Origin of the sequence: Bradyrhizobium sp. CCBAU 11357 (assembly GCF_028128865.1) — a bacterium.
In the GTDB taxonomy this organism is placed as follows: domain Bacteria; phylum Pseudomonadota; class Alphaproteobacteria; order Rhizobiales; family Xanthobacteraceae; genus Bradyrhizobium.
The window spans coordinates 56,816-112,454 of sequence record NZ_LBJW01000095.1 but is presented as its reverse complement, the minus strand read 5'-3'; the positions used below and the strand labels follow the sequence as shown (position 1 = coordinate 112,454).

At 65.4% G+C, this 55,639-nt stretch carries 55 protein-coding genes, 1 tRNA gene, 1 pseudogene and 1 riboswitch (2 of these 58 cut by a window edge); of the genes and pseudogenes, 17 read left to right on the top strand and 40 right to left on the bottom strand.

Annotation, left to right across the window (positions count from 1 at the left end; all coding sequences use genetic code 11):
• The 8 genes from XI05_RS14700 to XI05_RS14665 form a co-directional block, all read right to left on the bottom strand.
• A protein-coding gene (locus tag XI05_RS14700; RefSeq protein ID WP_271502638.1) for an ABC transporter permease crosses the window boundary here: on the bottom strand, positions 1-166 show its start. 905 nt of this gene lie to the left of the window's left edge; 166 of the gene's 1,071 nt are visible here — the first part of the coding sequence; the start codon lies at positions 164-166; its stop codon lies off the left edge, out of view.
• Entirely contained in the window at positions 166-924 is a 759-nt protein-coding gene (locus XI05_RS14695; RefSeq protein ID WP_271502636.1) for an ATP-binding cassette domain-containing protein, read from the bottom strand. The genes XI05_RS14700 and XI05_RS14695 overlap by 1 nt, the downstream gene beginning before the upstream one ends.
• Positions 925-937: 13 nt before the next feature.
• The gene (gene xylA / locus XI05_RS14690) at positions 938-2,260 is read right to left on the bottom strand and encodes a xylose isomerase (RefSeq protein ID WP_271502634.1); all 1,323 of its coding nucleotides are present in this window, start codon (positions 2,258-2,260) and stop codon (positions 938-940) included.
• Positions 2,261-3,715, bottom strand: a complete 1,455-nt coding sequence (gene xylB, locus XI05_RS14685; RefSeq protein ID WP_271502632.1) for a xylulokinase — start codon at positions 3,713-3,715, stop codon at positions 2,261-2,263.
• A gap of 83 nt (positions 3,716-3,798) precedes the next feature.
• A complete protein-coding gene (locus tag XI05_RS14680) occupies positions 3,799-4,872 on the bottom strand; it encodes a LacI family DNA-binding transcriptional regulator (protein WP_260381210.1) in 1,074 nt (357 codons plus the stop codon).
• A 126-nt stretch (positions 4,873-4,998) separates the two neighbouring features.
• Positions 4,999-5,472, bottom strand: a complete 474-nt coding sequence (locus XI05_RS14675) for a GNAT family N-acetyltransferase (protein ID WP_271502630.1) — start codon at positions 5,470-5,472, stop codon at positions 4,999-5,001.
• A gap of 24 nt (positions 5,473-5,496) precedes the next feature.
• Positions 5,497-6,078, bottom strand: coding sequence for a helix-turn-helix domain-containing protein (locus XI05_RS14670; RefSeq protein WP_271502628.1), 582 nt, complete (start codon positions 6,076-6,078; stop codon positions 5,497-5,499).
• Positions 6,079-6,256: 178 nt separating this feature from the next.
• Positions 6,257-6,330, bottom strand: a tRNA-Gly gene (locus XI05_RS14665).
• A 173-nt stretch (positions 6,331-6,503) separates the two neighbouring features.
• On the opposite strand from XI05_RS14665, the gene XI05_RS14660 reads away from it, so the two are divergent.
• The 5 genes from XI05_RS14660 (at position 6,504) to XI05_RS14640 (ending at position 9,484) form a co-directional block, all read left to right on the top strand.
• Positions 6,504-7,082 (top strand): methylated-DNA--[protein]-cysteine S-methyltransferase, encoded by a 579-nt coding sequence (locus XI05_RS14660; protein ID WP_271502625.1) that lies wholly within the window; start codon positions 6,504-6,506, stop codon positions 7,080-7,082.
• Between the two features lie 10 nt (positions 7,083-7,092).
• Positions 7,093-7,932 carry a helix-turn-helix domain-containing protein gene (locus tag XI05_RS14655; protein WP_271502624.1) on the top strand — a complete coding sequence of 280 codons (840 nt, stop codon included), beginning with the start codon at positions 7,093-7,095 and terminating at the stop codon, positions 7,930-7,932.
• Between the two features lie 58 nt (positions 7,933-7,990).
• Entirely contained in the window at positions 7,991-8,350 is a 360-nt protein-coding gene (locus XI05_RS14650; protein ID WP_271502623.1) for a VOC family protein, read from the top strand.
• A 145-nt stretch (positions 8,351-8,495) separates the two neighbouring features.
• Positions 8,496-8,897 carry an SRPBCC family protein gene (locus XI05_RS14645; RefSeq protein ID WP_271502622.1) on the top strand — a complete coding sequence of 134 codons (402 nt, stop codon included), beginning with the start codon at positions 8,496-8,498 and terminating at the stop codon, positions 8,895-8,897.
• Between the two features lie 113 nt (positions 8,898-9,010).
• Positions 9,011-9,484, top strand: coding sequence for a hypothetical protein (locus XI05_RS14640; RefSeq protein WP_271502621.1), 474 nt, complete (start codon positions 9,011-9,013; stop codon positions 9,482-9,484).
• A 97-nt stretch (positions 9,485-9,581) separates the two neighbouring features.
• On the opposite strand, the gene XI05_RS14635 is transcribed toward XI05_RS14640, so the two are convergent.
• From XI05_RS14635 to XI05_RS14620, 4 genes are all read right to left on the bottom strand, one after another.
• Positions 9,582-11,024, bottom strand: a complete 1,443-nt coding sequence (locus XI05_RS14635; protein WP_271502620.1) for an MATE family efflux transporter — start codon at positions 11,022-11,024, stop codon at positions 9,582-9,584.
• A gap of 358 nt (positions 11,025-11,382) precedes the next feature.
• Complete coding sequence (locus XI05_RS14630) at positions 11,383-12,435, bottom strand: hypothetical protein (protein WP_271502618.1); 1,053 nt, start codon at positions 12,433-12,435, stop codon at positions 11,383-11,385.
• Positions 12,436-12,540: 105 nt separating this feature from the next.
• Entirely contained in the window at positions 12,541-12,954 is a 414-nt protein-coding gene (locus XI05_RS14625) for a PAS domain-containing protein (RefSeq protein WP_271502616.1), read from the bottom strand.
• Between the two features lie 232 nt (positions 12,955-13,186).
• Positions 13,187-14,323, bottom strand: a complete 1,137-nt coding sequence (locus XI05_RS14620; protein WP_442869273.1) for a 2'-deoxycytidine 5'-triphosphate deaminase — start codon at positions 14,321-14,323, stop codon at positions 13,187-13,189.
• Positions 14,324-14,403: 80 nt separating this feature from the next.
• Positions 14,404-14,483, top strand: a riboswitch (SAM riboswitch).
• A 76-nt stretch (positions 14,484-14,559) separates the two neighbouring features.
• Here XI05_RS14620 and XI05_RS14615 point away from each other — a divergent pair.
• Entirely contained in the window at positions 14,560-15,747 is a 1,188-nt protein-coding gene (locus XI05_RS14615; protein WP_271502612.1) for an O-succinylhomoserine sulfhydrylase, read from the top strand.
• A gap of 111 nt (positions 15,748-15,858) precedes the next feature.
• Here the strand turns inward: XI05_RS14615 and XI05_RS14610 are convergent, their stop codons facing one another.
• The 3 genes from XI05_RS14610 to XI05_RS14600 are packed head-to-tail and all read right to left on the bottom strand — an operon-like array spanning position 15,859 to position 18,866.
• On the bottom strand, positions 15,859-16,842 hold the full coding sequence (locus tag XI05_RS14610; RefSeq protein ID WP_271502610.1) for an SGNH/GDSL hydrolase family protein: 984 nt from the start codon (positions 16,840-16,842) through the stop codon (positions 15,859-15,861).
• 12 nt (positions 16,843-16,854) lie between these two features.
• Entirely contained in the window at positions 16,855-17,625 is a 771-nt protein-coding gene (locus XI05_RS14605) for an SGNH/GDSL hydrolase family protein (RefSeq protein WP_271502608.1), read from the bottom strand.
• On the bottom strand, positions 17,625-18,866 hold the full coding sequence (locus XI05_RS14600) for an OpgC domain-containing protein (protein ID WP_271502606.1): 1,242 nt from the start codon (positions 18,864-18,866) through the stop codon (positions 17,625-17,627). The genes XI05_RS14605 and XI05_RS14600 overlap by 1 nt, the downstream gene beginning before the upstream one ends.
• Positions 18,867-19,061: 195 nt before the next feature.
• On the opposite strand from XI05_RS14600, the gene apaG reads away from it, so the two are divergent.
• Positions 19,062-19,454 carry a Co2+/Mg2+ efflux protein ApaG gene (apaG, locus tag XI05_RS14595; RefSeq protein ID WP_024337101.1) on the top strand — a complete coding sequence of 131 codons (393 nt, stop codon included), beginning with the start codon at positions 19,062-19,064 and terminating at the stop codon, positions 19,452-19,454.
• A gap of 170 nt (positions 19,455-19,624) precedes the next feature.
• Here apaG and XI05_RS14590 read toward each other — a convergent pair whose 3' ends face one another.
• The 3 genes from XI05_RS14590 to XI05_RS14580 all read right to left on the bottom strand — a co-directional run bounded on the left by XI05_RS14590 (position 19,625) and on the right by XI05_RS14580 (position 22,951).
• Positions 19,625-20,632, bottom strand: a complete 1,008-nt coding sequence (locus XI05_RS14590) for an Hsp33 family molecular chaperone (RefSeq protein ID WP_271502604.1) — start codon at positions 20,630-20,632, stop codon at positions 19,625-19,627.
• A 175-nt stretch (positions 20,633-20,807) separates the two neighbouring features.
• Entirely contained in the window at positions 20,808-21,743 is a 936-nt protein-coding gene (argF, locus tag XI05_RS14585) for an ornithine carbamoyltransferase (protein WP_271502602.1), read from the bottom strand.
• Positions 21,743-22,951, bottom strand: a complete 1,209-nt coding sequence (locus XI05_RS14580) for an aspartate aminotransferase family protein (protein WP_212256064.1) — start codon at positions 22,949-22,951, stop codon at positions 21,743-21,745. Before XI05_RS14580 ends, argF begins: the two co-directional genes overlap by 1 nt.
• A 459-nt stretch (positions 22,952-23,410) precedes the next feature.
• Here XI05_RS14580 and XI05_RS14575 point away from each other — a divergent pair, with 459 nt between their 5' ends.
• Positions 23,411-23,923, top strand: a complete 513-nt coding sequence (locus XI05_RS14575; protein ID WP_025033426.1) for a GcrA family cell cycle regulator — start codon at positions 23,411-23,413, stop codon at positions 23,921-23,923.
• A gap of 262 nt (positions 23,924-24,185) precedes the next feature.
• Here XI05_RS14575 and phoB read toward each other — a convergent pair whose 3' ends face one another.
• The 14 genes from phoB to XI05_RS14505 form a co-directional block, all read right to left on the bottom strand.
• A complete protein-coding gene (gene phoB, locus XI05_RS14570; protein WP_008143479.1) occupies positions 24,186-24,893 on the bottom strand; it encodes a phosphate regulon transcriptional regulator PhoB in 708 nt (235 codons plus the stop codon).
• 14 nt (positions 24,894-24,907) lie between these two features.
• Positions 24,908-25,624 carry a phosphate signaling complex protein PhoU gene (phoU, locus tag XI05_RS14565; protein ID WP_025033425.1) on the bottom strand — a complete coding sequence of 239 codons (717 nt, stop codon included), beginning with the start codon at positions 25,622-25,624 and terminating at the stop codon, positions 24,908-24,910.
• Between the two features lie 11 nt (positions 25,625-25,635).
• Positions 25,636-26,457, bottom strand: coding sequence for a phosphate ABC transporter ATP-binding protein PstB (pstB, locus tag XI05_RS14560; RefSeq protein WP_212256062.1), 822 nt, complete (start codon positions 26,455-26,457; stop codon positions 25,636-25,638).
• Positions 26,454-27,299, bottom strand: a complete 846-nt coding sequence (gene pstA / locus XI05_RS14555; protein WP_271502600.1) for a phosphate ABC transporter permease PstA — start codon at positions 27,297-27,299, stop codon at positions 26,454-26,456. Before pstA ends, pstB begins: the two co-directional genes overlap by 4 nt.
• A 4-nt stretch (positions 27,300-27,303) precedes the next feature.
• Positions 27,304-28,293, bottom strand: a complete 990-nt coding sequence (pstC, locus tag XI05_RS14550) for a phosphate ABC transporter permease subunit PstC (RefSeq protein WP_271502676.1) — start codon at positions 28,291-28,293, stop codon at positions 27,304-27,306.
• Between the two features lie 181 nt (positions 28,294-28,474).
• Entirely contained in the window at positions 28,475-29,488 is a 1,014-nt protein-coding gene (gene pstS, locus XI05_RS14545; RefSeq protein ID WP_271502598.1) for a phosphate ABC transporter substrate-binding protein PstS, read from the bottom strand.
• A gap of 150 nt (positions 29,489-29,638) precedes the next feature.
• Entirely contained in the window at positions 29,639-30,931 is a 1,293-nt protein-coding gene (locus XI05_RS14540) for an ATP-binding protein (protein WP_271502596.1), read from the bottom strand.
• 46 nt (positions 30,932-30,977) lie between these two features.
• Entirely contained in the window at positions 30,978-32,033 is a 1,056-nt protein-coding gene (locus XI05_RS14535) for a lysylphosphatidylglycerol synthase domain-containing protein (protein WP_172786124.1), read from the bottom strand.
• 422 nt (positions 32,034-32,455) lie between these two features.
• Positions 32,456-32,887 carry a GNAT family N-acetyltransferase gene (locus tag XI05_RS14530; protein WP_271502594.1) on the bottom strand — a complete coding sequence of 144 codons (432 nt, stop codon included), beginning with the start codon at positions 32,885-32,887 and terminating at the stop codon, positions 32,456-32,458.
• An 18-nt stretch (positions 32,888-32,905) separates the two neighbouring features.
• Positions 32,906-33,133 (bottom strand): Rdx family protein, encoded by a 228-nt coding sequence (locus tag XI05_RS14525; RefSeq protein WP_271502592.1) that lies wholly within the window; start codon positions 33,131-33,133, stop codon positions 32,906-32,908.
• Between the two features lie 11 nt (positions 33,134-33,144).
• A complete protein-coding gene (locus XI05_RS14520; RefSeq protein WP_271502590.1) occupies positions 33,145-34,050 on the bottom strand; it encodes a haloalkane dehalogenase in 906 nt (301 codons plus the stop codon).
• Positions 34,047-34,637, bottom strand: a complete 591-nt coding sequence (locus tag XI05_RS14515) for a TetR/AcrR family transcriptional regulator (RefSeq protein WP_271502588.1) — start codon at positions 34,635-34,637, stop codon at positions 34,047-34,049. The genes XI05_RS14520 and XI05_RS14515 overlap by 4 nt, the downstream gene beginning before the upstream one ends.
• Positions 34,638-34,734: 97 nt before the next feature.
• Positions 34,735-35,031, bottom strand: coding sequence for a hypothetical protein (locus tag XI05_RS14510; protein ID WP_212256054.1), 297 nt, complete (start codon positions 35,029-35,031; stop codon positions 34,735-34,737).
• Positions 35,032-35,033: 2 nt separating this feature from the next.
• Positions 35,034-36,428 (bottom strand): OmpA family protein, encoded by a 1,395-nt coding sequence (locus XI05_RS14505; RefSeq protein ID WP_271502586.1) that lies wholly within the window; start codon positions 36,426-36,428, stop codon positions 35,034-35,036.
• Between the two features lie 164 nt (positions 36,429-36,592).
• Between XI05_RS14505 and XI05_RS14500 the strand changes: the two genes are divergently transcribed.
• Together XI05_RS14500 and XI05_RS14495 are read left to right on the top strand one after the other, a co-directional pair.
• Positions 36,593-37,651, top strand: coding sequence for a polysaccharide deacetylase family protein (locus tag XI05_RS14500; RefSeq protein WP_271502584.1), 1,059 nt, complete (start codon positions 36,593-36,595; stop codon positions 37,649-37,651).
• Between the two features lie 90 nt (positions 37,652-37,741).
• The gene (locus XI05_RS14495; RefSeq protein WP_271502582.1) at positions 37,742-38,551 is read left to right on the top strand and encodes an SDR family oxidoreductase; all 810 of its coding nucleotides are present in this window, start codon (positions 37,742-37,744) and stop codon (positions 38,549-38,551) included.
• A 185-nt stretch (positions 38,552-38,736) separates the two neighbouring features.
• Here XI05_RS14495 and boxB read toward each other — a convergent pair whose 3' ends face one another.
• The 4 genes from boxB to XI05_RS14475 form a co-directional block, all read right to left on the bottom strand.
• Entirely contained in the window at positions 38,737-40,188 is a 1,452-nt protein-coding gene (boxB, locus tag XI05_RS14490) for a benzoyl-CoA 2,3-epoxidase subunit BoxB (RefSeq protein ID WP_271502580.1), read from the bottom strand.
• Between the two features lie 151 nt (positions 40,189-40,339).
• Positions 40,340-42,028, bottom strand: coding sequence for a 2,3-epoxybenzoyl-CoA dihydrolase (boxC, locus tag XI05_RS14485; RefSeq protein ID WP_271502578.1), 1,689 nt, complete (start codon positions 42,026-42,028; stop codon positions 40,340-40,342).
• 123 nt (positions 42,029-42,151) lie between these two features.
• Positions 42,152-42,964: an alpha/beta fold hydrolase gene (locus tag XI05_RS14480; protein WP_271502576.1), complete on the bottom strand. Its 813-nt coding sequence runs from the start codon at positions 42,962-42,964 to the stop codon at positions 42,152-42,154.
• A 225-nt stretch (positions 42,965-43,189) separates the two neighbouring features.
• A complete protein-coding gene (locus tag XI05_RS14475) occupies positions 43,190-44,731 on the bottom strand; it encodes a benzoate-CoA ligase family protein (RefSeq protein ID WP_271502573.1) in 1,542 nt (513 codons plus the stop codon).
• Positions 44,732-44,852: 121 nt separating this feature from the next.
• On the opposite strand from XI05_RS14475, the gene XI05_RS14470 reads away from it, so the two are divergent.
• The 4 genes from XI05_RS14470 to XI05_RS14455 all read left to right on the top strand — a co-directional run bounded on the left by XI05_RS14470 (position 44,853) and on the right by XI05_RS14455 (position 47,746).
• Positions 44,853-45,761, top strand: coding sequence for a helix-turn-helix transcriptional regulator (locus XI05_RS14470; RefSeq protein WP_197949135.1), 909 nt, complete (start codon positions 44,853-44,855; stop codon positions 45,759-45,761).
• 3 nt (positions 45,762-45,764) lie between these two features.
• Positions 45,765-46,160, top strand: coding sequence for a group II truncated hemoglobin (locus XI05_RS14465; protein WP_271502572.1), 396 nt, complete (start codon positions 45,765-45,767; stop codon positions 46,158-46,160).
• A gap of 199 nt (positions 46,161-46,359) precedes the next feature.
• On the top strand, positions 46,360-47,187 hold the full coding sequence (locus XI05_RS14460; RefSeq protein ID WP_271502567.1) for a helix-turn-helix domain-containing protein: 828 nt from the start codon (positions 46,360-46,362) through the stop codon (positions 47,185-47,187).
• Between the two features lie 124 nt (positions 47,188-47,311).
• Positions 47,312-47,746, top strand: a complete 435-nt coding sequence (locus tag XI05_RS14455; protein WP_271502566.1) for a VOC family protein — start codon at positions 47,312-47,314, stop codon at positions 47,744-47,746.
• A gap of 86 nt (positions 47,747-47,832) precedes the next feature.
• Here the strand turns inward: XI05_RS14455 and XI05_RS14450 are convergent, their stop codons facing one another.
• Positions 47,833-48,165, bottom strand: a complete 333-nt coding sequence (locus XI05_RS14450; RefSeq protein WP_271502564.1) for a PRC-barrel domain-containing protein — start codon at positions 48,163-48,165, stop codon at positions 47,833-47,835.
• 65 nt (positions 48,166-48,230) lie between these two features.
• On the bottom strand, positions 48,231-49,016 hold the full coding sequence (locus XI05_RS14445; RefSeq protein WP_271502562.1) for an IclR family transcriptional regulator domain-containing protein: 786 nt from the start codon (positions 49,014-49,016) through the stop codon (positions 48,231-48,233).
• A 113-nt stretch (positions 49,017-49,129) separates the two neighbouring features.
• Between XI05_RS14445 and XI05_RS14440 the strand changes: the two genes are divergently transcribed.
• The 3 genes from XI05_RS14440 (at position 49,130) to XI05_RS14430 (ending at position 52,978) form a co-directional block, all read left to right on the top strand.
• On the top strand, positions 49,130-50,488 hold the full coding sequence (locus XI05_RS14440; RefSeq protein ID WP_271502561.1) for an aromatic ring-hydroxylating dioxygenase subunit alpha: 1,359 nt from the start codon (positions 49,130-49,132) through the stop codon (positions 50,486-50,488).
• Between the two features lie 130 nt (positions 50,489-50,618).
• On the top strand, positions 50,619-52,061 hold the full coding sequence (locus XI05_RS14435) for a glutamine synthetase family protein (protein ID WP_271502560.1): 1,443 nt from the start codon (positions 50,619-50,621) through the stop codon (positions 52,059-52,061).
• Between the two features lie 584 nt (positions 52,062-52,645).
• On the top strand, positions 52,646-52,978 hold the full coding sequence (locus XI05_RS14430; protein ID WP_271502672.1) for a hypothetical protein: 333 nt from the start codon (positions 52,646-52,648) through the stop codon (positions 52,976-52,978).
• 20 nt (positions 52,979-52,998) lie between these two features.
• Here the strand turns inward: XI05_RS14430 and XI05_RS14425 are convergent.
• Together XI05_RS14425 and XI05_RS14420 are read right to left on the bottom strand one after the other, a co-directional pair.
• Positions 52,999-55,248 (bottom strand): annotated as a pseudogene (locus XI05_RS14425) (TonB-dependent siderophore receptor).
• Positions 55,249-55,433: 185 nt separating this feature from the next.
• Positions 55,434-55,639, bottom strand: the 3' end of a protein-coding gene (locus XI05_RS14420) for a helix-turn-helix transcriptional regulator (protein WP_271502559.1). It continues 670 nt past the right edge of the window; 206 of the gene's 876 nt are visible here — the last part of the coding sequence; its start codon lies off the right edge, out of view; the stop codon is at positions 55,434-55,436.

The following is a 55,639-nucleotide window of genomic DNA, read 5'->3' as shown; positions in this document are numbered from 1 at the left end:
TGTTGCCCTGGGTGAAGAAGTAGGGGCTGGCGAAATGCATGATCACCAGCAGCACCGCCAGCGCGAGCAGGACGTAGCCGGTCTGCGAGGCGAAGATGCCGCGCTGCCACCATCTGATCTTGCCGACATTGGTGAAGCTGATCGGGGATTCCAAGGGCATAGCCATCACGCCGCCTCCTTCGCACCGGTGATGAGGGCGGTGACCTCCTCGGGGGAGGTCTGGTGAATTGGCTTGTCGGCGCGCTTCTCGCCGCGCCGCATGACGACGACACGGTCGCATACGGCGAACACGTCGGGCATGCGGTGCGAGATCAGCATCACGGCGACGCCCTGCTCCTTCAGCCGGTGGATCAGGCCGAGCACCTGCTCGACCTGGCGCACCGAGATCGCGGCGGTCGGCTCGTCCATCATCACCAGCCGCGCATTGGAAAGCCGGGTCCGCGCGATCGCGACCGCCTGGCGCTGGCCGCCCGACATCTGCCTGACGAGATCGTCGGGGCGTGTCTCCGAGCGCAGCTCGCCGAACAGCTCGAGCGCGCGCGATGCCATCGCCTTGTGGTCCAGCAAGGCAATGGGACCGAACCTGCGCTTCAGCTCGCGGCCGAGAAAGACGTTGGCGGCGGCCGTCAGGTTGTCGGCGAGCGCGAGGTCCTGGTAGACGACCTCGATGCCGACGGCGCGGGCATCGACGGGCCGGTAGAAATGCACCGCGCTGCCGGCAAAGCGCATCTCGCCATGGGTGGGGCGGAAATTGCCGGCGATGATCTTCACCAGCGTCGACTTGCCGGCGCCGTTGTCGCCCATCAGGCCGACCACCTCGCCAGGCCAGACCTGCATGTCGACGTCGTGCAGCGCGCGGATCGCGCCGAACTCCTTGCCGATGCCGGTGAGCTCGAGCACCGGTGTCGTGTCAGCCTTCGTCATTAGCGGCGTTTCCTCAGACATAGCGGTTGACCAGAGATTCCAGATATTCCTGCCGGCCCGAGCGCGGCTGCGGATCGAAGCCGGGAGCCATCGCAGCGTCGGCGAGCTCGGCGAGCGAGCGCTGGCCGGCGAGAATGGCACGGCCCTCTGGCCCCGCCCAGCCCTCGTAGCGCTTTGCCAGCGGCGTGCTGAGCGCGCCGGCGTCGAGCATGTCGGCGGCGGCGAGGAAGGCGCGCGCGCAGGCATCCATCGAGCCGACATGGGCATGGATGAGATCATCGGGGTCGATCGACTGGCGGCGGATCTTGGCATCGAAATTGAGCCCGCCCGTGGTGAAGCCGCCGCGGTTCAGGATGTCGTGGAACACCAGCGCCAGCTCCGGCACGTTCATCGCGAACTGGTCGGTGTCCCAGCCGAGCAGGTCGTCGCCGCGGTTGATGTCGAGCGAGCCGAACACGCCGAGCGCCTCGGCCAGCGCGACCTCGTGATGGAAGGAGTGACCGGCGAGGATGGCGTGATTCTGCTCGATGTTGAGCTTGACGTCCTTGAGCAGGTCGTAGCGTTCGAGGAAGCCGTAGCAGGTGGCAACGTCGAAATCATATTGATGCTTGGTCGGCTCCTTGGGCTTGGGCTCGATCAGGAGCGGGCCCTTGAAGCCAATCTTGTGCTTGTGCTCGACCACGAGCGAGACGAAGCGGCCGAGCTGGTCGAGCTCGCGCTTGAGATCGGTGTTGAGCAGCGTCTCGTAGCCCTCGCGGCCGCCCCACAGCACGTAGTTCTGACCGCCGAGCCGGTGCGAGACCTCCAGCGCGGCGCGGACCTGGCCGGCGGCATAGGTGAAGATGTCAGGGTCCGGATTGGTCGCGGCGCCCGCCATGTAGCGGCGGTGCGTGAACAGGTTCGCAGTGCCCCAGAGCAGGCGGACCTTGCTCGTTGCCATCTTCTGTTCGAACAGATCGGCGATGGCGTTGAGGTTGGCGACGGACTCGGCGAGCGAAGCGCCTTCCGGCGCGGCATCGACGTCGTGGAAGGTGAAGAAGGGAACATCCAGCAGGCGGAACAGCTCGAAGGCGACATCGGCCTTGGCGCGGGCCATTGCCATGGCGTCGGTGCCGTGGTGCCACGGACGCAGGAAGGTCTCGCCGCCGAAGGGATCGCCGCCGGGCCAGCAGAACGAATGCCAATAGCAGACCGCAAAGCGCAGATGATCCTCGAGCCGGCGGCCATGCACCAGGCGGTCCTTGTCGTAGAAGCGGAAGGCGGGCGCGCCTTCAGCTTCCTTGCCGCCGAAGGCGACGGGTGCACTTGCATCGAAGAATTTGGCTGGCGCGTTCACTTAAGAAGACTCCTTCAATGCGGGATAAAGCGCGCGCCATCGCCGATAGGCCTCGTCATAGGCCGCAGCGACGGACGGGCGGGGTGTGAAGCTCGCGAGCCGCCGCGGGCGCGTGCAGACGTCGGCGGGATTGTCGCCTGTCGCGGCAAGCCGGCCGAGCCGCGCAGCGCCGAGCGCGGCGCCGACCTCGCCTTCCTCGACGCGATGGACGGGCATGCCGAGCACGTCGGCGCAAATCTGCGCCCATAGCGGCGAGCGCGAGCCGCCGCCGACGAGATCGACCTCGGCGATCGGCCCGCTGGCTGCGCTCAGCGCCGCCAGATTGTCGCGCGCGGCAAAGGCGACGCCTTCGAGCACGGCCTGCACGATCTCTGAGCGCCCGGTCGCGCCGCGCAGGCCGACGAAGGCGCCGCTGGCGGCGGCATCGTTGTGCGGCGTGCGCTCGCCGTCGAGATAAGGCAGGAACTGGACCGTGCCTGGTGCATCGACCCGCTCGCCGAGCGGCGCCAGGAGCGCTGCAGCCGGCGTCTCCATCACGCCGCCAAGCCAGGCGAGCGAAGCCGCGGCCGACAGCATCACGCCCATCTGATGCCAGAGGCCGGGCAGCGCGTGGCAGAAGGCATGCACGGCCGAAGCCGGCGCCGGGGCGAAGCGATCGGTGACGCGGAACAGCACGCCGGACGTTCCCAGCGACAGGAAGGCATCGCCAGGTGCGATGGCGCCGAGCCCGATCGCGCTGGCCGCATTGTCGCCGGCGCCGCCCGCGACGACGACATTTTTCGCCATGCCCCAGCGCTGCGCGTATTCAGGCGCGAGCACCGCACTCACGGCACTGCCCTCGACGAGACGCGGCATGTGGTGCAGATCGAGCCCGGTGGCATGCAGCAGCAGCGCGGACCAGCGGCGCAGGCCGACGTCGAGCCACAGCGTGCCTGATGCGTCCGACATGTCCTCGACCATTTCCCCGGTGAGGCGATAGCGGACATAGGCCTTCGGCAGCAGCACCTTTGCCACGCGGTCGAAGATCTTGGGCTCGTGCCGTGCCACCCAGAGCAGCTTCGGCGCGGTGAAGCCCGGCATCGCGAGATTGCCGGCGATGGCGTGCAACGACGGACAGCGCCGCTCCAGCGCTGCGCATTCGGCCTGCGAGCGGCCGTCGTTCCAGAGGATGGCCGGACGCAGCGGGCGGCCGACCTCGCCAAGCAGCGTCGCGCCGTGCATCTGACCCGACAGCCCGATGCCGCGGACCTGCGCGACCTCGCGCGGATGGCGCGCGGCGAGATCGTCGACGGCGCCGACGGCCGCATCGACCCAGGCGTCGGGATCCTGCTCGGACCACAGCGGCGCTGGGTGCGATAGCGCAAGCTCGCGCGATGCCGTCGCGGTCACCGCGCCGGCTTCGCTCACGAGCACCGCTTTCACACCGGACGTGCCGATGTCGATCCCGAGATACAATTCGTCCTCCCTTTCGCCTGAAGCGGGAGCGCGATCTTGCGTCGCTTTCCCCGCTGGCCGCCTGTCTCCAAAAACACCTGCCGCTAGGGCAGATTGTCCCGCATCACGATGTCGATCCTGATCTTCTCCTGTTCGCTCAGGATCGGCTCGCCGCGGGCGAGCGCGAGCAGCACGCGGACGGCCGCGCGCGCTTCATGTCCTGGGTTCTGCGAGATCGCGGCATCCATCACGCCCTGCAGCAGCAACCGGCGCGTCAGCGCGGTGACGTCGTGCCCGACGAACACCACCTGCTTGTCGCGCCCGGCCGCGCCAGAGGCCTTCTCGTTCTGCGCCTTGTCGTTCAGCGCTTTGGCGACGCCCTGCGTGCCGGCGCCGACGTTGTAGAGGCCGACGATGTCGGCGTGCTTGCCGAGCAGCCGCGCCAGCAGCTGCTCCGAACGGTCGTCCTCGTCGCGCCCTTCCAGCACCGGCAGCACGCTGAGATCGGGGAATTCGCTCGCCATCACCTGGTTGAAGCCGAAGATGCGCTCGGCATGGTCGCGCAGGCCCTGCGAGCCCGCGACGATCGCGACCTTGCCGGACCTCTGGCCGACCAGCCGCCCGACCAGCGCGCCGGCGGTGCGGCCCGCAGCGATGTTGTCGATGCCGACATAATGGTGGCGGCGCGAGGACGGCACGTCCGAGACCAGCGTCACGACCTTGGTCCCGGCATCGACGAGGTCGTTGATGGCGGCGCGGACGCTCGGATGGTCCAGCGCCACCACGGCAATGCCGTCGTAATCGCCCGACAGGGCTTCGAGCGAAGCTGCGAGCGCAGCGGGCTCGAACACGTCGGCTGCGATCATCTCGACATTGAGCCGGCGGGCCGACAGCCAGGCCGCCATCTCGCCGAGATAGGCTTCGATCTGCTGCATGAACGGGTTCGGCCCCGACGGCATCACGAAGGCGAAGCGGCGGGCGCGGCCGCGCGCGAGCTCGGCGGCAGCCACATGCGGCTGGAACGAATTGCGCGCGATGGCGTCCTTGACGCGCCGGACCGTGTCCGGGCGGACCCCCGGCCTGTTGTGCAGGACGCGGTCGACCGTGGCGAGGCTGACACCGGCCTCGCGGGCGATGTCCTTCAGCGTCAGCGCAGTCGGGGTGAGGGTCTCGGCCATGGCTGAAGGCTAGCAGAGGTGTTTTGAGGTACGCAACTCATTTGATGAGGGGATCGGTCTTTTTGCGTCCCGGTCCAGGAACGACGTCCCGCCCCCGAGCGCGTGCTCGACAAGATCGCTCGTGAGCTACCGGTGCGCCGGCGCCGACAGCTCGAGCGTCAGGAACAGGCTGTTGGGATCCTCGACATAACCCTCGAAGGGGCTGCAGGCGACGAAACCGTGCGCCAGGTAGAGCGCGTGCGCCGGCTTGAAATAGTCCCACGAGCCGGTCTCGAGGCTGAGCCGCGTCATGCCGCATGCGCGGGCCTCGGCGATGATGTGGCGCAGCATCTGGCCGCCATAGCCGCGCCGCCGCGTGGTCTGCAGCGTGTGCATCGACTTGACCTCGCCATGGCCGGCGGAGAGCACCTTCAGCGCGCCGGTGACGACCAGCGTCTCGCCGTCCCAGCCGGTCCAGAACGCAACCTCGGGTGCACGCAGGCCCGCAAGATCAAGCGCATGGTCGCTGCCCCGCGCCGTCTGCGCCCGCGCTGTCGTGACGTGATGATCGAGCAGCGCGACGACGCGCGGATCATAGGTGTCGCCGGTGCGGATCTGCATCGTTCTCGTCTCCACGCTTTGCCCTCACATCTTGCCGTAGGACGCGCCACGCCGCGTGATGATGACGTAGCGCGCGTCCTGCCTGGTTTCGTTCTCGAAGATCACGGCGCGCATCACGTCGAAATCGAGACAATCGCCCTCGCGCAGCCGCACCGCCTTGGCGTCGATATGCACGGCGATCGCGCCCTCCAGCATCAGGAGCTGCTGGGTGAAGGCGTTACGGCCCCACGGGCTGTAGGAGACGCGCGCGCCGGCGGGAAGGTCGACGACGATGATCTCGATGCCGCTGGCGGCATCGGGCGGCGAGGCGTGCCGCCGGCGATAGCCGCTGTCGGGGTCGCGCCAGAGCGGCTGATCGGCAAGCCGCACCAGGCGCTCCGGCGGCTTCTCCGTGAGCGCAACGACATCGCTGAGCGTGACGTCGAGCGCCGCGCAGAGCTTGTTCAGCAGCGCCGCCGTCGCACTGCTCTGCGCCCGCTCCACCCGCCCGATCATGGCCCGGCTGACGCCGGAGCGGCCTGCAAGCTCGTTCAACGTCATGCCCGCCTGCGTCCGCAGCGTCTTCAGGCGCCGACCGATGGCGCGGTCGAGTTTTTGCTGGTCCATTGTTGTTGGCCTTGGCCTTCATCCGAGCTCAACCCGTCACCAGGACCGTATCCGCCGGGCGACAGAAGCTTAGGGCGGGGAAGCGATCCGTGCCGGAAGTGAGAGGCTAATATATTGGAATCTTTGTGCGGCGCGCGAGCGCGCTATCTGCTCGAACCGGAATGCGATCGGGGAAACTTGGAGCGGGCGAAGGGAATCGAACCCTCGTATGCAGCTTGGGAAGCTGCCGTTCTACCATTGAACTACGCCCGCGGATGCGCAAGCCCGCGCCCCTCCTGATTAGCCGAGACAGCGCCTGCCGCCAAGCGGTTTGGCGCGACCGGCTGGACGGCTGTTAACGTCCTGATAAGATTCCAGGTGCGCCGGATTGTGGCGGTGTTATGATCGCTTCTCCGGGAGAAACGTGCACTGAGTGGGGCGTGTGCATGGTGGGGCAGGCTTACGCGATATTCGACACGGCCATCGGCCGTTGCGGCATCATCTGGAGCGGCACCGGCGTGGTCGCCGTGCAATTGCCGGAGGCGCGGGAGATCGACACCCGCCGCCGGATTTTCCAGGTCCATCCCGAGGCGCGGGAGCAGCGCCCGTCCGAGAACGCCGAGCTTGCGATCGAGGGCATCAAGGGCCTGCTGCAAGGTCACGATCCCGATTTTTCCGAGGTCAGCCTGGACGCCGGCGACGTGCCCGGCTTCAACCGGCGCGTCTACGAGTACGCCTGCAGCATTCCGCGCGGGGAAACGCGCACCTATCACGAGGTGGCCCGGGCGCTCGGCGCCTCCGGCGCAGCCTATTCGGTGGCGCAGGCGATTGCGAAGAATCCCTTCATGCTGATCGTGCCCTGCCACCGGGTGCTGGAGGCCGGCAATTACACCGACCGGCTCTCGCCCTATGGCGGCGTGATCTCCAAGCGGCGGCTGCTGGCGCTGGAGGGCGCCCATCCCATCGCCAGCAAGACCTTGTTCGAAGTGCTGCTGCCCGTTGCCCCGCCGAGACCCTCCACCTAGATAAGGCGGCATGCACGCCAATACGCTGCTGACGACGCCATCGATAAGTGTTTCCGAGTTTCGCTGCGATGCGGGACCGGATGATGCGCCGTTTGCGGAATGCCGCACCGGCCATTCCATCGCCTATGTCCGCTCCGGCAGCTTCGGCTGTCATTGCCGCGCCGGCTTCTTCGAGCTGGTGGCGGGCTCGATGCTGATCGGCGCCCCCGGCGAGGAATACACCTGCACGCATGAGCACGTGTCCGGCGACGTCTGCCTCGGCTTTTTCTTCAGCGCGGATTTGGTCGACGCCCTCGGTGGGCGGCGCGAGATCTGGCAGATCGGCGCAACGCCGCCGCTGTCCGAGCTGATGGTGCTGGGCGAGCTGGCTCAGACGGCAGCAGATGGCAACAGCGATCTCGGCCTCGACGAGATCGGCCAGATCCTGGCCGGCCGTTTTGTCGATGCCGTCTCGGGCAAGGCGCGCAAGCCGGCCACCCCCACCGCACGCGACCGCCGCCGCGCGGTGGAGGCCGCGCTGTGGATCGACGACAACTCGCATGCCGAGCTCGACCTCGAGCTGGCAGCCAAGCAGGCAGGCCTCAGCCCGTTTCATTTCCTGCGGCTGTTCTCGGCGGTGCTCGGCGTCACCCCGCATCAATATCTGGTGCGCTCGCGGCTGCGCCACGCCGCGCGCAGGCTTACCGAGGACGACATCGCCGTCACCGATATCGCCTATGACGTCGGCTTCGGCGACCTCTCCAATTTCGTCCGCACGTTCCATCGCGCCGCCGGAATGTCGCCGACCAAGTTCCGCCAGGCGTCGAAGGGGGAGCGCAAGATTCTCCAAGAGCAGCTTGCCCTCAACTGACTAGGGTCGTCTCCGGCGCGTGCCCTTCGCGGCACGCTTTTTCGCAATGGAGACGAACATGTACGACCACATCGGATTGCGCGTTGCCGACCTCGACGCCGCCACGCGCTTTTACACCGCGGTGCTGGCGCCACTCGGCTTCGTCCTGTGCTCGAGCGGCGACGGTTATGCCGGCTTCGGGCCGAAGGACGAGCCGGCGCTGTGGCTGCACCTGAACAGGGGCCGCAAGGCCGACGGCGTCCACATCGCCTTCCGCGCCGGGGATCATGATGCGGTCAAGGCGTTTCACAGCGAGGGCTTGCGAAGCGGCGGCCGCGACAATGGCGGCGCGGGGCCGCGCAGGGATTACAGCCCGACCTATTACGCGGCGTTCCTGATCGACCCCGACGGCAACAATGTCGAGGCGGTTTGCGTGTGAGCGTTAGCTACAAACGAGATCTCGTAGGGTGGGCAAAGCGTAGCGTGCCCACCAACTCCTCGCGACAACGCCGATGAATGGTGGGCACGGCGCGCGAAGAGCGCGCCTTTGCCCACCCTACGAATTCCACCTGATAGGAGAGATCATGGCCTCCATCCACAACGACATCTCCCTCCCCGCCGCCGCGCGCGACGTCTGGGACGCGGTGCGTGATTTCGGCGCGCTGCATCGGCGGCTCGTGCCGGGCTTCGTCACCGCCTGCACGCTCGACGGTGATACGCGCATCGTCACCTTCGCCAACGGCTCGGTGGCGCGCGAAGTGCTGGTCGATTGCGACGATGCGCGGCGGCGCCTCGTCTATGCCATCAACAACGAGCGACTGAAGCATTACAGCGCCTCGGTGCAGGTCATTGCCGAGGGCGAGACGAGCTGTCGCCTCGTCTGGATCATCGACATGCTGCCGAACGAGCTCGCGCCTTACGTTCAGGGGCAAACCAAGGAGGCGGTGACCGCCATGCACAAGGCGTTTCCGTCCGCGGCGGCCTGATCCTTCACTGTGAGTTTTCTCACAGAAGCGCATCCTCGCCGGCCGTAACCATGCCCGCGTGCGTCCGGTCGGCTCTGCTCTCCCGGCGGCGCCACGCACGCGAGGAGCATGCCATGAGAGGTGCGGACAAGGTGATCTGTCAGGCAGCCGCGGTGCTGCTGCTGTTTTCGATCTCGAGCGTGCCGGCAAGGGCACAATTCCTCGGCGGCGGAGGTGCCGGCGGCGAAGACATGATGACCCAGATGGCGCCGATGCTGGAGATGATGAAGGCGAAGATGGGCAAGCGCCGCTTCGCCATGCTGATGCAGACCATGGGCCCGATGATGAGCCGCATGATGGAGAACGGCGGCGGGCTCGGCGGCATGATGGGTGGCGGCAGTTTCGGCGGCGGATTCGGTGCACCGAACTATGGCTACACGCCGATGGGCGGCGGCACGATGCCGGTCGGGATCGGCAACATGGGCGGCGGCGACATCATGGGCATACTCGGCGGCTCCGGCGGCAGCGACATGATGGCGATGATTCCGCAATTGATGCGGCTCGCCAATACCGGTGGCGGCGGTCATCGCCGCCACAAGCGTCGCTAAAGCGCGATGCGATTAGGATGAATCGTCATTGCGCTTTAGCTCATTGTTTGAGCATGATCTTTTCGGAAAACCGCTACGCACTTTTCCGGATCATGCTCTAATTGCCAGCCGAAAGCGCCGGCCTGATCGCGGGCTTCGCCTCGCGCGGTCCCCAGCGTGTCAGCACGACGCTGGAGCACGACAGCAGGCCGAGCACGACCATCGAGCTCGCGGCGAGCCAGAAGAAGCTCTGCGCGCTGGCGCCGTGCGTCGACAGCCACCAGCCGATTCCTGCGATGTAGATCAGCCGCGCCGTCTGCGCCAGCACCGGGCCGATCACCTTGGCCGCGCCTTGCGAGGAGAAATACATCGTCGTTGCAAGGCCGAAGAAAGCGTAGAACGGCCCGACCGTCGAGAGATATTGATGGCTCGCCGCGCGCACCGCCACGCTGTCGGTGAACATGTTGACCCAGAGATCGGGAAAGATCGCCACGAGGCATGCCGGCGCGCCGACCGCCACGAAAGCGGCAACACTGGCGGTCCAGGCGATGCGCCGGGCGCGCGCGATGCGGCCGGCGCCGATCGCCATCCCGACCATCGGCACGCAGGCAATGCCGAACGAGAACGCGATCGAGGTCAGCAGGAATTCCAGCCGCGCGCCGACGCCGTAGCCGGCGAGGATCGCGGTGCCGAATTGCGCCAGCATGTGGGTGAAGATCGAAATCGTCAGCACTGATTGCAGCGGCGAGAAGCAGGCGATGGCGCCGACCTTCAGGATGTCGAAGAACATCGCCCATTGGATGCGCAGGCCGCGCAGCTTCAGTGTGATCCGCGCGCGGCCGGAGAACAGGTACCAGCTCATGATGCCGATATTCATGGTGTAGGCGATCAGCGCGCCGGCGGCGACGCCGCGCATGCCGAGTTGCGGCACCGGCCCGAGCCCGAGGCCGAGCGTGCCGCCGAGCACGATCTGCCAGGCCGCGGAGTTGAGGATCAGGAACGACGGCAGCTTCATGTTGCCGGTGCCGCGCAGGATGCCGGCCATGGTGTTGAGCAGCCAGGGCAGCACGGCGCCGCCGAAGAACACCTGCGTGTAGGCGATCGCATGCGTCAGCACATCGCCGCGGCCGCCGAGCATCTCGAGCAGTTTTGGCCCGAAGACCAGCATGCCCAGCATGAAGACGAGGCCGAAGCTGATGCCGATCAGCATCGCGTGCACGGCCAGGATACCGGCGCGCTCGCGGTTGCCGGCACCGAGCGCACGCGCGATGGCCGACGCCACCGCGCCGCCCATGGCGCCGCCGGACATCGTCATGGTCAGAATGATCGTCGGAAACACCAGCGCCATCGCCGCCAAGGCCTCGACGCCGAGCCGGCCGACATAGGAGGTCTCGGCGATCACGACACAGATGCCGGCCGACAGGCCGATCACGTTCGGCCAGGCGAGCGAGAGCAGCGTGCGCAGGATCGGCCCGTCGGTCAGCGCGCTTCTGATCGGCGGCGGAGGCGGCGGCAGCGGGCGCTCTTGCTCATCGACCGGGATTTCGGCGATGTCGGACATGTCCTCTCCCGGGCGCAGCCGCCGTTTGCAGCGCGGCAATCCCTTGGTGTGCCAATGACTTCGTGTGTGCCAATGACTTCGTTCGCGCGAAAGGCGCGGCAGAGGCTTGTTAGCACGGCGGGCGCCGATTCCGCCTGCGCCTGATGCAGGCGTGCCCTGCGGCAGCGCATTTCAAACGGTGGAATTCGTTCTTCTCCCTCTCCCCGTTCTTACGGGGAGAGGGTTGGGGTGAGGGGCTCTATCCGCAAGGACGGTGAGAGTTGGGCTCGCGGAGACTCCCCCTCACCCGGATTGCATCTTCGATGCAATCCGACCTCTCCCCGCAAGCGGGGCGAGGTGAAGCCGCTGCGGCCGTCGCCTAACCAATGGTCCACACCAGCGGCGGACGGCCGCCTGCAGCGGCGCGCATCTGCACGCCGATATGCCGGCCGCAGCCTGCGGCGAGACCCTCGAACAATCCTTCCAGCACCTTGGCGCAGGCGCGGTGAGTGTCGGCGACGTCGTCCATCAGCTTCCAGCTCTGCTGCCGAATCTCGAACGTGCCTTCCGATTGTGTCATCTCGGCCGCATCATCCTGCGTGGCGAGCAGCGCGCTCAGGAAGGATGCGAACTCTCGCGCGCCGCCGCGCCCCATCGCCAGCGCCGCGGCAACCTCGTCGAAATATTGCATGCCGATCAGCTTGCCGGTGAGGTGCAGCAGATAGCCGGCATCCTCCGGGCCGAACAGCTGCACCATCACCGGCGCGGCGGTGCGGACATATTCCATTGCGTAGTTGCGATAGGCCTGTTCCAGCCGCGGTTTTGGCCAGCTCGCGACCGGCAATGCGGGCGCCGTCTTCGCATCGAACAGCGGCGCTTCCAGGTGCCGCGCGAACACCAGGCGCTGGTCGAGCTCGAGCGGGTGGTCGTACTGATGATAATAGCCTTCGAGCCCGTCCTGGCCGTCGACGCTCTGCTTGGTGCAGACGAAGCCGAGCCTGAGATCGCCGAGCGCAACGCCGTTGTTGGCGTGCCAGCCGCGCAGCATCGCGCGGGAGACTTCGCCCGGCACGCCGCAGATCGCGGTGCCCTTCCAGATCCAGCGTGGCGGCGGATAGCGGATCCAGGCCTTGCTGTCGCTCTCATACATGTATTCGACATGCACGCCGCCGATCCAGTTGGAGAGATAGTGATATTGCGCAGCAGCGACCGCCGGCGGCAGATGGTCGATCCCGAGCTTTTTGAGCCCCGGCAGGAAGCGCTCCTGCTGCTGGCGACGGAACACGCGGAAGACGAACTCGGCGGCATCCGCCGTGCCGCGCCGCGTGACGACGGTGAGGATGAGGCCGGTGAAATAGGCGTGATAGAGATCAGCGACTGCGCGCCAGCGCTTCCATTGCGATTCCTGCGCGAAGTCTGGTGCGGCGGTCATGTTCGCTCCCCGATCATGGTTTTGATCGAGTGTGTCACCGCGGCCGGTGACAGGCAACATGACCCGCGTGCAGGCCTCCCTGTACGGCGTTCCGTCAATTCCGCATCACGAATTTTGCGCCGCCTTGGCCGCCCGTTCGCGCTCGACGCGCTCCGTGACGTCGCGCGCCATCGCCACCGATCCCTGCACGGCACCATCTCTGTCCCGCACCAGCGCGAAGGTCATCTCGATGTAGAGCTTGCGCCCGCTCTTGTGCAGCGCGCGGGTCAGCGTCGGCCTGCCCGCAAGCTTCATGGTGCCGCTCGTGAGCGCGGCGTCGAAGGCTTTCCAGTGCGGGGCGCGCAGATGTTCGGGAATGATCAGATCGAGATTCTGCCCGAGCGCTTCGTCGGCGGTGAAGCCGAACAGCGCGGTCGACGCGCGATTCCAGCGCGTGATCGTGCCGGAGCGATCGGAATAGATCAGCGCGTCCGCGGCGTCGTTGATGATCTGTGCGTCGAGATCGGAGGGGTTTGTCATGTCGCCACCATCGCAAGCAGCCGGATTTCAGTTCGCTGACACACATTCGGTGTCATCGCCCGACTCGATCGGGCGATCCAGTACTCCGAGGCAGAAGTGATCAAATCGGGAGACCGCGGCGTACTGGATGCCCCGGTCCCGGCTCCGCTAGGCTACGCCGGGCCAGAAGGGTGCTCGGCCGGCGAAGCTTCAGCGAAGTCGGCAAGCCGGGGCATGACAGTAGAGTGTGTGGTCACACCCGAAAATGCTTCGATAGTTTGAGGCCTTGCGCCTGGTAGTTGGAACCGATGCGCTGGCCGTACATGGCGTCGGGGCGGGCGAGCATCTTCTCGTAGACGAGGCGGCCGACGATCTGGCCGTGCTCGAGGATGAACGGCACCTCGCGCGAGCGCACTTCGAGCACCGCACGGGCGCCCTGCCCTCCAGCGCCGGCATAGCCGAAGCCGGGATCGAAGAAGCCGGCATAGTGCACGCGGAATTCGCCGACCAGGGGATCGAACGGCACCATCTCCGCGGCGTAGTCGGGCGGCACCTGCACCGCTTCCTTGGAGGCGAGGATATAGAACTCACCGGGGTCGAGGATCAGGCTGCCGTCGGGGCGCGCCGAGATCGGCTCCCAGAAATCCTCCACCGCGTAGCCGGCGCGGCGGTCGACGTCGACGACGCCGGTGTGGCGCTTGGCGCGGTAGCCGACGAAGCCGCTCGCCTTCTCGCCCGACAGATCGACCGAGACGGCAACGCCGCCGGAGAGATCGGCATCGTCGATGTCGACGAGACGCTCGGCGGCATGCAGTGCATCGAGCTCGTCGGGATTGAGGATGGCATCGCCGGTGCGGAAGCGCACCTGGCTCAGACGCGAACCCTCGCGCACCAAGACCGGAAACGTCTTCGGACTGATCTCGGCATAGAGCGGGCCGTGATAGCCGGCGCCGATCATGTCGAAGCGGCGGGTGCCGTCGGCGATCACGCGGGTGAAGACGTCGAGCCGGCCGGTCGAGCTCTTCGGATTGGCGGCAGCGACGATCTCCGGCGGCAACGCGAGGCTTTCGAGCAGCGGCACGATGTAGACGCAATTGGTCTCGAGCACCGCGCCATCGGCGAGGCTGAACTCGTGCAGCTTCAACTCGTCGATGCGCTCGGCGACGGTGGCACCGGGACCGGGGAGGAAGCTGGCACGGACGCGATAGGCGATGTCGCCAAGGCGCAGATCGAGGCTCGCCGGCTGGATCTGGCTCTCGACGAAGTCGTAGGCGGGCAGGATGAGACCTTCTTCCGCCATCGCCGCGATCATGCGGTCGGGCAGGATACCATTGGCGTCGGCGGCGACCGTGAACGTCAACCGGGGGTCCTCATCAGGGGTCAAACGCATCCGGACATGCCGGAAATACAAGTCTTTTACGGCTATCCGATGGACGCCTTGACGGAAAGGGCATTGCGGAATATGAGCATCACTTATCCCGTGGTGATTTGAGCCGGCCGGCTTGCAGCCACGTTAAATAAGTCGCTAAACAGGCCGGGGACCTCTGTGATCCCGGCCCGTGGAGATATCCAGGCCGGTTTTTTTGTGACCGTTTTCGCCTCGACGGTCATGTCGGAGAGGGTCCTATGTCGAAGTCGTCTGCCACTTACCGCCCCGAAACCCGCCTGGTCCATTCCGGCACCCTTCGCTCGCAATATGGCGAGACGTCGGAGGCGCTGTTCCTGACGCAAGGCTATGTCTACGCCAGCGCGGAGGAGTGCGAGGCGCGGTTCAAGGGCGAGGATCCCGGCTTCATCTATTCGCGCTATTCCAACCCGACGATTGCGATGTTCGAGCGCCGCATGATCGAGCTCGAAGGCGCCGAGGCCGCGCGCTCGGCGGCGACCGGCATGGCGGCGGTGACGACCGCGATCCTGGCGCCGCTCAAGGCCGGCGATCACGTCGTCGCCTCCCGCGCGCTGTTCGGCTCGTGCCTCTACGTCGTCCAGGACCTGTTGCCGCGCTACGGCATCGAGACCACGCTGGTCGACGGGCTCGATCTCGATCAGTGGCAGCGCGCGCTCCGGCCCAACACCAAGACGTTCTTCCTGGAGAGCCCGACCAACCCGACGCTCGACGTGCTCGACATTCCCTCGATCGCCGAGATCGCGCACAAGGGTGGCGCGCGGCTCGTCGTCGACAACGTGTTTGCGACGCCGATCTGGCAGAGCCCGCTCGCACTCGGCGCCGACGTCGTCGTCTATTCCGCGACCAAGCACATCGACGGCCAGGGCCGCTGTCTCGGCGGCATCATCCTGTCCTCGGAAGCCTTCATCGCCGAGCACATCCACAATTTCATGCGCCAGACCGGCCCGTCGATCTCGCCGTTCAATGCCTGGGTCCTGCTCAAGGGTCTGGAGACGCTGGGCGTGCGCGTGCGCGCGCAGACCGACACGGCCGCGCGCATCGCCGAGGTGCTGGCGAGCCATCCCAAGATCTCGCGGCTGGTCTATCCCGGCCGCGCCGATCATCCGCAGGCGGCGCTGGTGAAGAAGCAGATGCGTGGCGGCTCGACGCTGGTCGGCTTCGAGGTGAAGGGCGGCAAGGCGGCGGCGTTCCGCGTGCTCAACGAATTGAAGCTTGCCAAGATCTCGAACAATCTCGGCGACGCCAAGAGCCTCGTCACGCATCCGGCGACCACGACGCATCAGCGCCTGAAGCCGGAAGACCGCGCCGCGCTCGGCATCAGCGAGGGTTTCATTCGCTTCTCGGCGGGGCTGGAGCACGCGGATGACCTGATCGAGGATCTCACCGCGGCGCTGGAGAAGGCGTGAGGGAAGCTTCGTAGGGTGGGCAAAGCGAAGCGTGCCCACGTTTCTCGACTACAATGACGAGATGGTGGGCACGGCGCTGCGCGCCTTTGCCCACCCTACGGCGATAACCTCTCACATCGGCCGATACGTTCTCACATCAGCGGGCACGTTCACCCCGAGCTTGATCTGGCCGACGGAGCGGATGATGTCGTCGCCGAGCAGCTGGGCGAAGCAGGCATAGCCCCAATCGTTCATGTGCAGGCCGTCGGCGATGACGAAGCTCTCGACGGGGATCGACTGGTTCTCGTGCCAGTCGCGCATCACCTCGAAGCGGGGGAAGATGCCGACCTTGCGCAGCTCGGCGACGTTGCCGAGCAGCTTGATCATCTTGCCGGCGCTCTCCTTGCGCTGGTTGACGGCCGGCGAATATTGCGGATCGACCAGCACGATGTCGGTGCCGCCGGCGGCCTGAATGCGGCTGATGCCGTCCTCGACCAGCTTGGCGGTGTCACTGGGATCGAGGTTGCGCAGCACGGCGTTGGTGCCGACCTGCCAGATCACGAGATCCGGATGCACGTCGATCACCTGCGTCTGCAGGCGCTTCATCATCTCGGGCGCATCCTCGCCGCCGACACCGGCATTGACGACCGTGATGTCGGCGGTCGGATAGTGACGCCGCAGCTGCGCGGCGAGGCGATTGGGGTAGTTGAACTCCGGCGAGCTCGCGCCGAAGCCCGCGGTCGACGAGGAGCCGAACGCGACGATGACGACGGGCTGGCCGGCGACGAGCTTGCTCGCGACATGCGGCAGGGAGCCCATCGCCTTGGAGCCGCCCTTCGGCGGCAGGCAAGGCACGCGGCTGAAGATGTCGGCGGCGGACTTCGCGACCTCCTTCACCTTGTCGATGGCGCGCGAGGTGACGCCGCGCGGCTCGGACGACCTCGCGGCGACGGTGGTCTGGGACGGCGCAGCGGGCGCGGGATCAGGTGACTGGGCGGGTGCGGGGGCAGGTTGCGCGGGCGTCTGCGCATGCGAGGCGGGCGTCAGCCACAACAGCGCCGCTGCTGCGGGCACGGCCAGCCATGACGTCAGGCAAAAAGGGCGGAGAGAACTCATTAACGCTAGACCTCAATTTTGCTGCTGGGCCGGCTCCAGGTGCGCAGCGTCAATCACGAACTGTGCCAACGCCCGGCCCAGGCAATCATGGACCTGCTTCGCCAGCTCAGGCCCGCGGGACGGGCTGAACAGGTCGAACTGGCCCTGCTCATTCCACTGCCGCATGATCGCGAAACGATCGAACAGCGGGATGTCGTGCTCCTGCGCAACGACGCGCATGTTGTCGAGAAAAGGCTGCGCCGAGATCATGGTCTCGGTGCGCGGGCTGTATTGCAAATTCATCAAGACGACGTCAGCCCCTGCCTTTTGCAGCGCAACAACCCCGTCGGTCACCGCGCCACGAAATTCGTCGGGATCGATGGATCGGATAGCATCCACGGTCCCGGTCTGCCAGATGACCAAAGTAGGCGTCTTTGCTTCCATCAGCTTAACGAAGCTGGACGCGGTCTCCTCTGCCGTTTTCTTGCTCTGTATTTCTACGGAGACGTGCACCACCTCGGACGGCGGCAGCTTCTCCTTGAGGATCGCCTCCATGCGCGCCGGATAGGAGCTGCCCTCCGAGGAGGGAATCGTGGTCGAGCGGCTGCCGATGACCAGGATATCGAGCGGCTTGCCGGCCTTGACCGCCTCGGCGACCTTGGGCAGCTGGCTTTCGCTGGTCAGCAGATAGGACGGCAATTCGCAGGCCGCAGGCACAGGGGACGCGGCGTCGCCCGCGCGCGCCGTGGGCGCGGCGAGGCCACCGCATAGCAGGATCAGGCTCAGGAGAACCTTCGCCTTCATCAGCCCCCTCCCGCCAGATCGGCGTTGCCGACGGCGTTTTTGGTTTTCGCACCGCTCTTGTCAGCCACACGCTTGTACCACGAAATGACCCAGGCAACCCCCCACATGATCAGGATTCCGGAGAGGCTAATCAACGCATGCATGGCCGGCCCGCCGGAGACTTCGGCGAGGACGAAATGGCCGGCAAAGGCCAGGAAGACGCCGAGGCAGAAGATCTCGAGCGAATGCTGGCCACATAGAATCAATGGTCGCAGCCAGCGCGATTTCAAGCCCGGCCAATCCCGGGGCAGGAAGCGCACGGTGAGCGCGGCCAGCGCCAGGAAATGCGTGAAGCGCAGCACGTCGAGGTCGGTCTTGTCGATCGGATACATCCACTGCTCGATCCGCTTCGGCATGAACTGGGACAGCTGCGGCACGTACCAGGTCAGCGTCACGTAGAACGCCGCGACGAGATAGGCGATCGAGATCCACATCGTCACGGGCGAGGCCAGGATGCGCGACATGCGACGCGCACCTCCGAGCGCGCACCATGCACCGAACACGAACAGCAATTGCCAGGCGAAAGGATTGAAGGCCCAGAAGCCGTTCGGATAAGCCGAGAGATAGAGATCGTACTCCCAGGTCACCGCGTAGAGCACGACCGAAAGCCCGAGCGTGACGTCCGGCCGCCATTTCATCGACCACAGGATCAGAGGCAGGGCCAGCATCAGCACGATGTAGAGCGGCAGCACGTCCATGTTGACGGGACGGAAGCGCAGCAGCAGCGCCTGCACGATGGTGACGTCGGGCTGCTTGAGGAAGTCCATGATGCCCATCTCTTCGGTGTAGAGCGGGTTCTCGAACCTGGTCGCCACATAGGAGATCTCGGCGAGAAAGATCGTGAACAGGAAGACGTGGGCGACGTAGATCTGCCAGACCCGGCGCAGGATGCGCGCGGTGGCGATGAGAACGCCGCTCTCCAGCATGGCCCGGCCATAGACGAAGGCAGCGGTGTAGCCGGAGATGAAGATGAAGATCTCGGTGGCGTCGCTGAGGCCGTAATTGCGGATCGTGAACCAGGTCAGCAGACTCGGCGGCAGATGGTCGATGAAGATCAGCCATAGCGCGAGTCCGCGGAACAGATCGAGCCGGAGCTCGCGCTCGCCGATGGCGGGCAGCGTGATGGCCGGCGCACGGGCGCGCGGCTTGGCCGCCGCAGTTCCTGCGATGGTCGATCCCGTCACTCGGTCGGCAATGGTCATCGGGGCCTGGAAACCGTTCCGCAAATCGCGACGTTGAAGCAGTGTAATGGTCCGGCTGTCGTCTCGCAAAGCGCCCGGATCACATAAGGGTGTCTCCCTCGCTGGTGTGCTTTTCCTCCAATTCTGGCGGGACGATGTCGCCAAAGCCGCCCGCGGGGTTTGGTTCCCGGGGCGGATTTCGCTATGATGGCAGTCATGTACCGCGCCGTGACCCGCCAGATCGAAGTGACCGTCGAGCCGAACTTTGTTCCGGAGCAATCGTCGGCCGACCGCTCGCGCTACTTCTGGTCCTACACCATCGTCATCACCAATTCGGGCGAGGAGACCGTGCAGCTCAAGACGCGGCACTGGATCATCACCGATGCCTCCGGCCGCCAGCAGGAGGTGAAGGGCGAGGGCGTGGTCGGCGAGCAGCCGATCCTCGCCCCCGGCGAGCGCTTCGAATACACCTCCGGCGTGCCGCTCTCGACCGCCTCCGGCTTCATGACCGGCCGCTATCAGATGGTCAGCGAAACCGGCGAGCGCTTCGAGATCGACGTGCCCACGTTTTCGCTCGACAGCCCGGACAACAAGCGGGTGTTGAACTAGGGGGTGGACTTCGGGTGCCGTAGGGTGGGCAAAGACGCAAAGCGTCGTGCCCACCAATCCGGTCATCGTGCACCCAACCTCGTCATTGCGAGCGCAGCGAAGCAATCCAGACTGCCACCGCGCAAAGACTCTGGATTGCTTCGCTTCGCTCGCAATGACGGAGGATAGGCTTACGCGTCCTCCGCGCCTGCCTCGTGCGGCGTGAACTGGTACACCGATGAGCAGAACTCGCAGGTGACGACGACCTTGTCGTCCTTGACCATGGCGGCGCGGTCGTCGGGCGAGAAGCTCTTGAGCATCGCGGCGACCGCATCGCGCGAGCAGGAGCACCGCGCCTCGAGCACCTGCGGATTGAACACGCGCACACCGCGCTCGTGGAAGAGGCGGTAGAGCAGCCGCTCGCCGGAGAGCTCGGGATCGATCAGCTCGACGTCTTCGACGGTTTCGATCAGCGAGCGCGCCTCGACCCAGGCATCGTCCTCGGTGACGCTGTGGACCTGGGCGCCGTCAGGGGCATCGCCGGGATGCAAGTCCGCCTGCCGCGCGCGCTCCGGCGCCTTCGGCAGAAACTGCATCAGCATGCCGCCGGCGCGCCAGCGATGCTTGCCGCCGTCGCTCGAGCGCCACTCCTCGCCGACCGCGAGGCGCACGCGCGTCGGGATCTGCTCGGAGCGCAGAAAATATTCATGAGCAGCATCTTCCAGGCTGCCGCCATCGAGCGCAACCAGGCCCTGGTAGCGGCTCATGTCGGGGCCCTGGTCGATGGTCATGGCGAGATGGCCGCGACCGAGCAGCGTGCCGGAATCTTTTGCCGTGCCCAGGCGCGAGGCATCAAACCGCGCATAGGCGCGCAGACGGTCCGGGGCCTTGTAGTCGACCACCAGGAACGACACCGGGCCATCGGTCTGGGCCTGAAGAATGAAGCGGCCCTCGAATTTCAACGCCGAGCCGAGCAGCGTGGTCAGCACGATGGCCTCGCCGAGCAGCTTGCCGACCGGCGCGGGATAATCGTGCTTGGTGAGGATGTCGTCGAGCGCAGGGCCAAGCCGCACCAGACGCCCGCGGACGTCGAGCGCGTCGACCTCGTAAGGCAGCACGGCGTCATCGACCGGAACCGATGATGGCGCGCGAACCGGGCCTTCAGGCCCGGTATTCATGTCAGGAGATTGGAAAACCATGGCGCATTATCTGGGGTCGATGGGCGGAAATGGAAGGGGAACGGCCGCATTCCGTCGTCCTCAGAACGACGGGCTGCGCAGCCCGGATGGAGCGCGCAGCGTAATCCGGGGAGATCGTTCCGCACGCTGAGAACCCCGGTTTTCGCTGCCGCTCCATCCGGGGGCTACAGAAAGGCTACTTCACCGCGTCGAAGCACCAGGCCAAGATGCCCTTCTGTGCATGCAGGCGGTTTTCGGCCTCGTCGAACACGACCGATTGCGGGCCGTCGATCACTTCATCCGTGACCTCCTCGCCGCGATGGGCCGGCAGGCAGTGCATGAACAATGCATCCGCCTTGGCCAGCGACATCAGCTTGGCATTGACCTGGTAGGGCTTGAGCACGTTGTGACGGTGCTCGCCCTCCTTGTCGCCCATCGACACCCAGGTGTCGGTGACGACGCAATCGGCGCCGCGCACCGCGGCCTCGGGATCGGTACCGACAACGATCGGCGCGCCCGTCGCCTTGATCCAGTCGCGCATGGCCTTTTTCGGTGCGAGCTCCGGCGGCGTTGCGACATTGAGCTGGAATTTGAAGCGCTCGGCGGCATGGGCCCAGGACGCCAGCACGTTGTTGTCGTCGCCGGTCCAGGCCACCGTCTTGCCCTCGATCGGGCCGCGATGCTCCTCATAGGTCATGAGGTCGGCCATCACCTGGCAGGGATGCGAACGCCGCGTCAGGCCGTTGATGACGGGCACCGTGGCGTTGGCCGCAAGCTCCAGCAGCGCATCGTGATTGAGGATGCGGATCATGATGGCGTCGACATAGCGCGACAGCACCCGCGCGGTGTCGGCGATGGTCTCGCCGCGGCCGAGCTGCATCTCGGCGCCGGTGAGCATGATCGCCTCGCCGCCGAGCTGACGCATGCCGACGTCGAACGAGACGCGGGTTCGCGTCGAGGGACGCTCGAAGATCATCGCCAGCGTCTTGCCTTCGAGCGGCCTGACCGGCTGCTGCGCCTTCTGCTTCGCCTTCATGGCGGAAGAGGCGGCGAGCATGCTCTTGAGCTCCGACAGCGGCAGCTCGTTGATGTCCAGGAAGTGCTTTGGAGCTTTGTTGGGCGTCGTGCTCATCAGCTTGCCGCCCGCTTGGTCTGACTGGAGGAGATCGCCGTGCAGGCGCGTTCGAGCCGGCCGACGCTGTCCTCGATCTCCGCTTCGGTGACGATCAAGGGCGGCAGGAAGCGCACGACATTGTCGCCGGCCCCGACGGTGAGCAGCTTTTCGGCGCGCAGCGCCGCGACGAGATCGCCCGAGGGCACCACGGCCTTGATGCCGATCAGGAGGCCCTCGCCCCGCACCTCGCTGACGACATCGGGGTGACGATCGATCACGGAGGCGAGCTTCTGCTTGAGCAGCAGCGACATCTTCTGCACGTGGTCGAAGAAGCCGGGCTTGAGCATCACGTCGAGCACGGCGTTGGCAGCCGAGATCGCGAGCGGATTGCCGCCGAAGGTGGAGCCGTGCGAGCCGGGCCCCATGCCGGCGGCCGCATCGGCGGTCGCCAGCACCGCGCCGATCGGGAAGCCGCCGCCGAGCGCCTTGGCGAGCGACATCACGTCCGGTGTGACGCCGGTGCGCTTGTAGGCAAAGAGCTCGCCGGTGCGGCCCATGCCGGTCTGCACCTCGTCGAAGGCGAGCAACAGTCCGCGCTCGTTGCAGAGCTCGCGCAGCGCCTTCAGGAAGGCCGGAGGTGCGGCACGAACGCCACCCTCTCCCTGGATCGGCTCGATGAGAATGCCGGCGGTGTGCGGGCCGATCGCCTTCTTCACGGCGTCGAGGTCGCCGTGCGGCACCTGATCGAAGCCGTCCATCGGCGGACCGAAGCCCTCGAGATATTTCGCGGACCCGGTGGCGGCGAGCGTCGCCAGCGTGCGGCCGTGGAAGGCGCCTTCGAAGGTGATGATGCGATAACGCTCCGGATGGCCCTTGGAAAAGTGATGGTGGCGGACGAGCTTGACCACACCTTCCAGCGCCTCGGCGCCGGAATTGCAGAAGAACACGAAGTCCGCGAAGCTCTCATTGCAGAGGCGGCTTGCGAGCTTCTCGCCATCGGGGCTCTGGAACAGGTTCGACATGTGCCAGAGCTTCGTCGCCTGCTCCTGCAACGCCTTGACCAGCGCGGGATGAACGTGGCCGAGCGCATTCACCGCCACGCCCGAGGTGAAATCGAGATAGCGATCGCCATTGGTCGCGATCAGCCAGCAGCCTTCGCCGCGCTCGAAACCGAGGTCGGCCCTGGCGAAAACGGGGAGCAAATGCGGCGCGGCGCTGTTAGTCATGACGTCACTTGAATGTTGCGGACGGTGTGAGGCACGCATTGCGCAACGCACCATTGACCGGCCCCGGAAAACGAAACGTGCCGCCTTTTAAGGGCGGCACGTGGCACTATCTTATGCTTGGCAAGACGGGTGTCAATGCCGCCCGGAAAGCCTCGCGAAACGCTGATTCCGTAGTCTTGCGGTGCCGATTTTGCGGGTTTTTCACCACGGAACATGTGGAAGCGAGTCGGCGGACTCTTGCGCGGGAGTCACGCCATATTGTAGCGTTTGGATTGTCAGATACGACATCTCGTGCAGTAGTTCTGATCCCAAAAGTCCTCATGTACCGGCGTAAACGTTCGGGCGTCTTGAGCGCGCCCGGCGAGCCTTAAGGGATTCTGGCGGCACGGGTTTTCAAGGCTTTAGGCATTCGCGGCGAAGCCCCCAGGATGGCAGGCGCGCAGCGAGGGAAAGGGTGCAATGACGGTTTTGACCTGGTCCGATGATCGCGTCGAGCAGCTGAAGAAGCTCTGGGAGGCCGGACTTTCGGCCAGCCAGATCGCGGCGGAGCTCGGCAATGTGACCCGCAATGCCGTGATCGGCAAGGTGCACCGGCTCGGCCTGTCCGGCCGCGCCAAGAGCCCTTCATCGGCAGCGCCGCGGCCGCGCAAGGCACGGCCTGCGCAGCACATGATGCGGGTGACGCGACCCGTTGCGCGCGGCAACACCGCGCTGGCGCAGGCCTTCGAGGTCGAGGTGGAAGCCGAGCCGGTGACCTACGACAACGTGGTGCCGATGAGCCAGCGGCTGTCGCTGCTGGAATTGAACGAGGCGACCTGCCACTGGCCGGTCGGCGATCCCTCGAGCCCGGATTTCTTCTTCTGCGGCGGCAAGGCGCTCTCGGGCCTGCCCTATTGCGCCCAGCATTCGCGCGTGGCCTATCAGCCCGCAGCGGACCGCCGTCGGGCACCGGCGAAGCCGAGCACGCGCTGAGCTTGCGATTTCATTGATTGCCAGGACGGCAGCCGTCACGCGATGACGGCTCCAATTATTCGGTGTCATCCCCGCCTAGTGCGCGATTGCGCACGGGGGGCGGGGACCATAACCACAGGGCGCGGTGATTGCGCGAGATGGTTATTGCGAGTCCCCGCCAAACCACGTCCTGTGGTTATGGATCCCGGGCTCGCGCTGCGCGCGCCCCGGGATGACGGTTGAGGGTGTAGCCGCAGCTCACCACACCGACAGCTCGCAAATCTTACGTCTGCTCGGCCTTCGCGAAGCGATCATCCAGCGCGTAGCCGGCGCCGCGGACGGTGCGGATCGGGTCCTGCTCGCGGCCGAGATTGAGCAGCTTGCGCAGGCGGCCGATATGGACGTCGACGGTGCGCTCATCGATATAGATGTCGCGGCCCCAGACGCTATCGAGCAGCTGCTCGCGCGAGAACACGCGGCCGGGATGCTCCAGGAAGAACTCCAGCAGACGATATTCGGTCGGGCCGAGATCGATCGGCCGACCCGAGCGCGCCACGCGGCGCTTGTCGCGATCGAGCTCGATGTCGCCATAGGCGAGCACGGTGGCGAGCCGCTCGGGGCTGGCGCGCCTGAGCAAGCCCTTCACGCGCGCAAGCAGCTCCGGCACCGAGAATGGCTTGACGATGTAATCGTCGGCGCCGGTTGCGAGGCCCCGTACCCGCTCGCTCTCCTCGCCGCGCGCGGTGAGCATGATGATCGGCAGCTGCTTGGTCTCGGGACGGGTCCGAAGCCGCCGGCACAGCTCGATGCCCGACAGGCCCGGCAGCATCCAGTCGAGCACGATCAGATCGGGAATGTGCTCCTTGAGGCGGGTGTCGGCGTCGTCGCCGCGCATCACCGTCTCGACGTCATAGCCGTCGCCTTCGAGGTTGTAGCGGAGAAGCTCGGTGAGAGCTTCCTCGTCCTCTACCACCATAATGCGTGCGCCCATGTTGTCGTCGCTCCTTAGGTATTCGGCACCGTCGTGGCGAAGGTCGTCATGTCGCCCTTCGGCCGCTTGTCGGTGATCGCCTGGCCCTCGATCATGTAGAACACGGTCTCGGCGATGTTGGTGGCGTGGTCGCCGATCCGCTCGATGTTCTTGGCACAGAACATCAGGTGGATGCAGAACGAGATGTTGCGCGGATCCTCCATCATATAGGTGAGGAGCTCGCGGAACAGCGAGGTGCAGATGGCGTCGACTTCCTCGTCGCCCTTCCACACCGCCATCGCCGCCGGCAGGTCGTGCGCGGCATAGGCGTCGAGCACGCTCTTGACCTGCTGCTGCACGAGGTCGGTCATGTGCTCCAGGCCGCGGAACAGCTTGAGCGGATGGAAATCCGTCTCCAGCGCCGCGACGCGCTTGCCCATGTTCTTGGCGAGATCTCCGATGCGCTCGAGATCGGTCGCAACGCGCATGGCGCCGACGATCTCGCGCAGGTCGACGGCCATCGGCTGGCGACGGGCGATGGTGAGCACGGCGCGCTCCTCGATGCGCTTCTGCAGCGCGTCGAGATCGGCGTCGGTGGTGACGACGCGCTGGCCGAGTGCCACGTCGCGGCGGATCAGCGCGTCGACGGAATCGACGATCATGCGCTCGGCGATGCCGCCCATCTCGGCGACCAAGCGGGTGAGCTCCTGAAGGTCGCTGTCGAAGGCCTTTACGGTGTGTTCAGAACCCATGTTCCGTCTCCTCAGCCGAACCGGCCGGTGATGTAATCCTGCGTGCGCCGATCGCTCGGCGACGTGAAGATCTTGCTGGTGTCGTCGAACTCGATCAGCTCGCCGAGATACATGAAGGCGGTCTTGTCGGAGACGCGCGCCGCCTGCTGCATGTTGTGGGTGACGATCGCGATCGTGTAGTTCTCGGACAATTCCTGGATCAGCTCCTCGACCTTGGCGGTCGAGATCGGGTCGAGCGCCGAGCAGGGCTCGTCGAACAGGATCACCTCGGGCCGCACCGCGACGGTGCGGGCGATGCAGAGGCGCTGCTGCTGGCCGCCGGAGAGCGACAGGCCGGAGGCATTGAGCTTGTCCTTGACCTCGTTCCACAGCGCGCCGCCGCGCAGCGCCTTCTCGACGCGGCCGTCCATCTCGGACTTCGAGATCTTCTCGTACAGACGAATGCCGAAGGCGATGTTCTCGTAGATCGTCATCGGGAACGGCGTCGGCTTCTGGAACACCATGCCGACCCGGGCGCGCAGCAGATTGAGGTCGAGCTTGGGGTCGAGGATGTTGGTGTGGTCGAGCAGCAGCTGACCGGTGGCGCGCTGGCCCGGATAGAGATCGTACATCCGGTTGAAGATGCGCAGCAGGGTCGACTTGCCACAGCCCGACGGGCCGATGAACGCCGTGACGCGATTGGTGCCGAGCGCCAGATTGATGTTCTTCAGCGCGTGGTGCTCACCGTAGTAGAAATTCAGGTTGCGCGCGGTGACCTTGGCGGGCGCCTCGGGCAGCGGCTGCGAGCCGGGATGAACGGTCGGCGCGCTGACGGAAACAGACATTTCACTCATTTTGCAGTCCTCTCAGCGCCGATGATGCGCGCGCCAATGTTCAGGGCAAGCACGGTCAGGGTGATGAGCAGCGCACCGCTCCAGGCGAGCTGCTTCCAATATTCGTAGGGGCTCTGCACGAAGTTGTTGATGGTGACGGGTAGGTTCGCCATCGTCTTGTTCAGGCCGAGGCTGAAGAACTGGTTCGACAGCGCCGTGAACAACAGCGGTGCGGTCTCGCCCGCGACGCGGGCGGTGGCGAGCAGCACGCCGGTGATCAGGCCGGAGCGCGCGGCGCGGTAGGCGATGCGCTTGATCACCAGCGAGCGCGGCAGGCCGAGCGCAGAGGCGGCTTCACGCAGCGGGTTCGGCACCAGCAGCAGCATGTCTTCGGTGGTTCGCACCACGACCGGGATCACGATCACGGCGAGCGCCAGCGCACCGGCGATGGCCGAGAAGCCGCGCATCGGCACCACCACGGCGCCATAGATGAACAGGCCGATGATGATCGAGGGCGCCGACAAGAGGATGTCGTTGATGAACCGGATCACCGAGGTCAGCTTGTCGTTGCGGCCGTACTCGGCGAGATAGGTGCCGGCGAACAGGCCGAGCGGCGCACCTATGCCGACACCGATCGCGGTCATGATCAGCGAGCCGACGATGGCGTTGCGCAGGCCGCCCTCGGTCGATCCGGGCGGCGGCGTGTCAGCGATGAAGACCTGGAGGTTGAGCCCGGCCAGGCCGTTGTAGAGCAGCGTGATCAGGATCAGCGCGAGCCAGGTGACGCCGAAGGCGGCAGCGGCGATGCAGAGCCCGCGGATGATGATGTCTCCGCGGCGGCGACGTGCATAGATCGGGTTCATGGCTTTACTTCCCGGCCTTGGTTTCCAGGCGCATCAGCATCAGCCGCGCAGCCGCGAGCACAAAGAACGTCAACACGAACAGGAGCAGACCGAGAAGGATAAGGCCGGACTGGTGCAGGCCGTCGCTCTCGGCGAACTCGGATGCGATCGCCGCCGAGATCGTGGTGCCCGGCGCGAAGATCGACGAGGAGATCCGGAACGAGTTGCCGATGATGAAGGTCACCGCCATGGTCTCGCCGAGCGCGCGGCCAAGCGCCAGCATGACGCCGCCGATGATGCCGACGCGGGTGTAGGGGATGACGACGCTGCGGACGACTTCCCAGGTGGTGCAGCCGACGCCGTAGGCGGCTTCCTTCAGCACCGGGGGCACCGTCTTGAACACGTCGACCGAGATCGAGGTGATGAAAGGCAGCACCATGATGGCGAGGATCAGCGCGGCGTTGAACAGGCTGAGATAGGACGGCGGACCTGCGAAGATCGCGCCCAGCACGGGAACGCCATCAAAAATCTTGATCATGAAGGGCTGGAAGGTGTTGGCCAGGAACGGGCCCAGCACGAAGAAACCCCACATGCCGTAGATGATCGAGGGGATGCCGGCGAGCAGCTCGACAGCCATGCCGATCGGGCGGCGCAGCCATTGCGGGCAGAGCTCGGTCAGGAAGATCGCAATGCCGAGACCGACGGGAATGGCGATCAGCATCGCGATGAAGGAGGTGACGAGCGTGCCGTACATCGGCCCGAGCGCGCCGAGCACTGGCGGATCGGCCGAGGGCGCCCAGCGCTGCGTCCACAGGAAGGAGATGCCGTATTCCTTCATCGCCGGGAACGCACCGACGATCAGCGAGATGATGATGCCGCCGAGGATCAGCAGCACCGAAATCGCGGACAACCGCGTGATCCAGTAGAAGGTGACGTCGCCGAGCTTGAACGCGCTCAAGGCCTTGGCGCGATCATATGGACCGGCAGCATCAATCACATTGCTCTCGACAGCCATCTCAGCCACGCCGATCCCCTGTACCCGTTATTCATATACGCTTGTTGTTGGCGGCGGTCCCGTGCCCCGGATGCGGTGCAGCGCGAAGCGGTGCGCCGCATCCGGGGCCTAGCGCTTGTGGGTCCCGGCTCTGCGCCGCAGCGTTGCACGCTGCAGCGCGTCCGGGACACGAGAGCCTTACTTAGCTCTTGATGTCGGCAGCCCAGGTCTTCTCGATCAGCTGGACGACGCTGTCCGGCATCGGGATGTAGTCGAGCTCCTCAGCCGCCTTGCCGCCGTTCTTGAAGGCCCAGCGGAAGAACTTGATGGCTTCCTGCGAGGCCGCCTTGTCGGTGGCGGACTTGTGCATGAGGATGAAGGTCGCAGCCGTGATCGGCCAGGACTTCTCGCCGGGCTGGTCGGTCAGGATGACGTAATAGCCGGGCGCCTTGGCCCAGTCGGCGTTGGAGGCGGCCGCCTGGAAGGCCTCGACGGTCGGCTGCACCGGCTTGCCGGCCTTGTTGACGAGACCGGTGTAGGTCAGCTTGTTCTGCTTGGCATAGGCGTACTCGACATAACCGATCGAGTTCTTGGTCTGGCTGATGTTGCCCGACACGCCTTCGTTGCCCTTGGCGCCGACGCCGACCGGCCACTCGACCGCGGTGCCCTCGCCGACCTTGCTCTTCCAGTCCGAGCTGGCCTTGGAGAGGTAATTGGTGAAGTTGAAGGTGGTGCCCGAACCGTCCGAACGGCGGACCACGGTGATCGCCTCCGAGGGCAGCTTCGCGTTCGGATTGAGCTTCTTGATCGCGGCATCGTCCCACTTGGTGATCTTGCCGAGATAGATGTTGGCGAGGGTCTCGCCATCGAACACCAGCTCGCCGGGCTTCACGCCCTCGAGGTTGACGACGGGGACGATGGCACCCATCACCATCGGCCACTGGACGAGGCCGTCCTTCTCGAGCTGCTCGGCCTTGAGCGGCGCGTCGCTGGCGCCGAAGGTCACGGTCTTGGCCTGGATTTGCTTGATGCCGCCGCCGGAGCCGATGGACTGATAGTTCAGACCGTTGCCGGTCTCCTTCTTGTAGGCGTCAGCCCACTTCGAATAGATCGGGAACGGGAACGTCGCGCCGGCACCCGTGATGTCGGCCGCAAAGGCTGCCGTCGCCGATGCGGCGACCAAGCCAGCAGCGACGAGAGTTTTGAGGAAATTCATGCTGGTCTCCATACAGGGGAGCGAAGCGCCATCCGCGCCCGATCGCGCTCCCCGTGCCGCCCGTTTAGGAGCGGTCGGCTGTGCTTTTACGAAGGTTTCGTGACAGCTGGATGACACAGTCAACCGACTGAAATCGCTTGATTTTTAGGTCTAAACCGGCGTCTTGGCCTGGGGAAAACAGGCGGTAAAAGTGGCGCCCTGCCGGGGCACGCTTTCGATCAGCAGCCGACCGCGATGACGGTTAAGAATATGTTTCACCAGCGATAATCCGAGCCCGGTGCCGCCCTGCGAGCGGCTGTCGCCGACATCCACCCGGTAGAAGCGCTCGGTCAGCCGGGGCAGGTGCTCGGGCGCGATGCCGGGGCCGAAATCGCGGACCATGACCCGGTTTTCCTGAGTTCCATCAGTGGCCGCGCTCGATGTCAGCGACACGATGACGCGTCCGCCCGAGGCGCCATATTTGAGCGCGTTCTCGATCAGGTTCTCGAACAGGCGGAGCAGTTCCTCCCGGTCGCCTGCGATCATCACTGGGGCGTCCGGCAGATGGGTCTCGACCTCGACGTGGCGTTCCCGCGCCAGCGGCTCGAGCCCGTCGGCGACCTGGCGGATGATCGGCAGCAGGTCGACCAGGGTGTCGGGCCGGACATGGGCCGAGAGCTCGACCCGCGACAGCGAGAGCAGGTCGTCGATCAGGCGGGCCATGCGGGTGGCCTGGTTGTGCATGATGCCGAGGAAGCGCTCGCGTGCCTTTGGATCGTCCTTGGCCTGGCCCTGCAGCGTGTCGATGAAGCCCGACAGTGCCGCCAGCGGCGTGCGCAGCTCGTGGCTGGCATTGGCGACGAAATCGGCGCGCATCTCCTCGACCCGGCGCAGCGGCGTCTGGTCGTGGAAGGTCATCAGCATGCATTTGTCAGTGCCGCCGAAGCTGGTCGGCACCGGTACCGGCGTGATGATGAGCTCCATCCAGCGATCGACCGGAACATGATCGAGATAGGTCGCGCGCCGCGGCTCGGTGGTCGCGATCGCCTCGCGCAGCGCGGTGATGATCTCCGGCGAACGCAGCGCGAACTGGGCGAGCTCGTTCCGGCGCAGCGCCGGCGCGAGCTGGGCGGCCGCGGCATTGAGGTGGACGACGCGGCCGGCGCGGTCGAGCAGCACCGCCGGATCCGGCATGCCGGCAACCACCGCGGCCACCGCCGCACTCTCGACCGGGTTGATGCGCCTGACGTCGTCGCGGGAGGCGGCGGGATCGTGCAGCCGCCACGGGATCAAGGCCGCCGCCGCGATGCAGAGGAACACGATTGCGGCGTGCAGCGCCGACAATTCGCCGAGCGAGACCACGACGGACAGCGCCAGCGCCGCGGCGATCAGAATGATGGTCGAGTGCCGCAGCCGGTCGGACCAGGGCTGGGCGGAGGGAGAAGAGGGGGCGTCAATCGCCATCGGGGCGGGCTTCTCCTGGGGGCTGTCCTTAAGGACCTGACACGGGTCAGGCGCCGCTGTCGCTGCGCTCTCTCACATAGGCGGCTTCAGGCGCAGGACCGGGGTCCAGCTTGAGCGCCGCCTGTTGCAACCGCTTCGATCGGGCGCCGATGATAACTTCTCGAAACGTCAGCAAGATTACAGATAGGACGAACGGAGACAGATAATAGAGGACGCGGAACAGCAGCATGCCGCCCAGGAGCTCCTCCCGGTCCATCTGCCAGAGGCCGACCAGCATGGCGGCGTCGAACACCCCCAAGCCCCCAGGCGAATGGCTGGCGAAGCCGAGCAGGGTCGCCGAGACGAAGATCACCGCGACCACGACGAAGCCGAGATTGGGCTCGTCCGGGACCAGCACGTACATCGCCAGCGCGCAGAAGCCGAGATCGACGATGCCGATCGCGATCTGGAGCAGCGTCAGCGGGCCGCCCGGCAGCACGACGGTCCAGGGGCCGCGGCCGACCACCCGCGGCTGGGTCCAGACCCAGACCACATAGCCGATCAGCGCCACGATGATCATCAGCGCCAGCGTCCGGTTCAGCCAGGCCGGCAGCTGGTCGATCGAGGCCGCCGCCTCCGGATGGTAGGAGATGCCGAGGCCGAGCACGGCGGCATTGCCCAGCCAGAAGGTCAGGCCGGCGAGAAAACAGATCTTTGCGACGTCGATCGCGTTCAGCCCGTAGGCCGAATAGATGCGGTAGCGCACCGCACCGCCAGTGAAGACGGATGCGCCGACATTGTGGCCGATCGAATAGCTGGTAAAGGCCGCGAGCGCGTTGATGCGATAGGGCACGTGGGCATGGCCGATCGCGCGCGTGGCGAAGAGGTCGTAGAAGGTCAGCGTGAAATAGCCCGCAGCGACGAACAGCGCCGCCATCGCAATCTGGCTCGGTTCGGTACTCTTGATCGCTTCGAGGACCTCGTTGAAATCGATGCCCCGCAGCATGTGGTAGAGCACATAGCAAGCGATGCCGATGACCGCGATGCTGATCACAACTCCAAGCTTATGCAGGATTTGCTTCTGGCGCAGAAACGTCGTCACCCTGCGTATGGCTTCCAGCATCTAGACCTCGAACAACGCTTCAACGGCCAGGGTGGCCGGCGGACAGGCGGACGCGCAGGCATTCAACGAACCCGCGCTGCCGGCGCCGGCATCGCGCATGCCCCCTGCCCCTCCACTAGCGCGTTTTCGGCCGAAGTGGAATTCGGCAATTCGAACAAAAACGCGTGCCTTCAATATTTTAGGCAGGGTAGCGGCTCCCGGTGCAGGGGTTGGCGCTTTCGGCGGCAAGGCCTGGCGCGAATCTCCATGGCGATCCTGCGCAGGGGCCATGAAGTTTTGATGATTTCGGCCGCACAATGTTCCGTCACGCCTTAAGCCGACGTCAATCTATGGGGCCCGCCCGCCTGTTGAAAGAGGGGGCAATCCCGGCATCGTTCCCGGATTTTCCGATGCGCCGGAAGGTCGCGGGCTCCAGACCGCACTCAAGGCGCGGTCAAATAGCCGCGGCCATAGGCGCCGGCCTGATCCTCGAAGATCGCCATGGCCGTGGTCATCCGCCTGAAGCCCAGGTGTTCGTAAAAGCCTTCCTTGCCCGGCACGGCGTAGAGGATGATCTTGCGATGGCCGCGGCAACGCGCAAGCAGACGTTCGATCATGTCGCGGCCGAGCCCCCGCCCCTGATGATCCGGGTGCACTGCGACATCACAGAGATAGGCGCAGTCGCGGCCATCGGCGAGTACGCGGCCTGCGCCGACGAGGCGCCCCTGCTCATGAGCGAAGGTTCGAAACATGCAGTTGCCAAACACGAGCGCGAGATCGGCCGGTGTCTTGGTGCCGAGCGGGGCGATGCGGTAGAGCGCGGACAGTTCATCCCAGTCGACACCGGCGAGATCGTCGGACCAGACAATCGACATCGCAAAAGCCTCCCCGGCTCAGTCCCGGGCGGCATTGACGGCCGCCACGATTTCGTCGTCGTCAGGAAAATGGCCTTTGCTGCGGCTGGCGACAATCCGGTCGCCGAGCTTCACCTGGAAAACGCCGCCCTTGCCGGGGACGAGATCCGATTCCAACCCCAGCTGCCGGCGCAGCGCCGCGGCCGCCTCCTTGGCGCGCTTCTCATATCCACACGGCCGGCAATAGATGATGGTCACGTCGGACATCTCATCCTCCTTCAGGCCGCAAGCTGCGGACGCACAGCTTCGATACCGGCGATCCAGCCGGCCACGGAACGGCCGATCGCATCGGGATGATCCTCCTGGAGGTAGTGTCGACCGGGCCCGAGGCGGACGAGCGCGCAGTGCTGCAGCGAGGCCGCGAACGTCTCGGCAAATGCGGGAGCGACGACGGCGCCCGGCTCGCCCGCGAACAGCAGCTTCGGATAGGCGGACGCTTTCAGCGACGCATGAGCCGATTGCAGCGCGTGATAGACATCGGCGGGCTCGCCGGCGATCGGCAATTCACGCGGGAATGCAAGAACGGGCCGGCGGCTGTCCGGCGTCGGAAAAGGCTGGCGATAAGGCGCCATCTCGTCTTCGCTCAAACTTCGCATGATGCCGCCGGGCAGCACGCGTTCGACGAAGGCGTTCGCCTCGAGGACCATGGCCTCCCCCTCGCCTTCCGTCCTGAATTTTCGGAAAGTTTCGCGCGCAGCTTCCGCCTGGTGGAAATTCTGCCAGGTCGGCATCGGCCGGATGAACTCCATGAAGGCGAGCCCGCGCACGAACGCCGGCCGGCGCGCCGCCAGGTGAAATGCGAGCGCCGTGCCCCAATCCTGCGCAACGAGATAGGCCGAATTGATTCCGAGCTCTTCGATCAACGCGTCGAGATAGCGGACGTGATCGAAGAAGCGATAGGCGATATCGGGTTTGCCGGACCGGCCGAAGCCGATGAGATCGGGCGCGATGCAATGCGCCACCGGCGCCACCAGCGGCAGGATGTTTCGCCATATATGGGACGACGTCGGATTGCCGTGAAGAAAGAGCGCGACCGGCGCATCCTTCGCGCCCGTCTCGCGATAAGCCATCGTGCTTCCCAGCACGGCGGCGCTGCGGATCTGAATCTCGGCTTGCTGGCTCATGTCGGCTCCTTGAAGACGGTCTTGAAGGCGATGGTCTTGAATCGCTCGAGCGCGCGGGGCGCGCGGTCGACCTTCATGCGCAGGATCGCGCCCTGCCAGGACGCGAGCAGGAAGTCGGCAAGCTCCTCGGGCTCGAATTCGGAATCGATCTCGCCGTTTTCCTGCGCCTCGCTGATGCAGGCCGCGAACGGCATGCGCCACTCGGCAAAAATTTCGGCGAGGCGGTTGCGCAGCAGTTCGCTGCTGCCGGCCGCTTCCAGACTGAGATCGCCGATGAGGCAGCCGCGTCCGTAGCCGTCGGCTTCGAGGCGGCCGGTGATGATGTCGAGATAGCGTTTAAGCCGCGCCCGCGGCGTCAGCGAGGCGTCTTTAAGGGCCTCCGCGACCAATCCCTTCGTGATCTCGAAATATCGATCGAGCACCTCCGAAGCGAATGCTTCCTTGGAGCGAAAATGATTGGTGAAGGACCCCTGCGGGGCGCCCGCCGCGGCGGTGACATCGCGGACGCTGGTGCCGTGATAGCCGGTCCGGAACATGACCTTGAGGCCGGCGTCGAGGATGGCATCTTTGAGCGAGGGCTTAGGCATGAGCAAATAATACGTACGTACGTATTATTGTCAAGCACAGCCTTTCCCGACTCTTCATGACCTCGCTGGGGGAGAAAGGGCGCTCGGCGGCGGGGCTTCAGCCTGCCCGCATGCTGCGCGCGACCACGCGATCGCGCAGCCAGGCGCCGATGGTGCAGCCGACCAGGTAACAGGCGAACATGATCAGGCCGAGGTCGAGCCAGTAACCGAAGCGGCCGGGGACCACATGGGCTAGGGAGGCTGCGACCAGGGCGGCGGCAAGCACGGCGAGCCAGCGCGCGGTCACCTTCGAAGTGCCGTTGCCGCGCTGGACCACCGAGATCCAGCCCATGCAGAAGCCCAGCAGCAGCGAGCCGATCAGCCAGCCCAGATGGAACGAGACGAGATAGGGCATCGTCACCTCACCAGAAATTCGATGCGGCGGTTCTGCGCCTTGCCTTCATCGGTGTCGTTGCCGGCGACGGGCTGCGCGCTGCCATGGCCGACCGCGGTGAAGCGGCTGGCCGGCAGGCCCGCCCTGACCAGATAGTCGATCACTGCTTGAGCGCGCTTTTCCGAGAGAGCCTGGTTGAAGGCATCCTCGCCATCGGCGTCGGTGTGTCCGGCGACCTCGATATTGGTGGTGGGGCAGCGCAGCGCCGTCTCGATGAGACGATCGAGGATGCCGGCCGAGTCAGGATCGATGTCCGCGCGCTTGTTCGCGAAGCGGATCTTGCCCTTGGTCAGGAGCTCCGTGAACAATTGCTGGCACACGGTGCCGTCGACCGGGCCTGCGGCGGGCTTCACCGTGATCTCCGGCTTGTATTGCCAGTTCTTCGGGAAGTCCTTGCCGAGGCCTGCGCGGATCTCGTTGGCGGCGCCCTCGTAGAGCGCATCGCCCGAGAGCTTCACCTCGCGGTCGGAGACGACGAGCGTTCCGGTCGACAGCCGCGACAGCGCGCCGAGCGCGGCGACGACGGCCGTGTTGAAGGAGCCGGGTGCGCCGATGCTGGCCTTGAGATTGTCGACGACCTTTTCGGTGAAGAACTTTCGCGAGGCGCTGGTGGCAATTGCGGCGTGGACGTTGTTGTCAGGAACGTAGCCGGTGAGCGTCACCGTCGCGGCCACCGGATCCTTGTAGGCCTGGAAGATGTAGGGCGGCGCCTTGATCTCGTTGGCGGCGATCGAAAAGCCCTCGGGCAGGTTCTTCAGCGCGGCCGCGATCGCCTCACGGCCGCCGAGCTCGCGCGCCATGCCCGACAGGTTGACCTTGGTGTCCGTGATGGTGATCTTGCCGTCCTTCAGCTTGCCGATCTGATCGAGCAGCAGCATCGCGGCGGCCTCGAACCGCGGTGGCGCCCCGCGCGCCAGCCCCATCTGATCGGCGACCTCGACGCCGCCGACTTCCTTTCGGGCCGCCTCGGTCAGCCGACCCTTCATCGACGGCAGCGGCGCGGAGCCCGACAGCGTCACCCGCACCACGTCGCGCTCGGCGTTCCAGACGAAGGGCTTGGCCTCAGGAACGAGGCGGGTCCGGTCGTCGACCAGCCGCACGCCGGGCACGATTTCGACCGCCATCACCGCGTCGCGGCGCCCCTCCTCGGAGAAGGCGTCCGCGGCCAGGCTGACGTCGCGGCCGTCGACCGCGATCCGGGTCTTGTCCAGAACGGTGTCCTTCAGCGCAGCCGAGCTGCGGGCCGACAGATCGGCCTCGACCGGTAAGGTGTTATTCCAGGCCGCAAATCCCCACATGACGGCAAGGGGGATGAGCCCCGGCCACCATTTACCGGCCCACGAGAAAAGCTTCTGCATTCGACGACCCGAACTCTGGAAACGGAGACAAAACAAACCCTTGGCAGGCTGTCAAACCGGAAATGGCACTGTTCCGAAGGCCCGGGTGGGACAATTGGAATAACTTTTTCTTCAAGGGTTCTTCCGTAAGTTGAGAGCGGAATGCCAAAGTCCCCCACCCGGTCATGAAACAACTGCGTAACAACGTCATCCGCGCCGGGCTGGGAGCTCTCTATTTCAGCGGGGCGCACCACCTGTTGCGCCCGCTTTTGTCGGGCGTCGGCGCCATTTTCATGCTGCACCACGTGCGGCCGGCGCGCGAGGCCGCGTTCCAGCCGAACCGGCATCTCGAGGTCACCCCAGAATTCCTGCGCGCCACGCTGTGCCATTTGCGCTCGCGCGACATCGACATCGTCAGCATGGACGAGCTGCATGAGCGGCTGGTGGAAGGCCGGTTCGACCGCCGCTTCGCCGCCTTCACCCTCGACGACGGTTATCGCGACAATCTGCATTACGCCCTGCCGGTGCTGCGCGAATTTGACGCGCCGCTGGCGGTCTATGTCGCGAGCGATTTTGCCGACGGCACCGGGCGATTGTGGTGGACGGCGCTGGAGGCCGTGATCGCCAAGACCGAGCAGATCGACCTCCGGATCGGCAATTCCGTGCTGCGGCTCGATGCGACCACGCTAGCGGCGAAGCAGGCGGCGTTCGACCGCCTGCACGACTGGCTGCGCGCGCTGCCGGGCGAACACGATCTTGCGCGCGAGATCGGAGCGCTGTGCACGGCCTGCGGCGTCGACATGGAAGCGCTGTGCCGGAACCTCTGCCTGTCCTGGGCCGAGCTGAAATCCTTTGCCGCCGATCCGCTGGTCACGATCGGCGCGCATAGCGTCAGCCATTGCAATCTCGCCAAGCAGGCGGAAGACATCGCCGCGCAGGAGATGGCCACGAGCCGCGCGCGGATCGAGCAGGTGCTGGAGCGCCCCGTGCTGCACCTCGCCTATCCCTATGGCGACCGCGACGCCGCGGGCGCGCGCGAATTCGCCCTTGCCGCATCCGCCGGCTTCAAGACCGCGGTGACGACACGGCCCGGCATGCTGTTCGCGGAGAACGCCGACCACATGACCGCGCTGCCCCGCGTCTCGCTCAACGGCAATTATCAGGACGCGCGGATCCTGCCGGTGCTGACCTCGGGCGCCGCGACCGCGATGTGGAACGGTTTCCGCCGCATCGCGGCGGCGTAGGCCTCATTCTGCACGCGTGAGGACAACCGCGCCTTCCTTGACTCCCCTTCCCGCTCCGCCCACAACCAGCGGCAACCAAGGGAGGAACGCATGTTCAACGATTTGTTCTCGCTCCAAGGCCGCATCGCGCTGGTGACCGGCGGCTCGCGCGGCATCGGCAGGATGATCGCGGCGGGATTTCTCAGCGCGGGCGCGGCGAAGGTCTACATCACCGCGCGCAAGGCCGGGCCTTGCGAGGCAGCCGCGCAAGAGCTCAGCGCGCAATATGACGGCGAATGCATCGCGCTGCCGATCGACATTTCGAGCATCGAAGGCTGCGACAGGCTCGCCGGCGAGATCATCAGGCTGGAGCCCCGGCTCGACATCCTCGTCAACAATGCCGGCGCGGCCTGGGGCGCCGAGTTCGACGAATTCCCGGAGAGCGGCTGGGACAAGGTGATGAACCTCAACGTCAAGGCGCCGTTCTTCCTGACCAAGGCACTGGCCGGTCCCTTGCGCGCGGCGGCAAGCGCGGCGCGGCCGGCGAAAGTGATCAACATCGCCTCGATCGACGGCATCTTCGTCAATCCGATGGAGACCTATTCCTACGCCGCGAGCAAGGCCGGGCTGATCCATCTGACCCGGCGCATGGCGGTGAAGCTGATCCCCGACCATGTCGTGGTCAGCGCCATCGCGCCGGGGCCATTCAAATCCGACATGAACCGCGCCGCGCGCGATCACGGCGACGAGGTCGCAACGCGCGTGCCTGCGGGCCGCATCGGCACCGATGAGGACATGGCGGGCGCCGCGATCTACCTCGCCTCGCGCGCCGGCGATTACGTGGTCGGCGCGACCATCGCGGTCGACGGCGGCATCGTCTATGCGAATGCGGGGATCAAGGGCAGCGGGTGGGATAGCTGAAGGAGGCGATTGGTACTCCGCTCTCGCCTCATACTCCGCTGTCATGCCCCGGCTTGACCGGGGCATCCAGTACGCCGCCGCCTCGCGGCTCTATCACGACAGTCTCTGGAATACTGGATCGCCCGGTCAAAGCCGGGCGATGACAGTGAGTGCGTGGCGCGGCCATCGCATCTCGCTACCAGCCGTTACGACTCGATCTTCACGTATTCGAAATCGCCGGGCTTGTTGTCGATGCCGACCTTCGGCGGCGAGATCCAGGAGGCGAACTGGCCGATCTCGGTGACGGGCTGCATCAATGACGTGATGAAGTCGCCATCGCTGGCCGACGGCAGCCATTCGTCCTTGCGCTTGGCCCAGGTGGCATCGTCGATCAGGATGCCGTCGGGCGTCGCGTGCACGTCCTTGAACTCGCCGATGTGGCGGTGGAAGGCCACGTTGGGCAAGGTCAGCTTGAAGTCGTAGCCCGCGGTCGAGATCACCTTGTTCCAGCGCAGCATGCCCTTGACGCAATCCTGGCTGTAATCGTCGCGCAGGCGCATGTTGAGCGCGGTCAGCGCCGGCTCATCGACCAGCTTGACCTCGCCGTTGATCAGCTTGAGCACCGGATAGGTCGAGTTCTTGAGCTGGTGATCGTCGTCGATCTGGGTCTCGTGATAGCGGCCCTTGATGCCGGCGTTGAAGGCGTTGGCCGCGTTGGTCGAGACTTCGGAGCCGAACAGGTCGAGCGAGAGCGTGTAGTGCAGGTTCAGCTTCTTCTGGATGGTCGGAAGATCGATCACGCCGAGCGCGCGGACCTTCGCGATGTCCGTGGGATCGGTGATGCCGGCTTCCTTCATCGCATCGCAGGTGCGCTGCACGACGCGGGTGATGCCGGTCTCGCCGACGAACATGTGGTGCGCCTCTTCGGTCAGCATGAAGCGGCAGGTGCGCGACAGCGGATCGAAGCCCGATTGAGCGAGGCTGTGCAGCTGCATCTTGCCGTCGCGGTCGGTGAAATAGGTGAACATGAAGAAGGACAGCCAGTCCGGCGTCGCCTCGTTGAAGGCGCCCAGCATGCGCGGCGCGTCGGCATCGCCGGAGCGGCGGCGCAACAGATCGTCGGCTTCCTCGCGACCGTCGCGGCCGAAATATTTCTGCAGCAGGTAGACCATCGCCCAGAGATGGCGGCCTTCCTCGACATTGACCTGGAACAAATTGCGCATGTCGTAGAGCGAGGGCGCGGTCTTGCCGAGATGGCGCTGCTGCTCGACCGAGGCCGGCTCGGTGTCGCCCTGGATCACGATCAGGCGGCGCAGCATGGCACGATGCTCGCCCGGGACTTCCTGCCAGGCCGGCTCGCCATAATGCTCGCCGAACGGCACGACGCGGTTCTCTTCCTGCGGCGCAAGGAGAATGCCCCAGCGATATTCGGGCATGCGGACGTAATCGAACTTGGCCCAGCCACGCGGATCGACCGAGTACGCCGTGCGCAAATAGACCAGCGATTCCTGGAAGCCTTCCGGCCCCATGTCGCTCCACCAATCCATGTAGCCGGGATGCCAGCCTTCCAGCGCTTTCAGCACCTGGCGGTCTTCGGCGAGATTCACGTTGTTGGGAATCTTGGTCGAGTAGTCGACGTTCATGATGTTCATGTTCATGGCCGTGCTCCTTGGTCTGTCCCGTGTCCCGGACGCTGCGCTAGCCGCGAAGCGGTGTGCTGCAGAGCCGGGACCCATTGTTCGGTCCGTGTGGGTCCCCGTTCTGCGTCGCATCACTTCGTGCTGCGCCGCGCCCGGGACACGATCGTCATCAAACCCGCGTCATATCGAATTTCGGCTTCTGGCCACTGCCATAACGGCGCAGCGCGCCTTCCTCGCCGACGGCGTTCGGGCGCTGGAAGATCCAGTTCTGCCAGGCCGTGAGGCGGGCGAAGATCTTCGATTCCATCGTCTCGGGGCCGACGAAGCGCAGGCTCGCTTCCATGCCGGTGAGGCTGTCGGGCGAGAAGCTGGCGCGCTCCTCGAGAAACACACGAACCTCGTCGTCCCAGTCGATGTCGTCGAGCGCGAAGGTGACGAGGCCGAGCTCTTCGGCCTGCTCGGCATCGAGGCTGGTGCCAAGCGTTGCTTCCGCGCGTTCAAGATCGGACGGATCGGCCTGGAAGCGCGATTGCAGCCGCGTCAGGCCGTGGCTCATCGGATACGGGCCGAAATTCATGGCGGACAGCTCGATCGAGGGCGGCGGGCGATTGTCGCCCTGGCGCGTGCCGATCAGCATGTAGGAGCGGTCGGCGGCGAAGACGAACTCGGCGAGCGTGCCGGCAAAGCAGGAGCCGGGCTCGACCAGCGTCACCAGCGTGCGCGAGGTGACGTCGACGCGCTTGAGCACGCGCTTCCAGTAATGCCTGATCTCGTTGACCAGCCAATGCGCCTTGTTGGCTTCGAGGAAAGCATCGCTGGCGAGCACATGGGCGCGGTCGCCATGGCTCTTGAACACCAGCATCGCGATCTCGAGCTCGTTGATGCGCAGATGCAGGATGGCGTCGTCGAGCTCGCGCGCCACTTGCAGCGGCCAGAACGAGGCGCCTTGCGCCATCATGCCGTCGATGTCGGCGGGCGGCGCGGTCTCCGGGGCCTTGATCGAGATGGTGGCGATACGGGCGGTGCGATCGATGTCGACGGTGACGAGGCCGTAACGGATGCTGTTCTCGTCGATCAGGCGCCTGAGCGGCGTCAGCGCGATGCCCTTGCCGCTGCCCTTGCGTTTCGAAGCGGCCGCAAACTCCTTGGCGCGCTCGGCGATCTTGGCCTCGAGCTTGGAGTTCGGCGCGATCTCGTCGACGAGGCGCCATTGCACGGCGCGCTTGCCCTTGACGCCTTCCTCGATGGTGCAGAAGACATCGGCGTGATCGCGGCGCACCTTGCGCTTGTCGACGACGCGGGTCAGACCGCCGGTGCCCGGCAGCACCGCGAGCAGCGGCACCTCGGGCAGCGCCACGGCAGACGAGCCATCGTCGGCGAGGATGATGTGATCGGTCGCGAGCGCCAGCTCATAGCCCCCGCCGGCGGCGGAGCCGTTCACGACGGTGATGAAACGCTGGCCGGAATTCTCCGAAGAGTCTTCCATGCCGTTGCGGGTCTCGTTGGTGAACTTGCAGAAATTGACCTTATGCGCATGGGTCGAGCCCGCGAGCATGCGGATGTTGGCCCCGGCGCAGAACACGCGGTTCTTGGCCGAGCGCAGCAGGACGACCTTCACCTCGGGATGCTCGAAGCGCAGGCGCTGGATCGCGTCGGCCAGCTCGATGTCGACGCCGAGATCGTAGGAATTGAGCTTGAGCAAATAGCCCTCGAACAGGCCGCCATTCTCGTCGACGTCCATGGTCAACGTCGCGACGTCGCCCTCGACCGCGAGCTTCCAATGCTTGTAGCGGGACGGTTCGGTCTGGAAATCGATGAATGTCGCGCCGCCTGCGAGGCGCCGATCTTCCCCGGCCATGAGCCACCCTTAAGCTTGGTTATGCATTTCGAGCGTTAGATGCACAATAGTGCATCTTGCCCAGTTAGTCTAGCCCGAATCTCGGACTCACATGCACTTTGCTTCATCTTGACCACATGCGCCTCATGCGGCCTGAAGCCCTGGATCGTCCCGCAAGGCGGCCTTTGCGAACTGCGTGATGGCATCGAGGGTGGGCCCCGGGGCCTCGCGATGCGGAGAATGCGCCGCGCCGGCAAAGACTTTCAGGTCGACCGGGCAGTAACATTCCTCCTGCGCGATCTCGGCCTGGCGCAGCGTCCCATATTGATCATCTGCGCCCTGCACGATCAGGACGGGCACGCGGATGTAGGCGAGGTATTCGGAGATATCCCAATCGCGGAATTTCGGATCGAGCCAGGCGCCGTTCCAGCCCTGGAAGGCGTTGTCGACGTCCTTGTGCCAGCGCGCGAGCTTTGACCTGAGGTCCGTGGTCTCGAACGTCGTCTTGATCGCGGCGATCGATTTGATCGAGATGTCCTCGACGATGAAATGCGGCGCGATCAGCACGAGGCCGTTGAGGCGATGATCCTGATGCGCCCCGGCATAGATGGTGGCGATCGAGGCACCATCGGAATGGCCGAGCAGAAGGCCGCGCTTGAACTGAATCGCATCGAGCAGCTTCGGCAGCACGTCCAGGGCCTCGCGATGCATGTAGTCGAGCGGCCGCGGCAGCGCGACCGGGCTGGACTGCCCGTAGCCTGCGCGCGAATAGGCGAAGATGCCCGCACCCGTGGCCTGCTGCAGCTTCTCGGGAAAATCACCCCAGAGGCCGGCGGAGCCGAGACCTTCATGCAGCATCACGATGGTGGGCGCGTCGGCCGATTGCGGCGCGAGCCATTTGTATTCGAGGCTGGCGCCGCCGATGTCGAGGAAGCCGGTGGGGGTGAGATTGGTCATGGTCGAATTCCCATTCCTAGCCAAATGCCGAGATGCTCACCCTCCCTGGAGGGGGAGGGTCGATTCACAGCGAGCGCAGCGAGATGTGAGGCGGGGTGGGGTGGCAGCCTCTCCGCAGATGCAGTGCCCGTGAGGAGAGATCACCGCACCCCGTCACGCGTCTCGCTACGCTCGATCGCGTGCCGACCCTCCCCCTCCAGGGGAGGGTAAGCAAGCGCCACACGCTCAATGCGCCCCTTCCCGCAGCTTGAACCGCTGGATCTTGCCGGTCGCGGTCTTCGGCAGCGAGTCCACCACGTCGATCCAGCGCGGATATTTCCAGGGGCCGATCTTCTGCTTGACGTGCTCCTTGAGCATCTCCTGCAAATCCGTCGTCCTGGCGCCGGGGCGCAGCACGACGAAGGCCTTGGGCTTTAGGAGTCCTTCCGGATCGGCCTCGGGCACGACGGCAGCTTCCAGCACCGCCGGATGCGTGATCAGCGCACTCTCCACTTCGAACGGCGAGACCCAGATGCCGGAGACCTTGAACATGTCGTCGGCCCGGCCGCAGAAGGTGTAGCGGCCATCCGCGTCACGGACATATTTGTCGCCGGTGCGGGTCCATGGCCCCTCGAAGGTGCGGCGGCTCTTGTGACGCTGGTTCCAGTAGCCTTCGCCGGCGGAGGGCGCATCGACCAGGAGCTCGCCGACCTCGCCGTCGGCAACATCCTGCCCGGCTTCGTTGACGAGCCGCACCGCATAGCCTGGCACCGGCTTGCCGGACGAACCGTATTTGATATCGCCGGGCGCATTCGACAGAAAAATGTGCAACAGCTCGGTCGAGCCGACGCCGTCGAGAATGTCGACGTTAAAGCGCGCCTTCCAGCTGTTGCCGACGGATTCCGGCAGCGCCTCGCCGGCGGAGGTGCAGATGCGCAACGCCTTGCCGCCGCGCTCGCTCTTCATCGTCTCGTCGTTGAGCATCGCCGCGAACAGCGTCGGCACGCCGTAGAAGATCGAGGGATTGTAGCGGTTCATCAGATCGAACATGCGCGCCGGCGTCGGCCGCTCGCTGTTGAGGATCACGCTGGCGCCGACCGACATCGGAAAGGTCAGCGCATTGCCGAGGCCATAGGCGAAGAACAATTTCGCCGCGGAGAGACACACGTCGCTCTCGCGAATGCCGAGCACCTGTTTTGCGTAGGTGTCGGCGGTCGCCTGCAAATTGGAATGGATATGGCGCACGCCCTTGGGCATGCCCGTTGACCCCGACGAATACAGCCAGAACGCCGGCTCGTCCGGATGCGTCGCGGCGGTGGTGAACTGGTCGCTCTCGCCGGCGAGCTCTTCGGCAAGCTGCTTGTGGCCGTTCTGCTTGGCGCCGGAGACCACGACATGCTCGAGATCGGGCATGCGGCCGACCACGTCCTTGATGACGGGATAGAGCGCTTCGGACACGAACAGCACGCGCGCGCGGCAGTCGGCGAGGATGTAGGCGTATTGGTCCGCGGTCAGCAGCGTGTTGAGCGGCACCGGCACGATGCCGGCGCGGATCGCGCCCAGGAACACGATCGGGAAATCGACCGTATCGAGCATGATCATCGCCACGCGCTCCTCGCGGCGGACGCCGAGCCGGCGCAGCATGTTGGCGGCGCGCCGGGTCTGTTGCTGGAGCTCGCCATAGGTGAGCCGCGAGACGGTGTCATCGAAGGCGAGCTTGCTGCCCCTGCCCTCCTCGACGTTACGGTCGAGCAGCCAGGTCACCGCGTTGTAGGATCCCTCGCTCACGGACATCTCTCCCGAATTTAGAATTATAATTCATAGAAAGACACCACGGCGGCTTGCTGTCAATGCCAGCAGGCACTATGTTTCATTAAATCGCGCCGCAGGACACCTGTAAAGAAGGCTCATGACCGAAAGTCCCGACGCCGAATCCCGCTTCCTCGAACAGCTCGGCCAACGTGTGCGCACCATGCGCGCGCTGCGCGGCATGTCGCGCAAAGTGCTCGCCAAGGTGTCGGGAATCTCGGAGCGCTACATCGCGCAGCTCGAAAGCGGCAAGGGCAATGTCTCGATCGTGCTGCTGCGCCGCGTCTCCGACGCGATGGGCGCGCATCTCGAAGACCTGCTGCCTAGCGCCGATCCGACGCCGGACTGGCAGATGTTTCGCGACCTCTTGCGCAAGGCGACTCCCAGCCAGATCGCGCAAGCAAAGGATCTGCTCACCGGAGGCAGCGCCTCCGCGCCGCGGCGCGCGCCATTCTGCGGCATCGCGCTGATCGGCCTGCGTGGCGCCGGCAAGTCGACACTTGGGCGGATGCTGGCGAAGAAGATCGGCTGGAGCTTTGTCGAGCTCAACAAGGAGGTCGAGCAGCAGAACGGCCTTTCGGTCGCGGAGATCATCGCGCTCTACGGCCAGGAAGGCTTTCGCCGCATGGAGCAGGCGGCGCTGCAACAGCTGCTGGCGCGCAACGAGCTGATGGTGCTGGCAACCGGCGGCGGCATCGTCTCCGAGCCCCTGACCTTCGACCAGGTCCTGAGCTCGTTCTACACGATCTGGCTGAAGGCCGAGCCGGAGGAGCACATGGCGCGCGTGCGCCGCCAGGGCGACCTGCGGCCGATGGCGGATGATCGCTCGGCGATGACGGAGCTGCGCAACATCCTGCTCAGCCGCGAGCCGCTGTATTCGCGCGCAACCGCGGTGGTGGATACGGCGGGGCTGTCGGTCGACGCCGCCGCCGCGCGCCTGATCGATGCGGTGCGGCCGGTGCTGCAGAACGAGGCCCGCAGCTTCGGGCTGCGGAGCGTGGCGCTGTAGAGAATGACCGACACGACCACCGCAATTTCCATGTTCGAGCGGATCGGCGGCCGCGCCACGATCGGCGCCCTCGTTGACCGCTTCTACGACCGCATGGACTCGCTGCCGGAGGCGAAGATCATCCGCGCCATGCATGCGGACGACCTCAGCCTGATCAGGGACGTGCTGAAGCGCTATCTCACCGAATGGACCGGCGGCCCGCGGCTCTATACGCCCGAGAAAGGCCATCCGCGGCTCCGCCAGCGCCATTTCGGATTTTCCATTGGAGACGCCGAGCGCGACGCGTGGATGCTGTGCATGCGCGGCGCGATGGAGCAGACGATCACCGATGCCGCCGCACGGCAGGATCTCGACAAGGCACTGTCGAGCCTTGCGGATTGGATGCGCAACCGGCCGTGACAGGGCCGCCTTTGGCGCAGTTCGACGGCGTATCACGTACCCTGCACCGGGTCATTTGAGTTCCGCCGCGATCGCCTGCTAAGCTCCAGACATGACCGAGATCCTCCGTGACACGGTGCGCGCGGACGCGAGCACACGCGAGATGGCAGGCGTGCTCTACAAGGCGGTGGAGCGCGAGGCGGACGAAAGGTAGCGTGCGATGGACGCGCCTCCCGATGTCGTTCGTCGACCGCCCTCGCCGCCCCTTGCGCGCCTGGTCTCCAGCATTTCGTTCTACCGCGAGCGCGGCATCGGCCTGGCCGCCTTCCGGCACGCCGCGCCGCTTACACTGCCTCTGCTGGTGAATTTGGGAACGCCCTTCCGTATTGCACTCGGACACCAACCGGACACCGCCGATGCGCGGCCGAGTTTCGCGGCGGGTCTGTTTCCCGGACCGGTCGTTATCGAATCCGACGGACACGCCGAATGCGTTCAGGTCGATTTCACGCCGCTCGGGGCGTATCGTTTCTTCGGAGGAGCCGTGCCCGATCTGACCGCACGGATCGTCGGACTCGACGACATTTGGGGGCGGCACGGTAGCGACCTCCGCGCGAGGGTGGCCGAGGCGACCGGCTGGCAGCGACGATTCGAGATCGTGGAAGACTTCGTGCTTCGCCACGCCGTGCATGAGCCCTCGCCTGAGATCGCTTTCGCGTTGCAGACGCTCTGGCGAGGCGCGGGCGCGGTCAGAATCGCCGACATTGCCTCCGACATCGGCTGGAGCCGCAAGCATCTCACGCGCCGCTTCCACCACGAGATTGGCGTTCCGCCAAAGACGCTGGCCCAGATGCTGCGCTTTCATCGAGCTTGCATCCTGGCCCGGACCGACGGCGCAGGCGGCTGGGCGGCCATTGCCGCGGAGGCCGGCTATGCCGACCAGGCACATCTTGCGCGCGATTTCCGCATCTTCAGCGGAGAGACACCGACCGGATGGGCCGCGCGGCTCGATGTCATCGATCCACGACTGATGCGCGACGGCGGAGGCTAGCGCCACGCGGGGCGAGACACGGCCAGGTCCCATTTGTTCAAGCCGGCTGGCTTGATCCGAACTAGGGTCGGTTTCGCAACAGACAAGGACTTGCACCGGACTTGCAACGAGCTTGGAGAGTGTCATGAACCCGCCGAACGTTTATGAAGCGCCGCGCCTCTTCAACACCATGCGCTGCAAGGATACGGAGGCGATGATCGCCTGGCTGAAGAACGTTCTCGGCTTCACCGAACGCGTGGTGTACCGCAAGGAGGGCACGGTCGTTCACGCCGAGCTGGCGTTCGGATCGTCGATCCTCATGCTGGGCGCGCATCGCGACGACGCCTACGGCAAACAGGTTGGCGACATCGGCGGCCGGCGGACGGATGCCGTCTATCTCGCTGTTGATGAGCCCGACGCGCTCTATCAAAAGGTCAAGGCCGCCGGGGCGCAGATCGAGATGGAGCCCTACACGACCGATTACGGCAGCCGCGATTTCGCCGCGCGCGATCCGGAGGGCGGGCTCTGGAGCTTTGGCACCTATTGGCCCAAAGTCGGCGAGCAGCCGCTTTCCGGCTAGCGGGCGCTCGCGTCGGACAACGCTCGGGCGCCGCTTGAGCCAGCCGCATCCGGGCCGAGAATGCGCGCTGGCCGACCGTTTCCCCGCTAGATCGACCAGTAATTCGGATGCGGGTAGGGCCGCGAGCGGTCGCCCCAGTCGAACGCGTCGCCATCGAACTCGCACGGGCCGCTGCTGAGTTCGTCCAGCGTCTGCTCGATCTGGAACGCCTGCCGTGCCGGATCGTATTTCAGCGCGCTCCACTGCAGCGGATAATGGTGACGTGTACCGAGCAGCCCGCCGGTCTTGATCACGGCATAGGCGACCGTTCCGCTCATCTTGTCGAGCATCAGTCGCTCGATCGTGCCGAGCTTCGTGCCGTCGCGTCCGTAGACGGCGACGTGCTCCACGCGATCACTGGGAACCATGGTGTGGTTCATGGTGTCCTCCCTGTTCTCTTGTGTTCACGACAATTATAGCACCGGTTTCGAGGCGGCGGGAGCAGCTACAGAAGCTGCGAACGCACCGCCTCCGCACCGTCCCGCAACAGCGGCAGGAAGCGGTCGATCAGCTCCTGCGCCGGCACGCGGTCGACATGCGCGCCCATGTTGATGGCGGCGACGATCACGCCGTCGTAGCGGCGGACGGGGACCGAGATCGAGCGGAAATGCGGCTCGGCCTCGCGGTCGACCAGCGAATAGCCCTGGGCCCGGTCGGCAGCGATGCGCGCGAGCAGCGCCTTCGGATCGGTCACCGTCTGCGGCGTCAGCGCCTCCCGTTTCATCGTCTTCAGCCGGGCAGCGAGATCGGCGTCGTCGAGCTGGCCGAGCATGGCGCGGCCGACCGAGGTGCAGAAGGACGGCAGGCGGTAGCCGATCTCGAGACCGCCGGAGAACATGCGCGCCGGACTGCTGCGGGCGATGAACACGACCTCGTCGCGGTCGAGCGCGGCCAGCGAGGAGATTTCATTCGCCGCCGTCGCAACGCGATCGAGCACCGGTTGCAGCACCGTGACGAGCTGGTTGGATCGCAAATAGGACGCGGCCAGGGTCAGCACATGCGGCGTCAGCGAGAACAGTTTGCCATCGCCGCTGACAAAGCCGCCGCGCTGGAGCGTGAACAGCATGCGCCGGGCGGTGGCGCGCGGCAGATCGGCAGCGCGGGCGAGATCGCTCAGCGTCATCGGGCCGGCATTGGTGCCGAAGCACTGCAGCAGGCGCAGCCCGCGGTCGAGGGCCTCGACGAAATCCGTCGCACGCTCGTCAGTCTCACTCCGCTTCAGCTTGGGCATGTCAGGGGAAAATCCTGCAAAATAGTACTTGCTGGCGCTCCAACTCATGTCATAATTCGCCCATTCGTTCAATAGGCGAACAGAACGCTTCTCCGGAAAAGGACGCGACCGCCATGATGAGCCAGGAGCAGAACGACCTGATCACCCGCACCGGGCCGAAGGATCCATGCGGGAAGCTGATGCGGAGCTACTGGCAACCGGCGGCGCTGGTCGACGAGCTGGAGGGGGCGCGGCCGATCCGTCCGGTCAAGCTGCTCGGCGAGAATCTGGTGCTGTTCCGCGACGAGACCGGGCGCTATGGGCTGATCGACCGCCACTGCGCCCATCGCGGCGCCGACCTCGCCTTCGGACGGCTCGAGCATGGTGGCCTGCGCTGCGCCTTCCATGGCTGGCTGTTCGACGCCACCGGCCAATGCATCGAGACGCCGGCCGAGCCGAAGGATTCCAAGCTTTGCCAGAACATCCGCCAGCGCTCCTACCCCGTCATGGAGAAGAGCGGCATCCTCTGGGCCTATCTCGGCGAGGGTGAGCCGCCCGCGTTCCCGGAGATCGACTGCTTCATTGCACCAAGCAGCCATACCTTCGCATTCAAGGGCCACATGGCCTGCAACTGGCTGCAGGCGCTGGAGGTCGGCATCGATCCCGCGCACGCCTCCTATCTGCACCGCTTCTTCGAGGACGAGGACACCTCCACCGCCTATGGTAAGCAATTCCGCGGCGCCTCCGCGGGCAGCGATCTGCCGATGACGAAGATCCTGCGCGAATACGACCGCCCGATCATCAATGTCGAGCACACCGAATACGGCCTGCGCCTGATCGCGCTGCGCGAGATCGACGAGGAGCGCACCCATGTGCGCGTCACCAACCAGCTGTTCCCGCACGGCTTCGTCATCCCCATGAGCACGGAGATGACGATCACGCAATGGCACGTGCCGGTCGATGACGAGAACTGCTATTGGTACGCGATCTTCACCAGCTATTCGAACCCGGTCGACAAGCAGAAGATGCGCGACCAGCGGCTCGAGCTGTACGAGCTGCCCGACTACAAATCGCGCAAGAACCGAGCTAACGATTACGGTTTCGATCCGCACGAGCAGCAGACCGCGACCTATACCGGCATGGGCAACGACATCAACGTCCACGACCAATGGGCGGTGGAATCGATGGGCGCGATCCAGGATCGTACCAAGGAGCATCTCGGCCAATCCGACAAGGCGATCGTGCAGTATCGCCGCCTGCTGCGGCAGGAGATCGAGAAGGTCTCCGGCGGCGAGAGGCCGATGCTGTTTCTGGACGCGGCCAACGCGCGCAGCATTCAGGGGCCGGCGACGATGGACGGCATCGGACCGACGCGGGGCTGGGAGACCTATTGGATGGAAGTCGACGTCAAGCGCCGCCGCGGCGCGCCATGGACCGCGCCGGTGCCGAAGGAGATCGCGGACAACGTGCACCGGCTGACGGCGGCGGAGTGACGTCCATGCACGGACCCCGTAGGGTGGGCAAAGGCGCAAAGCGCCGTGCCCACCATCTTTCCGTGAGAACGATAGAGACGGTGGGCACGCTTCGCTTTGCCCACCCTACGGCAGTTGAGGGAGTGATGAAGTGACTTTCGTCGCGCGACATGCGCTGTGGTCGGATGAGCAGAGGGACGCAGCTCAGCGCTTGCGCCGCATCGCCGAGGAGAAGAACCTCGAGGTCATCCGCCTCGCCTTCCCCGACCAGCACGGCATCCTGCGCGGCAAGACCATCGTCGCATCCGAGGCGATCGCCTCGCTGGAGAGCGGCTGCTCCATCACCACCACCATGCTGGCCAAGGATACCTCGCATCGCACGGTATTCCCCGTGTTCACGGCAGGCGGCGGCTTCGGCATGAAGGAGATGGAGGGCGCGGCCGACGTGCTGATGGTCGCCGATCCCACCACGTTTCGCGTGCTGCCGTGGGCGCCCACCACGGGCTGGGTGCTGTGCGACCTTTATTTCAACGACGGCCGTCCCGTGCCTTTCGCGACGCGCGGGCTCTACAAGCGCGTCCTCGGCGAGCTCGGCACGCGCGGCCACGAGTTCGTCGCGGGGCTCGAGGTGGAATTCCACATCTTCAGGCTCGACGATCCGCATATGCGCGCGGAAGACGCAGGCCAGCCCGGTACGCCGCCCTCGGTGAGCCTGCTCAGCCACGGCTATCAATATCTCACCGAGCAACGCTTCGATCAGATGGAGCCGGTGCTGGAGATCCTGCGCCGCGACATCGTCGCGCTGGGGCTGCCGTTGCGCTCGGTCGAGGTGGAGTTCGGCCCCAGCCAGTGCGAGTTCACCTTCCAGCCGAAGAAGGGCCTGGAGCCCGCCGACAACATGGTGCTGTTCCGCAGCGCGGTGAAACAGATCGCGCGCCGCCATGGTTATCACGCCACCTTCATGTGTCGGCCGAAGCTGCCGAACGCGTTCGCGAGCGGCTGGCACCTGCATCAGTCGATCGTCTCGCGCGCGAGCGGCGACAATCTGTTCATGGCAGCGGCGACGGATGGCGGCGAGCCGCTCAGCGCGTTCGGCAAATCCTACCTCGCCGGCCTGCTCGATCACGCCCGCGCCTCGACATTGTTCACCACGCCCACCATCAACGGCTACAAGCGCTACCGCTCCTATTCGCTGGCGCCCGACCGCGCGATCTGGGGCCGCGACAATCGCGGCGTGATGATCCGCGTGCTCGGCGGCGCCGGTGATGCCTCAACGCGCCTGGAGAACCGCATCGGTGAGCCCGCGGCCAATCCCTATCTCTACATGGCCTCGCAGATTCTCTCCGGCCTCGACGGCGTCGACCGCAAGCTCGATCCCGGCCCCTCGGCCGACACGCCCTACGAGACCAAGGCGCCGCCATTGCCGAAAAGCTTGCGCGATGCGGTCTCAGCGCTCAAGGACGACCCGTTCTTCCGCGAGAAGCTCGGGGCGGAGTTCGTCGACTACTACACCCACATCAAGAACGCCGAGATCGACCGCTTCCTGTCTGAGGTGACCGACTGGGAACATCGCGAATATTTCGAGGTGTTTTGAGCAGGTCCGGCGCGACCCCGGCACCTCACTTCAGCCGAATCGTGTCGACCCGACGGCACTGGACGCAAAAATAGACGTGCTCCGCAGGCAGTGTGACTATTCCAGGTAGTGTCGCCAGGAACTTCATCGGGCGCCTGCATTTTGAGCAGATGAGGATCGGCGGATCGTCTTCGCGATCGGAACTCATACAATGACCGGGGTCTGAAGGCCGCCCGCACGATACTGCCGCGCTGCGCACGCTTCATCTCGGGACAACTACCGGCCTCTATCGGAATCCGGTCAGGCCTTGATCGGCACGCTGCTTCACGCCGGCGTGAGGCGACTTCTTCCGGAATGTTCCGACGACATCGCGCCGTCCGGGGACGAAGCCATTTTCCTCATCCGGCGAAAAACGCCGGAAAGGCAGGCGGCGTAGAACGGCGTCCAATGATCAACAACGGAGTTCGGTCATGTGGAGTCAGCTTTTCAGCCTGATCTATCGCCTGTCCTGCCGGACCACCCTGGTCGAGATCGGCGTGCACCGTCTCGCGCGTTGAGCTCAAGGGAATTAGGTAAGGCCGATTGACCAGATGACGGGGATTTCCATGCGCAAGCTGATCCTGATCGCCGCGATCTCGCTGCTCGCAAGCCAGGCCCACGCCGCAGGCTCGCGGAGCCTCAGCCTGGCGGCGGCCAATCCGAACCAGCCGGCCACCGAGCAGCCGGCCGCCACGCCGCCGCAGGCGACGCAAGCTTCACCGGCAAACGTCCAGACGCCGACCGCGCCCGCCGCGACGACACCGACAGCCGCAGCTCCGGCGCAATCAACCACCACGCCGGCGGCAAGGACGACCGAAACGCCAAAGCCGAAACGCCGGCAGCCGTCCGTCGAAGCCCGCGTGGTCCGCGAGTTGCACCGTCACGGGATCTATTGGTAATCGTCCGGCGGCGGCTACGCTCACCAGCGATAGCCGAGCGTGGCGATGACGGTGAGCGGCGCACCCCGGTAGCAATAACCGACCTGACAGGTCGTGTAGTGCACATTGAACAGGTTCTTGGCGTTGACCTGGAACTGAAGTCCTTTCAGCTCCTTCGCCGCTTGGCCGAAATCGTATTTCAGCGCCGCGTCGACCAGCGTCACCGAGCTGTTTCTGAACGTGTTCAGATCATCGCCATAGCTCCAAGACATGTAGCGCGCGCCGGCCCCGACGCTCAGGCCCGCGAAGGGGCCAGCCAGCGGCAGGGCATAATTCCCCCACAGTGTCACGGTGTGCGGAGGATTGCCGGACGGAAACTTGCCGACCAGCGCGCTGTCGCCGGCCTACTTGGTGACCATGTCGAGATAGGTGTAGGACGAGGTGATATCGAAACCATTGCCGAGGCTTGCAAGCCCCTGCAATTCGAAGCCGCGGCTTTGAATCTCGCCGCGCTGGATCGTCACGCCTGCGCCCGTCGTCACCAGGCCGCCATCCTGGGTCAGGTCGAACACCGCGGCGGTGATGAAGCTCCGCGTCCCCAGCGGCTGATACTTCACGCCGATCTCGGTCTGCTTGCCGGTGGTCGGCTTGAAGAAGGCGCCCGACGGATCGACGCCGAGATTGGGAAAGAACGACGTCGAATAGGCGACGTAGGGCGCCACACCCGAATCGAACACATAGGTCAGTCCTGCCCGCCCGCTATAGGCCTGATCGGACTGCGCCTGCCTTGTCAGCGCGAACAGGTCCTCGCTCGTGGTGCGGACCCAGTCGCTGCGGCCGCTGAGCGTCAGGATCCAGTGGTCGAGCTTGGCCTGATCCTGAATGTAGATGCCGGACTGGGTTTGCCGCTGCGCCGTGGAGGACGAGATCGCGGGATCCGGAATGAATTCCGGCGCATAGACCGGCGCAGCCAGATTGAGATCGGACACGCCGAAGCCGAACCCCTGCTTGTCGGTGAACCCCGACGACGTATAGTCGGTGCCGACCAGGAGCGTGTGCTGCACGGGGCCGGTAGAGAGCCTTGCCTCGACCTGGTTGTCCATGATGGCCGATTGCAGCGTGTCGTGGACGTAGCCGGTATAACGCGACACGACATTGCCGACGGGAACACCAAGAAAGCCGACGTAGCGCGTGACCGCATCGAGATCGACGTAGCGGAATTTCTGGCGAACGGTCACGGCGTTGTTGAACGCGTGCTCGAACAGATAGCCGACCCGCCCCTGCTCCTGATCGAGCGAATTGTAAGACGGGCTGCCCGTGAAGATATCCGTGGTGGTGCCGGTCCCCGCCGAATAGGTGAACATCGAGCCCGGCGTCTTTGATTTCTGATAGGCGCCGAGAAGCGTGAGGGTTGTCGATTGATCCGGTCTCCAGGTGACGGCGGGAGCGACATAGGTGCGATTGTCCTTGCCCCCCGGCACGAACACGTCGGCGTCTCGCACCACGCCGGTCAGCCGATAAGAGAATTGGCCGCTGGGATCGATCGGCCCCGAGACATCGAAATTGCCCTGGACGCGATCGCGGTCGCCGAACAGCGTCTGCACCTCGTGGAACGGCTGGCTGGTCGGCAGCTTGCTTTGCAGATCGATCAGTCCGCCCGGCGAGCCGAGGCCGTAAAGCGCCGAGCTCGGGCCGCGGACCACGGTGATGCTGTCGACGCCATAGGGCTCCGTCTTGAACACGCCAAGGCCGGCGCCGACGAGACGCAGGCCGTCGAGATAGATACCGTTATAGGTGATGTCGAAGCCGCGGATCGAGATGGCGTCGAAGCGCGGATCGTAGCCTGAGGCATCGATACGCACGCCCGGCTCATAGCCGACTGCTTCCGTCAGCGTCTGCACGGCGCGGTCGTTGAGCTCCTTGCGCGTCACGACCGAGATCGACTGCGGCGTCTCCAGCAGGGGCGTGTTCGTCTTGGTGCCTGCGGAGCTGCTGTTCGCGACGTAGCTGTTCTCGCTTGACGTCGTGGCGCGACTGCCACCCGCCTCGCGCGCATCCCGGCTTCCGGCTTGCCTGGAGGCGGCATCGCGTTGCGCCGCGACACGGCCGCGCTGCGATGGTGAATTGCGCTGGGTAGACGGGGCGCGCGGACGCACCTGGCTCGGCGCCTCCACGGTGACGGGCGGCAATGTCGCGGCCGTTGATCCCGAATTGGTCCCGGAGACCTGTGCAAGGGTCGGCGTCGACTGCAAAACCGCGCCCAGACCGGCCACACCCAGACCAGCCTTCATCACCCGTTCCCAACCGAACGTTTGCCCGTCGCCACGCCTCATCGTCTTCCCCAAGCTCCGTCTTTGGACAACCCGGGAGTAACCAGATCGAGGCGCACGCCGCCTTTGCGACCGCGCAAATCGCCTTTGATTCCACGTGGAGGCTTTCAAGACTGAGGCCTGAGGCCGCGCATCGCGTGCTGCTGTTACTGGCAGCGGCTCGGCGAATGACCGAAGCGCCTGCGAAAGGCCGTCGCGAAGTTTGCCGGATGGGTATAGCCGACCCGATAGGCCGCCTCGGTGACCGACAAGCGCTGGTGAATCAGAAGGGCTCGTGCGGTATCGAGCCGGCGGGCCCTCAGATAATCGATAGCGCTCTCGCCATAGGCGATCTGGAATTTCTGATTGAAAG

What these genes read in the sequence shown, in the direction of transcription:
- XI05_RS14695 (WP_271502636.1), bottom strand. Translation starts at nt 924, where the DNA reads ATGACGAAGGCTGACACGACACCGGTGCTCGAGCTCACCGGCATCGGC.
- XI05_RS14680 (WP_260381210.1), bottom strand. Translation starts at nt 4,872, where the DNA reads ATGGCCGAGACCCTCACCCCGACTGCGCTGACGCTGAAGGACATCGCC.
- XI05_RS14675 (WP_271502630.1), bottom strand. Translation starts at nt 5,472, where the DNA reads ATGCAGATCCGCACCGGCGACACCTATGATCCGCGCGTCGTCGCGCTG.
- XI05_RS14670 (WP_271502628.1), bottom strand. Translation starts at nt 6,078, where the DNA reads ATGGACCAGCAAAAACTCGACCGCGCCATCGGTCGGCGCCTGAAGACG.
- XI05_RS14660 (WP_271502625.1), top strand. Translation starts at nt 6,504, where the DNA reads ATGGTGGGGCAGGCTTACGCGATATTCGACACGGCCATCGGCCGTTGC.
- XI05_RS14655 (WP_271502624.1), top strand. Translation starts at nt 7,093, where the DNA reads ATGCACGCCAATACGCTGCTGACGACGCCATCGATAAGTGTTTCCGAG.
- XI05_RS14650 (WP_271502623.1), top strand. Translation starts at nt 7,991, where the DNA reads ATGTACGACCACATCGGATTGCGCGTTGCCGACCTCGACGCCGCCACG.
- XI05_RS14645 (WP_271502622.1), top strand. Translation starts at nt 8,496, where the DNA reads ATGGCCTCCATCCACAACGACATCTCCCTCCCCGCCGCCGCGCGCGAC.
- XI05_RS14640 (WP_271502621.1), top strand. Translation starts at nt 9,011, where the DNA reads ATGAGAGGTGCGGACAAGGTGATCTGTCAGGCAGCCGCGGTGCTGCTG.
- XI05_RS14635 (WP_271502620.1), bottom strand. Translation starts at nt 11,024, where the DNA reads ATGTCCGACATCGCCGAAATCCCGGTCGATGAGCAAGAGCGCCCGCTG.
- XI05_RS14630 (WP_271502618.1), bottom strand. Translation starts at nt 12,435, where the DNA reads ATGACCGCCGCACCAGACTTCGCGCAGGAATCGCAATGGAAGCGCTGG.
- XI05_RS14625 (WP_271502616.1), bottom strand. Translation starts at nt 12,954, where the DNA reads ATGACAAACCCCTCCGATCTCGACGCACAGATCATCAACGACGCCGCG.
- XI05_RS14620 (WP_442869273.1), bottom strand. Translation starts at nt 14,323, where the DNA reads ATGCGTTTGACCCCTGATGAGGACCCCCGGTTGACGTTCACGGTCGCC.
- XI05_RS14615 (WP_271502612.1), top strand. Translation starts at nt 14,560, where the DNA reads ATGTCGAAGTCGTCTGCCACTTACCGCCCCGAAACCCGCCTGGTCCAT.
- XI05_RS14610 (WP_271502610.1), bottom strand. Translation starts at nt 16,842, where the DNA reads ATGAGTTCTCTCCGCCCTTTTTGCCTGACGTCATGGCTGGCCGTGCCC.
- XI05_RS14605 (WP_271502608.1), bottom strand. Translation starts at nt 17,625, where the DNA reads ATGAAGGCGAAGGTTCTCCTGAGCCTGATCCTGCTATGCGGTGGCCTC.
- XI05_RS14600 (WP_271502606.1), bottom strand. Translation starts at nt 18,866, where the DNA reads ATGACCATTGCCGACCGAGTGACGGGATCGACCATCGCAGGAACTGCG.
- apaG (WP_024337101.1), top strand. Translation starts at nt 19,062, where the DNA reads ATGTACCGCGCCGTGACCCGCCAGATCGAAGTGACCGTCGAGCCGAAC.
- XI05_RS14590 (WP_271502604.1), bottom strand. Translation starts at nt 20,632, where the DNA reads ATGGTTTTCCAATCTCCTGACATGAATACCGGGCCTGAAGGCCCGGTT.
- argF (WP_271502602.1), bottom strand. Translation starts at nt 21,743, where the DNA reads ATGAGCACGACGCCCAACAAAGCTCCAAAGCACTTCCTGGACATCAAC.
- XI05_RS14580 (WP_212256064.1), bottom strand. Translation starts at nt 22,951, where the DNA reads ATGACTAACAGCGCCGCGCCGCATTTGCTCCCCGTTTTCGCCAGGGCC.
- XI05_RS14575 (WP_025033426.1), top strand. Translation starts at nt 23,411, where the DNA reads ATGACGGTTTTGACCTGGTCCGATGATCGCGTCGAGCAGCTGAAGAAG.
- phoB (WP_008143479.1), bottom strand. Translation starts at nt 24,893, where the DNA reads ATGGGCGCACGCATTATGGTGGTAGAGGACGAGGAAGCTCTCACCGAG.
- phoU (WP_025033425.1), bottom strand. Translation starts at nt 25,624, where the DNA reads ATGGGTTCTGAACACACCGTAAAGGCCTTCGACAGCGACCTTCAGGAG.
- pstB (WP_212256062.1), bottom strand. Translation starts at nt 26,457, where the DNA reads ATGAGTGAAATGTCTGTTTCCGTCAGCGCGCCGACCGTTCATCCCGGC.
- pstA (WP_271502600.1), bottom strand. Translation starts at nt 27,299, where the DNA reads ATGAACCCGATCTATGCACGTCGCCGCCGCGGAGACATCATCATCCGC.
- pstC (WP_271502676.1), bottom strand. Translation starts at nt 28,293, where the DNA reads ATGGCTGTCGAGAGCAATGTGATTGATGCTGCCGGTCCATATGATCGC.
- pstS (WP_271502598.1), bottom strand. Translation starts at nt 29,488, where the DNA reads ATGAATTTCCTCAAAACTCTCGTCGCTGCTGGCTTGGTCGCCGCATCG.
- XI05_RS14540 (WP_271502596.1), bottom strand. Translation starts at nt 30,931, where the DNA reads ATGGCGATTGACGCCCCCTCTTCTCCCTCCGCCCAGCCCTGGTCCGAC.
- XI05_RS14535 (WP_172786124.1), bottom strand. Translation starts at nt 32,033, where the DNA reads ATGCTGGAAGCCATACGCAGGGTGACGACGTTTCTGCGCCAGAAGCAA.
- XI05_RS14530 (WP_271502594.1), bottom strand. Translation starts at nt 32,887, where the DNA reads ATGTCGATTGTCTGGTCCGACGATCTCGCCGGTGTCGACTGGGATGAA.
- XI05_RS14525 (WP_271502592.1), bottom strand. Translation starts at nt 33,133, where the DNA reads ATGTCCGACGTGACCATCATCTATTGCCGGCCGTGTGGATATGAGAAG.
- XI05_RS14520 (WP_271502590.1), bottom strand. Translation starts at nt 34,050, where the DNA reads ATGAGCCAGCAAGCCGAGATTCAGATCCGCAGCGCCGCCGTGCTGGGA.
- XI05_RS14515 (WP_271502588.1), bottom strand. Translation starts at nt 34,637, where the DNA reads ATGCCTAAGCCCTCGCTCAAAGATGCCATCCTCGACGCCGGCCTCAAG.
- XI05_RS14510 (WP_212256054.1), bottom strand. Translation starts at nt 35,031, where the DNA reads ATGCCCTATCTCGTCTCGTTCCATCTGGGCTGGCTGATCGGCTCGCTG.
- XI05_RS14505 (WP_271502586.1), bottom strand. Translation starts at nt 36,428, where the DNA reads ATGCAGAAGCTTTTCTCGTGGGCCGGTAAATGGTGGCCGGGGCTCATC.
- XI05_RS14500 (WP_271502584.1), top strand. Translation starts at nt 36,593, where the DNA reads ATGAAACAACTGCGTAACAACGTCATCCGCGCCGGGCTGGGAGCTCTC.
- XI05_RS14495 (WP_271502582.1), top strand. Translation starts at nt 37,742, where the DNA reads ATGTTCAACGATTTGTTCTCGCTCCAAGGCCGCATCGCGCTGGTGACC.
- boxB (WP_271502580.1), bottom strand. Translation starts at nt 40,188, where the DNA reads ATGAACATGAACATCATGAACGTCGACTACTCGACCAAGATTCCCAAC.
- boxC (WP_271502578.1), bottom strand. Translation starts at nt 42,028, where the DNA reads ATGGCCGGGGAAGATCGGCGCCTCGCAGGCGGCGCGACATTCATCGAT.
- XI05_RS14480 (WP_271502576.1), bottom strand. Translation starts at nt 42,964, where the DNA reads ATGACCAATCTCACCCCCACCGGCTTCCTCGACATCGGCGGCGCCAGC.
- XI05_RS14470 (WP_197949135.1), top strand. Translation starts at nt 44,853, where the DNA reads ATGACCGAAAGTCCCGACGCCGAATCCCGCTTCCTCGAACAGCTCGGC.
- XI05_RS14465 (WP_271502572.1), top strand. Translation starts at nt 45,765, where the DNA reads ATGACCGACACGACCACCGCAATTTCCATGTTCGAGCGGATCGGCGGC.
- XI05_RS14460 (WP_271502567.1), top strand. Translation starts at nt 46,360, where the DNA reads ATGGACGCGCCTCCCGATGTCGTTCGTCGACCGCCCTCGCCGCCCCTT.
- XI05_RS14455 (WP_271502566.1), top strand. Translation starts at nt 47,312, where the DNA reads ATGAACCCGCCGAACGTTTATGAAGCGCCGCGCCTCTTCAACACCATG.
- XI05_RS14450 (WP_271502564.1), bottom strand. Translation starts at nt 48,165, where the DNA reads ATGAACCACACCATGGTTCCCAGTGATCGCGTGGAGCACGTCGCCGTC.
- XI05_RS14445 (WP_271502562.1), bottom strand. Translation starts at nt 49,016, where the DNA reads ATGCCCAAGCTGAAGCGGAGTGAGACTGACGAGCGTGCGACGGATTTC.
- XI05_RS14440 (WP_271502561.1), top strand. Translation starts at nt 49,130, where the DNA reads ATGATGAGCCAGGAGCAGAACGACCTGATCACCCGCACCGGGCCGAAG.
- XI05_RS14430 (WP_271502672.1), top strand. Translation starts at nt 52,646, where the DNA reads ATGCGCAAGCTGATCCTGATCGCCGCGATCTCGCTGCTCGCAAGCCAG.